Source organism: Streptomyces sp. NPDC097640, assembly GCF_040302705.1.
GTDB lineage: Bacteria > Actinomycetota > Actinomycetes > Streptomycetales > Streptomycetaceae > Streptomyces.
Window position 1 is genome coordinate 399,593 of the sequence record NZ_JBEOSB010000004.1, and the last position, 54,428, is coordinate 454,020.

Annotated in this window: 56 protein-coding genes and 1 pseudogene (1 of these 57 cut by a window edge); 23 read left to right on the forward strand and 34 right to left on the reverse strand. The window is 70.8% G+C overall.

Annotated elements, in window-relative coordinates; translation table 11 throughout:
* Positions 1-2,502, forward strand: the 3' portion of a protein-coding gene (ppdK, locus tag ABTY62_RS08280; protein WP_352128588.1) for a pyruvate, phosphate dikinase. The gene continues 225 nt to the left of window position 1, outside the view; 2,502 of the gene's 2,727 nt are visible here — the last part of the coding sequence; its start codon lies beyond the left edge, outside the window; it ends in the stop codon at positions 2,500-2,502.
* Between the two features lie 134 nt (positions 2,503-2,636).
* On the opposite strand, the gene ABTY62_RS08285 is transcribed toward ppdK, so the two are convergent.
* The 5 genes from ABTY62_RS08285 to ABTY62_RS08305 form a co-directional block, all read right to left on the reverse strand.
* The gene (locus tag ABTY62_RS08285) at positions 2,637-3,716 is read right to left on the reverse strand and encodes an rRNA adenine N-6-methyltransferase family protein (protein WP_352128589.1); all 1,080 of its coding nucleotides are present in this window, start codon (positions 3,714-3,716) and stop codon (positions 2,637-2,639) included.
* A 476-nt stretch (positions 3,717-4,192) separates the two neighbouring features.
* Positions 4,193-4,363: a hypothetical protein gene (locus ABTY62_RS08290; protein ID WP_352128590.1), complete on the reverse strand. Its 171-nt coding sequence runs from the start codon at positions 4,361-4,363 to the stop codon at positions 4,193-4,195.
* Positions 4,364-5,103: 740 nt separating this feature from the next.
* A complete protein-coding gene (locus ABTY62_RS08295; RefSeq protein WP_352128591.1) occupies positions 5,104-5,298 on the reverse strand; it encodes a hypothetical protein in 195 nt (64 codons plus the stop codon).
* Positions 5,295-5,711 (reverse strand): hypothetical protein, encoded by a 417-nt coding sequence (locus ABTY62_RS08300; RefSeq protein ID WP_352128592.1) that lies wholly within the window; start codon positions 5,709-5,711, stop codon positions 5,295-5,297. Before ABTY62_RS08300 ends, ABTY62_RS08295 begins: the two co-directional genes overlap by 4 nt.
* A 102-nt stretch (positions 5,712-5,813) precedes the next feature.
* A complete protein-coding gene (locus ABTY62_RS08305) occupies positions 5,814-7,010 on the reverse strand; it encodes a helix-turn-helix domain-containing protein (RefSeq protein WP_352128593.1) in 1,197 nt (398 codons plus the stop codon).
* 171 nt (positions 7,011-7,181) lie between these two features.
* Here ABTY62_RS08305 and ABTY62_RS08310 point away from each other — a divergent pair, with 171 nt between their 5' ends.
* Complete coding sequence (locus ABTY62_RS08310) at positions 7,182-7,760, forward strand: HD domain-containing protein (protein ID WP_352128594.1); 579 nt, start codon at positions 7,182-7,184, stop codon at positions 7,758-7,760.
* Between the two features lie 240 nt (positions 7,761-8,000).
* On the opposite strand, the gene ABTY62_RS08315 is transcribed toward ABTY62_RS08310, so the two are convergent.
* Positions 8,001-8,144, reverse strand: coding sequence for a hypothetical protein (locus tag ABTY62_RS08315; RefSeq protein ID WP_352128595.1), 144 nt, complete (start codon positions 8,142-8,144; stop codon positions 8,001-8,003).
* Between the two features lie 150 nt (positions 8,145-8,294).
* On the opposite strand from ABTY62_RS08315, the gene ABTY62_RS08320 reads away from it, so the two are divergent.
* Positions 8,295-9,824, forward strand: coding sequence for a serine/threonine-protein kinase (locus tag ABTY62_RS08320; RefSeq protein ID WP_502997421.1), 1,530 nt, complete (start codon positions 8,295-8,297; stop codon positions 9,822-9,824).
* A gap of 359 nt (positions 9,825-10,183) precedes the next feature.
* A complete protein-coding gene (locus ABTY62_RS08325; protein WP_352128596.1) occupies positions 10,184-11,254 on the forward strand; it encodes an ArsR/SmtB family transcription factor in 1,071 nt (356 codons plus the stop codon).
* Here the strand turns inward: ABTY62_RS08325 and ABTY62_RS08330 are convergent.
* The 10 genes from ABTY62_RS08330 to ABTY62_RS08375 all read right to left on the reverse strand — a co-directional run bounded on the left by ABTY62_RS08330 (position 11,212) and on the right by ABTY62_RS08375 (position 21,850).
* Positions 11,212-12,066 carry a carbohydrate ABC transporter permease gene (locus tag ABTY62_RS08330; RefSeq protein ID WP_502997422.1) on the reverse strand — a complete coding sequence of 285 codons (855 nt, stop codon included), beginning with the start codon at positions 12,064-12,066 and terminating at the stop codon, positions 11,212-11,214. The two genes, ABTY62_RS08325 and ABTY62_RS08330, sit on opposite strands and share 43 nt — an antisense overlap.
* A gap of 2 nt (positions 12,067-12,068) precedes the next feature.
* Entirely contained in the window at positions 12,069-13,052 is a 984-nt protein-coding gene (locus tag ABTY62_RS08335; RefSeq protein WP_352128597.1) for a carbohydrate ABC transporter permease, read from the reverse strand.
* Between the two features lie 8 nt (positions 13,053-13,060).
* Positions 13,061-14,350, reverse strand: a complete 1,290-nt coding sequence (locus ABTY62_RS08340; RefSeq protein ID WP_352128598.1) for an ABC transporter substrate-binding protein — start codon at positions 14,348-14,350, stop codon at positions 13,061-13,063.
* 112 nt (positions 14,351-14,462) lie between these two features.
* Entirely contained in the window at positions 14,463-15,680 is a 1,218-nt protein-coding gene (pcaDC, locus tag ABTY62_RS08345) for a bifunctional 3-oxoadipate enol-lactonase/4-carboxymuconolactone decarboxylase PcaDC (protein ID WP_352128599.1), read from the reverse strand.
* A gap of 239 nt (positions 15,681-15,919) precedes the next feature.
* On the reverse strand, positions 15,920-17,668 hold the full coding sequence (locus tag ABTY62_RS08350; protein ID WP_352128600.1) for a lyase family protein: 1,749 nt from the start codon (positions 17,666-17,668) through the stop codon (positions 15,920-15,922).
* Positions 17,655-18,251, reverse strand: coding sequence for a protocatechuate 3,4-dioxygenase subunit alpha (gene pcaG, locus ABTY62_RS08355; RefSeq protein WP_352128601.1), 597 nt, complete (start codon positions 18,249-18,251; stop codon positions 17,655-17,657). Before pcaG ends, ABTY62_RS08350 begins: the two co-directional genes overlap by 14 nt.
* Complete coding sequence (gene pcaH / locus ABTY62_RS08360; RefSeq protein ID WP_352128602.1) at positions 18,251-19,018, reverse strand: protocatechuate 3,4-dioxygenase subunit beta; 768 nt, start codon at positions 19,016-19,018, stop codon at positions 18,251-18,253. The genes pcaG and pcaH overlap by 1 nt, the downstream gene beginning before the upstream one ends.
* Positions 19,019-19,029: 11 nt before the next feature.
* The gene (locus tag ABTY62_RS08365; RefSeq protein ID WP_352128603.1) at positions 19,030-20,226 is read right to left on the reverse strand and encodes a thiolase family protein; all 1,197 of its coding nucleotides are present in this window, start codon (positions 20,224-20,226) and stop codon (positions 19,030-19,032) included.
* 5 nt (positions 20,227-20,231) lie between these two features.
* On the reverse strand, positions 20,232-21,023 hold the full coding sequence (locus tag ABTY62_RS08370) for a CoA-transferase subunit beta (RefSeq protein ID WP_352128604.1): 792 nt from the start codon (positions 21,021-21,023) through the stop codon (positions 20,232-20,234).
* Entirely contained in the window at positions 21,020-21,850 is an 831-nt protein-coding gene (locus ABTY62_RS08375) for a CoA transferase subunit A (protein WP_352128605.1), read from the reverse strand. Before ABTY62_RS08375 ends, ABTY62_RS08370 begins: the two co-directional genes overlap by 4 nt.
* Before the next feature lie 183 nt (positions 21,851-22,033).
* Here ABTY62_RS08375 and ABTY62_RS08380 point away from each other — a divergent pair, with 183 nt between their 5' ends.
* Positions 22,034-22,471, forward strand: coding sequence for a MarR family winged helix-turn-helix transcriptional regulator (locus ABTY62_RS08380; RefSeq protein ID WP_352128607.1), 438 nt, complete (start codon positions 22,034-22,036; stop codon positions 22,469-22,471).
* Positions 22,472-22,513: 42 nt separating this feature from the next.
* On the opposite strand, the gene ABTY62_RS08385 is transcribed toward ABTY62_RS08380, so the two are convergent.
* Both ABTY62_RS08385 and ABTY62_RS08390 read right to left on the reverse strand, forming a co-directional pair.
* Positions 22,514-23,317: an IclR family transcriptional regulator gene (locus tag ABTY62_RS08385; protein ID WP_352128608.1), complete on the reverse strand. Its 804-nt coding sequence runs from the start codon at positions 23,315-23,317 to the stop codon at positions 22,514-22,516.
* A gap of 417 nt (positions 23,318-23,734) precedes the next feature.
* Positions 23,735-24,889 (reverse strand): RNA-guided endonuclease InsQ/TnpB family protein, encoded by a 1,155-nt coding sequence (locus ABTY62_RS08390; RefSeq protein WP_352128609.1) that lies wholly within the window; start codon positions 24,887-24,889, stop codon positions 23,735-23,737.
* Positions 24,890-25,166: 277 nt separating this feature from the next.
* Between ABTY62_RS08390 and ABTY62_RS08395 the strand changes: the two genes are divergently transcribed.
* The 3 genes from ABTY62_RS08395 to aroQ all read left to right on the forward strand — a co-directional run bounded on the left by ABTY62_RS08395 (position 25,167) and on the right by aroQ (position 26,179).
* Positions 25,167-25,298 carry a hypothetical protein gene (locus tag ABTY62_RS08395; protein ID WP_352128610.1) on the forward strand — a complete coding sequence of 44 codons (132 nt, stop codon included), beginning with the start codon at positions 25,167-25,169 and terminating at the stop codon, positions 25,296-25,298.
* A gap of 90 nt (positions 25,299-25,388) precedes the next feature.
* The gene (locus ABTY62_RS08400; RefSeq protein ID WP_352128611.1) at positions 25,389-25,703 is read left to right on the forward strand and encodes a hypothetical protein; all 315 of its coding nucleotides are present in this window, start codon (positions 25,389-25,391) and stop codon (positions 25,701-25,703) included.
* A 2-nt stretch (positions 25,704-25,705) separates the two neighbouring features.
* The gene (gene aroQ / locus ABTY62_RS08405; protein ID WP_352128612.1) at positions 25,706-26,179 is read left to right on the forward strand and encodes a type II 3-dehydroquinate dehydratase; all 474 of its coding nucleotides are present in this window, start codon (positions 25,706-25,708) and stop codon (positions 26,177-26,179) included.
* Between the two features lie 20 nt (positions 26,180-26,199).
* On the opposite strand, the gene ABTY62_RS08410 is transcribed toward aroQ, so the two are convergent.
* Genes ABTY62_RS08410 through ABTY62_RS08420 form a run of 3 tightly spaced genes read right to left on the reverse strand, consistent with a single transcriptional unit; the run spans position 26,200 to position 27,808 of the window.
* On the reverse strand, positions 26,200-26,577 hold the full coding sequence (locus ABTY62_RS08410) for a roadblock/LC7 domain-containing protein (RefSeq protein ID WP_352128613.1): 378 nt from the start codon (positions 26,575-26,577) through the stop codon (positions 26,200-26,202).
* A 44-nt stretch (positions 26,578-26,621) separates the two neighbouring features.
* Positions 26,622-27,449: a hypothetical protein gene (locus tag ABTY62_RS08415; RefSeq protein ID WP_352128614.1), complete on the reverse strand. Its 828-nt coding sequence runs from the start codon at positions 27,447-27,449 to the stop codon at positions 26,622-26,624.
* Positions 27,446-27,808 (reverse strand): hypothetical protein, encoded by a 363-nt coding sequence (locus ABTY62_RS08420; RefSeq protein WP_352128615.1) that lies wholly within the window; start codon positions 27,806-27,808, stop codon positions 27,446-27,448. Before ABTY62_RS08420 ends, ABTY62_RS08415 begins: the two co-directional genes overlap by 4 nt.
* 222 nt (positions 27,809-28,030) lie before the next feature.
* Here ABTY62_RS08420 and ABTY62_RS08425 point away from each other — a divergent pair, with 222 nt between their 5' ends.
* On the forward strand, positions 28,031-28,396 hold the full coding sequence (locus ABTY62_RS08425; RefSeq protein ID WP_352128616.1) for a hypothetical protein: 366 nt from the start codon (positions 28,031-28,033) through the stop codon (positions 28,394-28,396).
* A 94-nt stretch (positions 28,397-28,490) separates the two neighbouring features.
* Here the strand turns inward: ABTY62_RS08425 and ABTY62_RS08430 are convergent, their stop codons facing one another.
* Complete coding sequence (locus tag ABTY62_RS08430) at positions 28,491-29,420, reverse strand: oxidoreductase (protein ID WP_352128617.1); 930 nt, start codon at positions 29,418-29,420, stop codon at positions 28,491-28,493.
* Positions 29,421-29,573: 153 nt separating this feature from the next.
* Positions 29,574-30,161 carry a hypothetical protein gene (locus ABTY62_RS08435; RefSeq protein ID WP_352128618.1) on the reverse strand — a complete coding sequence of 196 codons (588 nt, stop codon included), beginning with the start codon at positions 30,159-30,161 and terminating at the stop codon, positions 29,574-29,576.
* 253 nt (positions 30,162-30,414) lie between these two features.
* Between ABTY62_RS08435 and ABTY62_RS08440 the strand changes: the two genes are divergently transcribed.
* From ABTY62_RS08440 to ABTY62_RS08455, 4 genes are all read left to right on the forward strand, one after another.
* Entirely contained in the window at positions 30,415-31,203 is a 789-nt protein-coding gene (locus ABTY62_RS08440) for a WD40 repeat domain-containing protein (RefSeq protein ID WP_352128619.1), read from the forward strand.
* Between the two features lie 165 nt (positions 31,204-31,368).
* Entirely contained in the window at positions 31,369-32,445 is a 1,077-nt protein-coding gene (locus ABTY62_RS08445) for a hypothetical protein (RefSeq protein WP_352128620.1), read from the forward strand.
* Between the two features lie 59 nt (positions 32,446-32,504).
* Positions 32,505-33,304, forward strand: a protein-coding gene (locus ABTY62_RS08450; protein WP_352128658.1) for an IS5 family transposase whose coding sequence is annotated in 2 segments (ribosomal slippage) — positions 32,505-32,840 and positions 32,843-33,304 — 798 coding nt in all. Because the reading frame shifts where the segments join, the coding sequence is not laid out codon by codon here.
* A 311-nt stretch (positions 33,305-33,615) separates the two neighbouring features.
* The gene (locus ABTY62_RS08455; RefSeq protein ID WP_352128621.1) at positions 33,616-34,494 is read left to right on the forward strand and encodes a MerR family transcriptional regulator; all 879 of its coding nucleotides are present in this window, start codon (positions 33,616-33,618) and stop codon (positions 34,492-34,494) included.
* A gap of 325 nt (positions 34,495-34,819) precedes the next feature.
* Here the strand turns inward: ABTY62_RS08455 and ABTY62_RS08465 are convergent, their stop codons facing one another.
* Entirely contained in the window at positions 34,820-35,269 is a 450-nt protein-coding gene (locus tag ABTY62_RS08465; RefSeq protein ID WP_352128622.1) for an ATP-binding protein, read from the reverse strand.
* Positions 35,270-35,425: 156 nt separating this feature from the next.
* Here ABTY62_RS08465 and ABTY62_RS08470 point away from each other — a divergent pair, with 156 nt between their 5' ends.
* From ABTY62_RS08470 to cpt, 3 genes are read left to right on the forward strand one after another with little or no spacing between them, the layout of a single operon-like run.
* Positions 35,426-36,262 carry a helix-turn-helix domain-containing protein gene (locus ABTY62_RS08470; RefSeq protein WP_352128623.1) on the forward strand — a complete coding sequence of 279 codons (837 nt, stop codon included), beginning with the start codon at positions 35,426-35,428 and terminating at the stop codon, positions 36,260-36,262.
* A 10-nt stretch (positions 36,263-36,272) separates the two neighbouring features.
* A complete protein-coding gene (locus ABTY62_RS08475; RefSeq protein ID WP_352128624.1) occupies positions 36,273-36,476 on the forward strand; it encodes a DUF397 domain-containing protein in 204 nt (67 codons plus the stop codon).
* A gap of 18 nt (positions 36,477-36,494) precedes the next feature.
* Positions 36,495-37,028, forward strand: a complete 534-nt coding sequence (cpt, locus tag ABTY62_RS08480; RefSeq protein ID WP_352128625.1) for a chloramphenicol phosphotransferase CPT — start codon at positions 36,495-36,497, stop codon at positions 37,026-37,028.
* Between the two features lie 23 nt (positions 37,029-37,051).
* Here the strand turns inward: cpt and ABTY62_RS08485 are convergent, their stop codons facing one another.
* Positions 37,052-37,999: a quinone oxidoreductase family protein gene (locus ABTY62_RS08485; protein WP_352128626.1), complete on the reverse strand. Its 948-nt coding sequence runs from the start codon at positions 37,997-37,999 to the stop codon at positions 37,052-37,054.
* Positions 38,000-38,088: 89 nt separating this feature from the next.
* Between ABTY62_RS08485 and ABTY62_RS08490 the strand changes: the two genes are divergently transcribed.
* Positions 38,089-38,574, forward strand: coding sequence for a MarR family winged helix-turn-helix transcriptional regulator (locus ABTY62_RS08490; protein WP_352128627.1), 486 nt, complete (start codon positions 38,089-38,091; stop codon positions 38,572-38,574).
* Here ABTY62_RS08490 and ABTY62_RS08495 read toward each other — a convergent pair.
* Positions 38,538-38,987: an SRPBCC family protein gene (locus ABTY62_RS08495; RefSeq protein ID WP_352128628.1), complete on the reverse strand. Its 450-nt coding sequence runs from the start codon at positions 38,985-38,987 to the stop codon at positions 38,538-38,540. The genes ABTY62_RS08490 and ABTY62_RS08495 overlap by 37 nt on opposite strands.
* Before the next feature lie 48 nt (positions 38,988-39,035).
* Positions 39,036-39,893, reverse strand: coding sequence for an alpha/beta fold hydrolase (locus ABTY62_RS08500; RefSeq protein WP_352128629.1), 858 nt, complete (start codon positions 39,891-39,893; stop codon positions 39,036-39,038).
* Between the two features lie 133 nt (positions 39,894-40,026).
* On the opposite strand from ABTY62_RS08500, the gene ABTY62_RS08505 reads away from it, so the two are divergent.
* The 3 genes from ABTY62_RS08505 to ABTY62_RS08515 are packed head-to-tail and all read left to right on the forward strand — an operon-like array spanning position 40,027 to position 43,472.
* Complete coding sequence (locus ABTY62_RS08505) at positions 40,027-40,461, forward strand: MarR family winged helix-turn-helix transcriptional regulator (protein WP_502997423.1); 435 nt, start codon at positions 40,027-40,029, stop codon at positions 40,459-40,461.
* Between the two features lie 35 nt (positions 40,462-40,496).
* Positions 40,497-41,390 (forward strand): amidohydrolase family protein, encoded by an 894-nt coding sequence (locus ABTY62_RS08510; protein WP_352128630.1) that lies wholly within the window; start codon positions 40,497-40,499, stop codon positions 41,388-41,390.
* A 45-nt stretch (positions 41,391-41,435) separates the two neighbouring features.
* A complete protein-coding gene (locus tag ABTY62_RS08515; RefSeq protein WP_352128631.1) occupies positions 41,436-43,472 on the forward strand; it encodes a hypothetical protein in 2,037 nt (678 codons plus the stop codon).
* Between the two features lie 15 nt (positions 43,473-43,487).
* On the opposite strand, the gene ABTY62_RS08520 is transcribed toward ABTY62_RS08515, so the two are convergent.
* Positions 43,488-44,438, reverse strand: coding sequence for a helix-turn-helix transcriptional regulator (locus tag ABTY62_RS08520; RefSeq protein ID WP_352128632.1), 951 nt, complete (start codon positions 44,436-44,438; stop codon positions 43,488-43,490).
* Positions 44,439-44,501: 63 nt separating this feature from the next.
* Here ABTY62_RS08520 and ABTY62_RS08525 point away from each other — a divergent pair, with 63 nt between their 5' ends.
* Positions 44,502-45,656 (forward strand): epoxide hydrolase family protein, encoded by a 1,155-nt coding sequence (locus ABTY62_RS08525; protein WP_352128633.1) that lies wholly within the window; start codon positions 44,502-44,504, stop codon positions 45,654-45,656.
* Positions 45,657-45,674: 18 nt separating this feature from the next.
* Here the strand turns inward: ABTY62_RS08525 and ABTY62_RS08530 are convergent, their stop codons facing one another.
* The 5 genes from ABTY62_RS08530 to ABTY62_RS08550 form a co-directional block, all read right to left on the reverse strand.
* Entirely contained in the window at positions 45,675-48,035 is a 2,361-nt protein-coding gene (locus ABTY62_RS08530) for a beta-xylosidase/alpha-l-arabinosidase (RefSeq protein WP_352128634.1), read from the reverse strand.
* A gap of 122 nt (positions 48,036-48,157) precedes the next feature.
* On the reverse strand, positions 48,158-49,084 hold the full coding sequence (locus tag ABTY62_RS08535) for a carbohydrate ABC transporter permease (RefSeq protein ID WP_502997424.1): 927 nt from the start codon (positions 49,082-49,084) through the stop codon (positions 48,158-48,160).
* Entirely contained in the window at positions 49,081-50,037 is a 957-nt protein-coding gene (locus ABTY62_RS08540; protein WP_352128635.1) for a carbohydrate ABC transporter permease, read from the reverse strand. The genes ABTY62_RS08535 and ABTY62_RS08540 overlap by 4 nt, the downstream gene beginning before the upstream one ends.
* A complete protein-coding gene (locus tag ABTY62_RS08545) occupies positions 50,037-51,356 on the reverse strand; it encodes an ABC transporter substrate-binding protein (protein ID WP_352128637.1) in 1,320 nt (439 codons plus the stop codon). Before ABTY62_RS08545 ends, ABTY62_RS08540 begins: the two co-directional genes overlap by 1 nt.
* A gap of 140 nt (positions 51,357-51,496) precedes the next feature.
* A complete protein-coding gene (locus tag ABTY62_RS08550) occupies positions 51,497-52,570 on the reverse strand; it encodes a LacI family DNA-binding transcriptional regulator (protein ID WP_352128638.1) in 1,074 nt (357 codons plus the stop codon).
* Positions 52,571-52,698: 128 nt separating this feature from the next.
* On the opposite strand from ABTY62_RS08550, the gene ABTY62_RS08555 reads away from it, so the two are divergent.
* A complete protein-coding gene (locus ABTY62_RS08555; protein ID WP_352128639.1) occupies positions 52,699-53,766 on the forward strand; it encodes an endo-1,4-beta-xylanase in 1,068 nt (355 codons plus the stop codon).
* Between the two features lie 13 nt (positions 53,767-53,779).
* Positions 53,780-54,001, forward strand: coding sequence for a hypothetical protein (locus ABTY62_RS08560; protein ID WP_502997425.1), 222 nt, complete (start codon positions 53,780-53,782; stop codon positions 53,999-54,001).
* Here ABTY62_RS08560 and ABTY62_RS08565 read toward each other — a convergent pair.
* A pseudogene (locus ABTY62_RS08565) lies at positions 53,991-54,353 on the reverse strand (transposase); the annotation flags it as partial. The gene ABTY62_RS08560 and the pseudogene ABTY62_RS08565 overlap by 11 nt on opposite strands.
* Positions 54,354-54,428: the final 75 nt, after the last annotated feature.

Here is a 54,428-nt window from a genome sequence, read left to right on the forward strand (position 1 = left end):
GCCCTCGAGCGGAAGATGGGCAAGACCCTCGGCCAGCCGGACGACCCGCTGCTGGTCTCCGTGCGCTCCGGCGCGAAGTTCTCGATGCCCGGCATGATGGACACCGTCCTGAACATCGGCCTCTCCGACGACTCGGTCGCCGGGCTCGCCGCCCAGGCCGGCGACGAGCGGTTCGCCTGGGACTCCTACCGCCGCCTCATCCAGATGTTCGGCAAGACCGTGCTCGGCGTGGACGGCGACCTCTTCGAGGAGGCCCTGGAGGAGGCCAAGCGCGCCAAGGGCGTGACCGTCGACGTCGACCTGGACGCCGGCGACCTCAAGCGGCTGGTCACCGAGTTCAAGGACATCGTCGCCAACGAGACCGGCCGCGGCTTCCCGCAGGAGCCGCGCGAGCAGATGGACCTCGCGGTGCGGGCGGTCTTCGACTCGTGGAACGGCGACCGCGCCAAGCTCTACCGCCGCCAGGAGCGCATCCCTCACGACCTGGGCACGGCGGTCAACATCTGCTCCATGGTCTTCGGCAACCTCGGCCCCGACTCGGGCACCGGCGTCGCCTTCACCCGCGACCCGGCCAGCGGCCAGCAGGGCGTATACGGCGACTACCTCCAGAACGCGCAGGGCGAGGACGTCGTCGCCGGCATCCGCAACACCGTGCCGCTCGCCGACCTCGAACAGATCGACAAGGGCTCGTACGACGAGCTCATGCGGATCATGGAGATCCTGGAGACGCACTACCGGGACCTGTGCGACATCGAGTTCACCATCGAGCGCGGCAAGCTGTGGATGCTCCAGACCCGCGTCGGCAAGCGCACCGCCGGGGCCGCCTTCCGGATCGCCACCCAGCTGGTCGACCAGGGCCTGATCGACGAGGCCGAGGCGCTGCGCCGGGTCAACGGCGCCCAGCTCGCCCAGCTGATGTTCCCGCGCTTCGACGAGGAAGCGGCGGAGAACGGCACGGTGCGCAAGCTCGGGCGGGGCATCGCCGCCTCGCCCGGCGCGGCCGTCGGCAAGGCCGTCTTCGACTCGTACACCGCGGTCAAGTGGTCCAGGTCCGGCGAGAAGGTCATCCTCATCCGCCGCGAGACCAACCCCGACGACCTCGACGGCATGATCGCCGCCGAGGGCATCCTGACCTCGCGGGGCGGCAAGACCTCGCACGCCGCCGTGGTCGCCCGCGGCATGGGCAAGACCTGTGTCTGCGGCGCCGAGGAGCTCGAAGTCGACACCAAGCGGCGCCGGATGACGGTGCCCGCCCTCGACGGCAAGGACGGCCTGGTGATCGAGGAGGGCGACGTCGTCTCCATCGACGGCTCCACCGGCAAGGTCTACCTCGGCAAGGTGCCGGTCGTCCCGTCCCCGGTCGTCGAGTACTTCGAGGGCCGGATGCACGCTGGCGCCGACGACGCCGACGAACTCGTGGGCGCCGTGCACCGGATCATGGCCTACGCCGACCGGGTGCGCCGGCTGCGGGTGCGGGCCAACGCCGACAACGCCGAGGACGCCAACCGTGCCCGGCGGTTCGGGGCCCAGGGCATCGGCCTGTGCCGCACCGAGCACATGTTCCTCGGTGAGCGGCGCGAACTCGTCGAGCGGCTGATCCTCGCCCACACCGACGAGGAGCGGGAGACCGCCCTCGGCGCGCTGCTGCCCCTCCAGAAGGACGACTTCGTCGAGCTCTTCGAGTCCATGGACGGGCTGCCCGTCACCGTACGGCTGCTCGACCCGCCGCTGCACGAGTTCCTGCCCGACATCACCGAGCTGTCGGTGCGCGTCGCGCTCGCCGAGTCCCGCAAGGACCACAACGAGAACGACCTGCGGCTGCTCCAGGCCGTGCACCGGCTGCACGAGCAGAACCCGATGCTGGGCCTGCGCGGGGTGCGCCTCGGCCTCGTCATCCCCGGCCTCTTCGCCATGCAGGTACGGGCCATCGCGGAGGCTGCCGCCGAGCGCCGGAACGCCAAGGGCGACCCGCGCGCCGAGATCATGATTCCGCTGGTCGGCACGGTCCAGGAGCTGGAGATCGTCCGCGAGGAGGCCGAGCAGGTCATCGAGGAGGTGCAGCGGGCCCGGGGCGTGGACCTCAAGCTGACCCTCGGCACCATGATCGAGCTGCCGCGCGCCGCGCTGACCGCCGGTCAGATCGCCGAGTCCGCCGACTTCTTCTCCTTCGGCACCAACGACCTCACCCAGACCGTCTGGGGCTTCTCCCGCGACGACGTCGAGGCCAGCTTCTTCACCGCCTACCTGGAGAAGGGCATCTTCGGCGTCAGCCCCTTCGAGACCATCGACAAGGACGGCGTCGGCTCCCTCGTCCGCAGCGCCGCCGAGGCCGGCCGGGCCACCCGCCCCGACCTCAAGCTCGGCGTCTGCGGCGAGCACGGCGGCGACCCGGAGTCCGTCCACTTCTTCCACGAGGTGGGCCTGGACTACGTCTCCTGCTCGCCGTTCCGCATCCCCGTCGCGCGCCTGGAAGCCGGCCGCGCGGCCGCCGCCGGGCGGTAACCGGACCGGACCTCCGGAGTCACATCGGGGTACCCCAACCCTCAACCCCGGCACTGACTCCGGCTCGCAAAGGGGGCGGCACCTGTGCGGAGGTGCCGCCCCCTCTTTCGCTGCCTGCGGTGTGGCCGGGCCCCTCACACGAGCGGTGCCTCCGGTGACCGGAGCCACACACGCTGTCCGGCGCCGTCGACGGTCACACCGAACTGCTCAGCCGACGGGCTGCCGTCGCCGACGTAGGCGGCGTGCACCTCGGTGACCTCCTCCCACAGGCTCCGGGGGCCGTACTGCCACACCTCCTCGTCCGTCACGGTGGCCGCCGATCCTTCCCGGTCCCACAGCCAGATCTGGTACGTCCCCTCGTAGCGGCCGTCCGTCATCGCGACCCCGGGCAGTCGCGCGCTGGTGTAGAGGGCGAACCCGAGGCTCGCCACCGTGTCAGGAACGCTGCCCCCAGGCGCGCGGCGCGCGGTGGAACCGTCCACGGGGGCATCCGCCGCCGGACGGTGCGAACGCATCGGCATGAACTGCGCATCGCCGACGGGCCGCCCTTGCGCCACACCCCCGTTGACGTCCAGGCGGAGGAGCGCGCCGGACCAGAAGTCCAAGGCGAACGGGACGACGATCACGCCGCCGGGGGCGGTCTGCCCGATCCAGGCCGGCGGGACCCGGCGCACGGAGCAGGTGGCGATCAGCCGCTCGTACGGCGCCCCGGACGCCCATCCCAGCGCTCCGTCACCGTGGATGACGCGGGGGCCGTACCCGGCGGCGCTGATCGCCTTCTCGGCCTGCTCGGCCAGGCGCTCGTCCACCTCGACCGTCGTGACGTTCTCGCAGCCCAGGCGTGCGGAGAGCAGGGCGGCGTTCCAGCCGGTGCCGGTGCCGATCTCCAGCACCCGGTTCCCATCGGCGACGTCGAGCGCGCCCAGCATCCGGGCGACCAGCGACGGCTTGGAGCCGGAGGACGTGGCCACACCGGGACCGCCGCCTTTGCCGTCGTCCAGCTGCGTCACGATCGGTTCGTCGCTGTACACCAGATCCCACCAGGCCGCCTCGGTGGTGACGGGTGCGCAGGTCACTTCCTGCTTCCAGACTTCCCGGGGGACGAACTGGTGGCGTGGCACGGCATCGAAGGCAGGACGCCATTCGAGGGGCAGCGCCCCGGACGCCGCGAGGGCGTCCAGGAGCGCGGCCTGGCGCTGTGGCCAGTCAGTCACAGCGTCTCACTTCTCCTTCGGCGGCTGGTTGCCGTCCGGCGGCGGGGGCGGTGGGGTCCACGGCTTGATCGGGGCGGGATCGCCCCTGTGCTTGCCCTGGGAGATCACTGCTCACCTCCTCCTGCTGTCTCAGCGCGAGGGCCTTCCCTGCGCCGTCGTGCACCTTCTGCCCGCCCCGGCCTACCGTCCTCACCGGCCGGGGCGGGTGGCTTGTGGTGCGTTGGGAGCGCTCCTTGTTCCGTCTGCGCTCCTCGGACAGCTGTCCGGCAGCGTTTTCGGCAGCGCTTCCGGCCAGATCCCGTAGCTCAGGGTCGAGGTTTGCGTCCCTGCTCGCGCTGATCGCTGCGCCCAGGGCGCCGATCCGAGACCATCGACAAGGACGGCGTCAGCTCCCTCCCTCAACCCCGGCACTGACTCCGGCTCGCAAAGGGGGCGGCACCTGTGCGGAGGTGCCGCCCCCTCATTTGCTGATCGGGTCAGCGACTGGTGTACGTGTAGGCGAGCAGCGCTATCGGCATCGCGGCGCACACGGCCAGGCAGATCATCCACGCGGGCACGCCGAAGAAGCGGGTGCCCTCGTCATCCTCGTGCGGCTCAGCGCCCGCACACTCCGGACGCCGGCACATCCCTACAGTCCGAATCTTCATCGCCTACCGCTTCCGCATCCAGGTGAGGGCTACCAGCATCATGGCCGCGAGAGTAGCGAGCGGTAAGGGCGCCGCGACCATGCATCCACTCGACCCTCCCGCCATCCCCATGTCACCTCCCGGGGCGGATGTGCGGTGTTTCCCGGCGTTGTTGCCCTTACTGTGCTTCCCCTTTGTGTTGCCGCTCGCCTTGTCCTGGTACTCGCTGTAGTCGCTCACGGAGCCTCCAAGGTGGTGAATGGGATTCGCCCGATCGGTTGTCCGCGCCTCTCGCGGTGCCGCCGAGGCGGGGGATGAAGCAGGCCGCCCACCTCCGCGGGGCGATAGGGAGGCGGACGGCGGGGCTCACCGCACGCGGTGCACCGGCTCGGCCAAGGGGGTATGCGCGGTACCGGGGAACGGTCCCTCCGGGGCGAATCCGGCCTCGCGAATTTCCCACCCGGCCATCTCGGCCCTGGCCGCCAAGTCTCAGCGCAGGGGCTGCTGGGCCTCGAGATCGAGCGCGGTTGCCGCAGGGACAGCATCGGACGGTCCGCCGATCAGGTCCCCGAGGCTTACCCAACGGTGTTCGCCAGCGGCCCGCTCAGGCTGGTGCCGGCGGTTCACTGCGAGGGTGTCGTGGCAGGGGCATCCGCAGCGCTCACGAGGGAGGATCGCGGGGACACGGCACCACTCGTGCACCTCGGCGTACCGGGAGTCTCGGTTCGCGAGGCGGCAGTACGGAGTCATTCGGGCGGTCATCAGGCACTGCCCAGTTGTCGGGCGCGGCGCAGGGAGGCGAGTTCGGCGAGCGGGTCGCGCTGTTGCGGGAAGCGAGAGGCGTGCTCGGGGCAGGCGTAGATGGGGCGGCCGCCGGCGCTCGCGCTGTGCTCGATCGCGACGACGACCGGCATGCTCGTCGGCTTGTCGCAGCTCGCACAGATCTGAGATGTCATCGGCCGACCCCCTCGACGGGGCCGAGCTCATCGAGGGCGGCCAGGGCCGGCGCCCCATGCAGCAACTCGGCTTCGGTGAGGTAGCAGTCGGGGCCCACAGGGATCCTCCAGCGCGTCCCCGGGCCGCTCGTCCAGTGCGCGGGCGGCACTCCGACATAGCTGGCCTCGGCGGTCGAGGCGCCGAGCACCTGCACCTCCCGTACGTCCCAGCCGTCCGCGGCTCCGGGGGCCACCAGCCAGTACAGGGGGCCATACCGATCCTGGATGACGGCGCCGGACTCGTCGCCGAGGAGTTTGAGCGCGTGCTCGCCAACCGTCGCGGACGCTCTGACGGCGTCCCACCATGTACCTGTCGGCACGAGCTTGACGTCGTATCCGCTCGGCGGTGTCCACTTCAGGGCTCTGGTCGTCATGGTCGACTCCATGTACGGACGGTGTTCTGACCGTCACAGCGTGCCGACCCAGCAGGACGTCAGGTTGCACTGAACTGTGCAACCTGACGTCGATTGCCCGTGTTACAGGCCGATCCAGTTCGCGTACTCGGCAAGCTCGCTGCTGCGCGACCGCTCACGCGATCGCAGAGCGATGACCGCCTCGCGGGTCGTGGGGTGATACCGCGTCTGCTGCGGGGCCGTCCGGCGCGCCTTCTGCAGGCATCCGAGTGCCTGCGTCGAATCCCCGGTCCACACGTTGGCCCTGCCGAGGTCCAGCCAGTGATGCCCTGCCCGAGACCGGTCCCAGCGCTTGGGGAACCGCACGTCGTCAGCTAGTCGGACAGCCTGGCCGTACTCGTCCAAGTCGCAGGCGATGGCGACTGCGTGGACGCCGACATTCGCCGGCCCCCATCCCACGCCGTAGGCGGCGGTCTCGCCGGTCCGCTGTGCCAGTCCGCGGGCCTCGGACAGGCGTGCCTCGACCTGATCGGGGTCCTTCATTCGGCCGGCGATCACGGCCGCCCGCAGTTGAAGGACACCAGCCATCGCGGCCAGGCCGTGCGTACTCCGTGAATCTTGACCTTCCAGGTCCCGGAGAGTGCTGTCCACGACGTGCATGCCCAGGTCGTATCGGCTGGAGGAAAGAGTGGTCTGGGCACGCAGGTAGCCGTACATGGCGGCAAGGCCTGGTTCGTCGGCGCGAGGTGCCGCCCAGTTCAGGCGTTGCAGGGCAACGGTGGCGAGGTCCACGTATCCGAAGGACCAGGCCAGCGTGAAGACGCACCGGAACACCCACGCCAGGCATTCGTGGGCTTGCCGCTGCTCCTCGCCGCCGGTGGTGTGGATGGCCTGTACGCATTCGTCGATGAGCGCTGGGAGGTCGGCGGCCATCGGTAGGTACTCAGCTTGCCGCCGCTGTACCAAGACCTTCTCCATGTCGGTGCGGATGAGCGCGACCGGGCGGGCCGGCACCTGCCAATCGAGGGGGATGTCCCAGTTCTCCATGCTGACTCGGATGGGCTGTATGACCTCGTCGAGCCGCTCGCGCCGGAGCTCCTGCGTGTAGGGCTGGCCGAGAAGGTCCGAGGTGGTCACGCTGAGCGCGCGTGCGCAGGCCGCGACGAGTGATGGCGAGGCGGGCCGTTGGCCGCACTCGACCTTGGACAGCAGGGACTTCGAGACGTTGGCGCGCATGGCCAGACCTTGTTGGGTCAGGTTGCGCTCGCGGCGGGTGCGGGCGATCCGTGCGCCGGTGTGTTCCTCAATGCTCTGTGGCATGGTGAACTCCGTTCTGACCTCGACACTCAGAACGGTACCCGCGGCCGGCTGTGCGGGTGCTGCTGATCGGCCCACATTTCGGTGGCGGCCGTCGCGTTCTCTTGACATGACGAATGCCCCCTCGCATCCGATACGCGATCCGCCTCGCCGAGGCGCGAGAGGAGATGGACAGTGGCTGACCATCTGCACGCGGTGGCTCGCTTCCTGTTCGAGGCGGGCACCCTGAAGCAGGCCCGGCGAACCGGCTGGTGGATGGCCGGTGTACGTGATCCTGAAAGCGTCGCCGAGCATGCGTGGCGCACGTCGCTGATCGCCTCGATCATCGCCCGGCTCGAGGGCGCGGACCCCGGGCGGGCCGCTTTCCTGGCTGTCTGGCACGACTCACAGGAGACACGTACCGGGGACGTGAACTACCTCGGCAAGAAGTACTCATCCAGCGCCGACCCTCAGGAGGTGACCGCCGACCAGACCGCCGACATGCCCGAAGTTCTGGCATCCGCCGTGCGGGAATGGGTGAGCGAATACGAGGCCAAGGAGTCGCCCGAGGCGGTGTGCGCTCGGGACGCGGACAAGCTCGAATGCCTTCTGCAGGGACTGGAGTACATGGCGCAGGGGTACGCGAACGCTCAGCGGTGGGTCGACAACAGCCGCGGCCGATTGGTGACCGAAACGGGGAAGCGCCTCGCCGACGAACTGCTGAACCAGGGCTCTCTTGACTGGCTCCGTGCCGCCTTGGGCGAGCAGCCTTAGGGCCTCGCTGGACACGCATACGCGCCCTTTCGCCTGTTGCCCGGAGGCCAGGGCGAGTGGGAGTTGGCGCGCAGCTGCCGCCCCCTCTCCTGGGTACCCGCGGCCGGTTCCGCAGGTACGGTCGATCGGCCCCCATTCCGGTGGGGGCCGTTGCGTTTCCTCGGCCCAGTCCAGCCGCAACGCCGTTCGGGCGAGCGCTATCACGGCGCTGACCTGAACGGCGTTCTTGTGGGTGTGTGGTCAGCGATCGAGAAGCCACGTGGTGAGTGCTTCGATGGCGCCGCTGGCTGCGGCGAGGGCGATGGGACGCAGGCTGACGAGAAGCACGTGGCGAGCGCGGGCGCTGGTGGTTGGGGTCGGATCGTCGGCCATGATGATCTTCACGGGGATGAGCGCGGCACCTGTGTGGAGGTGCCGCCCTCTCTTTCCGCTCAGCACCCCCTCGCGGGCCGCCGCCCGGCAACTCGCGCCGACGGTAGGCTGATTGACGCAGACGCGTCACGCTGAATTCGTCGCATATTCGGGGGTGCGGGAATGAGGGCACTGGGGTCGTTGGGCGCGGACGACCCGGCCGAGGTGGGGTCGTACCGGTTGCTGGGGGTGCTCGGGCACGGCGGTATGGGGCGGGTGTATCTGGGGCGGAGCCGGGGTGGGCGGCTCGTTGCGGTGAAGGTGGTGCACCGGCATCTGGCGGCGGATGAGCGGTTCCGGGCGCGGTTCGCGAGCGAGGTGGCGGCGGCGCGGCTGGTGAGTGGGGAAGCGGGTCACCACCGCACCGCCCCCGTGCTCACCGCCGATCCGGAGGCCGAGGTGCCGTGGGTGGCGACCGGCTACGTGGCGGGCAGCGACCTGGCGCACATGGTGGAGGAGCACGGCCCACTGCCCGAACGCACCGTACGCGCGCTGGGCATCGGGCTGGCCGAGGCGCTGGGCGCCGTGCACGCACAAGGGCTGGTGCATCGGGATGTCAAGCCGTCCAATGTGCTCCTCGCGCTCGACGGCCCGCACTTGATCGACTTCGGCATCGCCCGCGCCGCCGAGTCGGCCACCCGGCTCACCTCGACCGGCGTGGCTGTCGGCTCGCCCGGCTTCATGGCTCCCGAGCAGGTCACCGGCGAAGCGGCCGTCGGCCCTGCGACGGACGTCTTCTCACTCGGAACCGTGCTCGCCTACGCGGCCAGCGGCCGGCAGCCCTTCCCCGGTGAGAGCGCCGCCCAATTGCTCTATCGGGTCGCTCACGCCGAGCCGCGGCTCGACGGCGTTGCACCGGATGCCGTGAAGGAGCTGGTCTCCGCCTGTCTGGCCAAGAATCCTGCCGCCCGGCCGACACTGCCGGAAGTCGTGCGGGCCTTGGCCGGCGGGCAGGGTGCGGGCGCATCACTGGATTCCTCCCGCTGGCTGCCCGCGGCTGTGGCCGACGACATCGGTCGCCGGGCTGTCGAACTGCTCCAGCTGGAGTCCGGCCCGGAGGACCCCGGGCCGCCCCCGCGGCCCCGCTCGCCCACCCTCGTGGACCCCGCACCGGCCTCCGGCCCGAACGCCGCCACAGTGACGGTGACCGTCCAGCCGAAGCCGAAGCCGAAGTCGGAGCCGAAGACCACGGACAAGCCGAAGCAAGGCCCGTGGGTGGCCGTGGGAGCCTGCGCGCTGCTCGCCGTATTGGCCTTCGGCGTCTGGAAGGCCCTTCAGGACGACGGCAAACCCGCTGCCCTCGCCGACCCCCTCGTCGGCCGCTGGAGCGACTCGGCGAACGGCTACGGCAACCAGCTTGAGCTCAACGCGGGCCGAGTCGGCGAAGAGGTGGGTACGCTCACCGCCGATGTCGACGGTGAGAACGGCTCCGCCACCTGCGGTTACCGTCTGACGCTCAACCGAACGGATGGCGACGGCTGGTTCGCCTTCTTCGACGCCGACCCGATGTCCGGCAACCGCGCCGCGTGCAACGCGCCCCTGGAGATCCAGGTGCAGCAACAGCGTTTCAAGGGCCCGAACGGCGAGGCCGTCATCCAGTTCGGCGCCGATGACCCGGTCCGCACGCTCGGCGTGCTGTCGCACGTCGGCTGATCAGCCGCGGGCGAGGGGGCGGCACCTGGCCGGGCGCCGCCCCTCTCACTCCCCCCACGGGAGCCGTTGCCGCTCGCATCGGCTCAAGCGGCAACAGAAGTGCCCAGACGGCCGTAACGCACTCGTCACCCCCCACGGGGACGAGCAATCCGGACCTGGGCACCGCCTGTTGAATTGCGGACGCCCGCCGGGGGCCTTTCCCGGCGGCGCGCTTTGCAACGAGGAACAGCATTCCCGCCGCGCCCGGCCCGCCGCGCCCCGTTTCAAGTCTGGCCAAAAGGGCGTGGTCACTGACGGTGTCACCGTGCATACTCAACCGTGGTCGGGGGCGATCACGGGTGTCACTCGGTGGGGGTCCAGTGCTGCGTGTGTATTTCGGCGAGCTCGATCTGGCGCGGCTGCGGATGGCGATCCGCCCGGACGCGCTGTGGGAAACGGTTTTGAGTTTCCACCGGCTGCGGGAGCACCGCGCCGCGACCGTATACGGGGAATGGCGTTCACTGGCGCGAAATAGGCTGAACGGCGAGGCGCGGTTGCTCGCCCCCCTCATTCCCTCGCGCGGCTATTTCCCCGACTTCCTGACCCCCGCCGAGGGCGGAATCGGCTATGGCGACGGCATGGAGGCGCTGCGCGCCACCCCGCAGGCCCGGCTGCACACCGAGATCTCCCGCCTCCCGGCGGCCCGGCTCCCCGGCTGGATACGCGATCTCGGCCAGGGCGAGCCGCGCTCCCTGGACCGCCTGACCACCGCACTGGCCTCCTACCACCGGGCCGCCATCGCTCCCTACTGGCCGCGGTTACAGGCCCGGATCGAGGCCGACCGCGCCGTGCGGGGCCGCGCCCTGCTGGACGGGGGAGCCGACGGGCTGCTGGCCTCGCTGCCGCCCACGATGCGCTGGCGGCCCCCGGTCCTGGAGGTCGACTACCCGGTCGACCGCGACCTGGAGCTCGGCGGGCGCGGGCTGCTGCTCCAGCCGTCCTTTTTCTGTCGAAGAACCCCGGTCACGCTGTACGACCCCCACCTCAGACCCGTGCTGGTCTACCCGGTGGAACACGCCCCCGGCGCCGTACCGCCCAGCCCCCCGGCCCGCCCCGTCGCCGCCCCCCGTCCCGTGCCGGCCCCCGCCCAGGGCCCCGGCGCCGCCCAGTCGCTCAGCAAGCTCGTCGGACAGACCCGGTCGGCCGTGCTCCAGGGCGTCGGCGGCGGCTGCACCACCAGCGAACTCGCCCGCCGCGTGGGCGTGTCGATCGCCTCCGCCAGCCAGCACGCCAGCGTGCTGCGCGACGCCGGCCTGCTGCTCACCCTGCGCCAGGGGAGCGCCGTGCTGCACACCCTGACCCCGCTGGGCGCCGCCCTGCTGCGCGGCGGCGCCCCCGCTGCCCCCGCTCAGTCGTCGATGCCCGAGCGCTCGACCCCCGCCACGATGTAGCGCTGGAGGAAGAGGAAGACCACCAGCAGCGGCAGGATCGAGACGGCGGCCGCGACGAACAGCTCGTGGATGTTGACCGTCTGCGCGGTGGTGAACGTCGACAGCGCGACCTGGACGGTCCACGCCTCCCGGTCCTGGCCGATGACCAGCGGCCACAGGAACGCATTCCAGGCGCCGATGAAGACGATCGTGCCGACCGCCGCGAACACCGGCCGCGAGTTGGGCACCACGACCCGCCAGTACGTACGCCAGTAGCCGAGCCCGTCCACCCGCGCCGCGTCCTCCAGCTCCCGGGGGAACCCGAGGAAGTACTGGCGGAAGACGAACGCCGCGAACGCGCTGAACAGCGTCGGCACCACCAGCCCGCGCAGTGTGGACACCCAGCCCAGCGAGGACACCAGGACGAAGGTCGGCACGAAGGTGACGGCGGCCGGGACCATGAGGGTGCCCAGGATCCAGTAGAAGACCACGTTCGCGTAGCGGTACGGGATCCGGGCGAGGCCGTACCCCGCGAGCGAGGCCAGCAGCAGGGTGCCCAGCGTCGTCGCCACCGCGATCAGCGAGGAGTTGAGCAGCGCGTGCGCCATCGGCACATTCGAGTCGTCGAACAGCTCGCCGATGTTGGACCAGCGCAGCTCGCTCGGGAAGAACGTCCACTCCGCGGAGGTGATGTCCGCCTCGCTCGACAGCCCGTTGCGCACCAGCAGATAGAAGGGGATGAGGAAGAGCAGCGCGAGCGCGATCAGCAGCACGAGCCGCAGCGCGCGCCCGACGCGGACGAGAGGTTCGCGGACGAGGGGGTCGCGTGTCACCGTCAGTCCTCCTTCCGGCCGAGCCGGAACCAGCGGGCCTGGGCCACCGTCACCACCGCGATGATCAGCGCCAGGATCACCGCGCCCGCGCTGCCAAGCCCCAGGTTCTGCCCCTGCCCCAGCGCCGTGTAGTACAGGTACACCAGCGGCGGGCGGGCATACGGCGGATAGCCGCGCGAGTCCGAGAGCAGGTTGTAGAACTCGTCGAACGCCTGGAACGCGTTGATGACCAGCAGCAGCGTCACCGCGATCGACGTCGCCCGCAGCTGCGGAAGGGTGATGTACCGGAACACCTGCCACCCCGGCCGCGCCCCGTCCACGGCCGCCGCCTCGTACAGATGGCGCGGGATGCGCTGGAGCCCGGCCAGGAACAGCACCATGTAGAAACCCGCCTGGAGCCACAGCCGTACCGTCACGATGACCAGCCAGTACCAGGGCGGATCGGTCGTCGACAGCCAGGCGATCTGATCCGCGCCGAACCAGCCCAGCACCGTGTTGGCCAGCCCGAACCGCACCCCGTTGAAGATCGACATCTTCCAGATCAGCGCCGCCACGACATAGGAGCAGGCCACGGGGAGGAAGAACACCGACCGGAAGAACGCCTGCGCCCAGCGCACCCTGTTGACCATCAGCGCGAGCGAGAGCGACAGGACGAAGGTGGCCGGGACGATGAAGGCCGTGAACACCAGGAACGTGAGGAGGCTGTCGGTGAAGGCGTCGTCCCGCAGCATCGCCGTGTAGTTGTCCAGGCCGACGAAGTCGGTGGGCGAGACCGTGTTGTGCGCGTCGAAGAAGCTGAGGTAGACGCTCCACGCCAGCGGTACGTAGGTGAACAGCCCGAGCCCGATCGCGAACGGGCCGACGAAGATCCAGAACCAGAGCGTACGGTTCTGCTTGCCCAGCAGCCTGCGCCGCAGTGTCGTGCGCGACGTACCGGGCGCGGGCCGCTTGTCCTCAAGCGGGTGCGAAAGCGTGTCCTGCGCCATCGCGGGCGTCAGCTCTTCTTCTTCACACGCCGCAGCTCCACGCCCACCTTGCGCACCACGCCGCGCAGCTCCTGGTCCGCGCTCGCGCCGTCCTTGATGATCCGGCTGAGCGCGTCCTGGTAGGCGGTCCGGCTCGCCGGGGTCCACAGCAGCGGCTCGGCGAAGCCGTGGTCGGTGGCGTAGCGCACGGCGTCCCCCGCCGCGCCCTCGCGCAGCTTGTCCGCCTTCTTGGCGAGCGAGATCCGGGCCGGGATGTGGAAGCCGTACGACAGCGCGAAGTCCTCCTGGTACTCCGCCTCGTCCACCCACAGCCACTTCACGAAGGCCTTCGCCTCCTCCTTGTGCTTCGTCTTGGAGCTGACCGCCGCGCCATACGCCCCGACCGGCACCGACGGCTGTCCCGCCGACCCGTCCTTCGGGAACGGCAGCACCCCGAAGTCCTCGCCCAGCTCCTTCTTGACCTGCGGCAGCGCCCACAGGCCCGACCACTGCATGGCCGTGAGCCCCTGGATGAAGGCCGACGGATCCGACCAGTCGGAGGGCGCGCCGAGCAGCAGCGACTTGTCCGCGTACAGCCGGTGGATCTTCTCCAGCGCGCGGGCGGCGGCCGGGTCGTCGAAGCCGACCTCGCCGTCGTCGGTGACCAGCCGGAGCCCGGCGGCCTGGAGCGGGGTGCCGCCGAGCACCCCAGCGCCGCCGTCGTTGCCCAGGAACAGCCCCTTGGTCTTCTTGTCCGTGAGCGCCTTCGCCGCGTCGACCAGCGCGTCGAGCGTCTGGGGCGGCTCCACGCCGGCGTCCTTCAGGAGGCTCTTGCGGTAGTAGAGCAGCTGCATGTCGACGACCTGCGGAATGCCCCAGATCCTGCCGTCGTACGTCTTGGGCGCGAGGACCGCCTGGTTGAAGTCGTCCTTGACGCCGTCGAGGAGGTCCGTCAGATCCTCCACCTGGCCGCCCTGGATCTGGTCCAGCGTCGGGCCGTTGGCCTCGAAGACATCCGGGCCGGAGTCGGTGAGCAGCGCGGCGGCCGTCTGCTGGTCGTAGTTCCCCGGCCGCCACTGCACCTCGACCTTGGCCTTGCCGGTCTTGCCGTACGCGGCGGCGTACCGCTTCACCGCACGCTCGGTGCCGTCCTCGCCGTACTGGTGGTACCACTGTTCGATGACCGGCTTGCCGTCCGAATCCTTGGAATCCCGGCCGGTGTTGGAGCCGCACGCGGTGGCCAGCGCGCCCGTGAGGGCGAAGCTCCCGCCGGCGCCGAGCAGACGTCTGCGGCTGATGGACTTAAGGTCGTTGGACATACTGCGGCCCCCTCGCCGTCGCTCCCTGTGACCGGATCGTGCCAACCAACCACGGTACGACCCAGTGATCAACCATGGGGGCGTATTACGACAGCGCTGTTGCGGGGGTATGTCAGCTGCTCTGGTTGACGTTTGACGGGCCGTCGGGGCCGGCGGCGGCGTTGTCGCGGTCCATCTCGTCGAACACCCGCTGGGCGGTGGCGAACGCGGAGTTCGCCGCCGGGACGCCGCAGTAGACCGCGCTCTGGAGCAGCACCTCGCCGATCTCCTCGCGGGTGAGGCCATTGGTGAGGGCGGCCCGAATGTGCATGGCCAGCTCCGCGTCGTGGCCGTGGGCGATGAGCGCGGTGAGGGTGATGCAGCTGCGGGTGCGGCGGTCCAGGGCGTCGCCGGTCCAGATCTCGCCCCAGGCGTAGCGGGTGATGAAGTCCTGGAACCGGGCGGTGAAGGGGGTCGTCCGGGCGATCGCGCGGTCGACGTGGGCGTCACCGAGGACGGCGCGGCGGACGGCCGTTCCGGCGGCGTGGCGGGAGACGTCGTCGGTGGTGTCCGTACCCTTGGCGAAGTGCGTGAGCAGCGCGGCCGTGACCGGCTCCGGCCGCTCCACCCCGGCCAGATGCGCCGCCCCCGCCACCTCCAGCAGACTCGCCCCCGGCACCGCGTCCGCGATCTCGCGGGCGTGCGCGGGCGGGGTGGCGGGGTCGTCGCGGCCCGCGACGACGAGCGTGGGCACGCCCGTGACGGACGGCAGCGCGGAGCGCAGGTCGTACGAGGCGAGGGCATCGCAGCAGGCGGCGTACCCCGCGCGGTCACAGGCCCGCAGGTCCGCCAGCAGCGCGACGGCGCGGGGCGAGTCGGCGAAGCGGTGCGAGAACCAGGTGCCCGGACGGCTCGCGACCATCGCCTCCGTCCCCTCGGCCCGTACGAGCGCGGCCCGCTCGCGCCAGGCCGAGGGGTCGCCGAAGCGGGCCGAGGAGCAGACCACGGCGAGCGACTCGACCCGCTCCGGGTGGTGCGCCGCCAGATGCAGCCCGACCGCCCCGCCGATCGAGATCCCCGCGTACGCGAACCGCCCCCACCCCTGCGCGTCGGCGAGCCGCAGCACGAGGGCGGCGAGGTCGCCGACGGTGGCGCTCCCGTCGGAGGGCAGCAGCCCGGCGGGGGAGCGGCCGTGCCCCGGCAGGTCCCAGCGCAGCACGCGGTGCGCGCGGGCGAGGGCGGGCAGCTGGGGCTCCCACACGGCGAGGGAGGTGCCGACGGACGGGCCGAGGATGAGGGGTGGGGCGGTGGCGGGGCCGTCGAGGAGGTGGTGCGGGAGGTCGGTGGTCATGGTCGGCGCTCCGGGCGGGTGAGAGTGAGGATGAGGGGGAGTAGGGGCCGGGTCGTGTCCGGCGGTTGGGGGCGGAGCCGCGCCTCGGTGCTGTTCCCCTCCTCGCCCCTTCCCTCAACTGGGGCTCCGCCGCAGACCCCGGGGTGCAGGGGCAAAGCCCCCCCACGCGGCGGGGCCGCAGAGCGACACCGCGGGAAGGGGCGGGGGGAGGAAACGCGCCGCCGCACACCCCCTGGGGGTTACGTGTCGCCGGGGCGCGGGGAACCCGCATCGTCGGGGCTTGCGCGGAGCAGCGCGCGGTCGACGAGCGAGGCGGCGGAGCCGGTGTAGCGGGCCGGGTCCGTCAGCTCCCGCAGCCGCGCCGCGGGGAGCGCGCCCGCGAGCTCCGGTACCTCCGCGAGTGCCGCCGCCAACCCGACGCCCTCCTCCCTCGCCCGCCGGGACGCCGCCGACAGCAGCTCCTTCGCGCGCGAGCGGCCGACGAGGGGCGCGAGCGCGGCGGCGATCCGCTCGCTGACGATGAGGCCGTCGGTGAGCGCGAGGTGTTCGCCCATCCGGCGCGGGAACACCCGCAGGCCCTCCGCCAGTTCGGCGGCCTCCCGCGCGGCCCCGCCCGCCAGCCGCAGCAGCTCGCGCAGCGGCTGCCACTCGGCGTGCCAGGCCCCGGCGGGCCGCTCGTCCTCGGCAGCGAGCGAGCCGAGGAGGGTCGCGGCGAGCGCGGGCGCCTGCCGCGCGGCGGCGGCGATGAGCGTGGCGCGGACGGGATTGCTCTTGTGCGGCATCGCCGAGGAGCCGCCCCCGCTGCCCTCGGCGACCTCCCCGATCTCCGTCCGCGAGAGCACCAGGACATCCGCCGCGACCTTGCCCAACGCCCCGACGGCGAAGGCGAGAGCCGTCCCGAGGTCGGCCACGGGGGTACGCAGCGTGTGCCACGGCAGCGCGGGCTCGGCGAGCCCCACCTCGGTGGCGAACCGGGCCACGAGCCGCACGCCGAGGTCGTCGCCCGACTCGGTCGCGCCGGCCGCGGCGAGTGGGCCCATCCCGGGCGTCGGGCCCGCTGCGGACTCGGCGGTCGGGCTTGGCGCGTTCGGGGCATCGGGTGTCCGGCCGCTGACCTCGCCGGGCCTCCGGCCGTCGGCCTCGGTGCCCGGAGCGGTGGTAACGGGCGGGGCGGTACGGGGTGGCGCTGCCCTGTCGGCTGCCCCAGCCGTGGCGTCGTCGCGGCGGTCGGTGCCCGAACCCTGCGCCGGCCGCACGCCGGGAGGCCGCGCCCGGTCGGGCGCGGGTGCGCGCTCCGCGCCGCCGCCGGTCGGGTTCGGCACCCCGGGCACCCCGGGGCCCTCCGACAGCGCGGCGAAGGCCGCCAACGTACCCGCCGCGCCGCCCAGTTGGGCGGGCGGGCGCAGCGCGGCGAGGCGGGTGTGGGCGTCCAGGGTCAGGGCGCGCCAGCCCGCCGCCTTCAGGCCGAAGGTGGTGGGCACGGCGTGCTGGGTCAGGGTGCGGGCGGGCATGGGGGTGTCGCGGTGCTCGGCCGCGAGCCGGCCGAGAGCCGTGGCGGTACGCCCGAGGTCGGCCAGGATCAGCGGCAGCGCGCGGGCGGCGACCAGCATCGCGGCGGTGTCCAGGATGTCCTGGCTGGTCGCGCCCCGGTGAACGTACGCGGCCGCCCCCCGGTCCTTACGGGCCACCGCCGCCGTCAACTCGGCGACCAGCGGGATGACCGGGTTGCCGCCGGCGCGGGCGCGCACGGCGAGCTCCCGCGCGTCGTACAGCTCGGCGCGCGCCGCGTCCGCCACCGCCCCGGCGGCCGCGGCGGGCGCGTGCCCGAGCGCGGCCTGGGCCCGGGTGAGCGCGGCCTCCGCGTCCAGCATGGCCTGGAGAAACGCCGTGTCCCCGGTGGCCTCCTCGACGGCCGACCCGACCCGCACCGGCGACAGCAGCCCGCTGTCGCCGGCGGAAGCGGCCGCATGGGAGTCAGCGGAACTCAAGGAAGACCGTCTCCCCCTCGCCCTGAAGGCGGATGTCGAACCGGTACGTCCCGGGGTGGGGCCCGGCCGTCGCCACCAGGGTCTCGCGGCGGGCCGGGGGCAGCGCGGCGAGGAGCGGGTCGGCGGCGCCCGCGGCGGCGTTCTCGGGGAGGTAGACGCGGGTGAAGAGGTGGTGCAGCAGCCCGCGGGCGTGGACGCAGACGCTGATGTAGGGGGCCGGGGAGGGGGCGCCCGGGGGGAGGGTGCGCGCGGTCCAGTGGCCGTCGGCGTCCGTGGGGACCCGGCCGAAGCCGGTGAAGTCCACACCGTTGCGGCCCGCGTGGCCGCCGGTCACCGGGTCGCGCCGCATCGAGCCGGGGGCGCCGGACAGGGAGCCGTCCGGGCCCGCCTGCCACAGCTCGATCAGGGCGTCGGGTACGGGGGCGCCCGCGCCGTCGTAGACGTATCCGTGCAGGGTGATGGCGTCCGCGTGCCCCGTCGGGGCCAGGTCGCCGCCCCCAGGGAAGGGCAGCGCGTAGCCGTAGAAGGGGCCGACCGTGTGCGAAGGGGTAGGGGCGGGGGACAAGGGCTGTCGAGCGGGCATCAGCGGCCTTCTTCGATCCAGGTGGCGGACGGCCCGTCGAGGACGATGTCCCAGCGGTAGCCGAGTGACCATTCGGGCTGGGAGAGCGCGTGGTCGTACGTCGCGATCAGCCGCTGCCGCGCCCGCTCGTCGGTGACCGACTGAAGGATCGGGTCGTAGGCGAAGAGCGGGTCGCCGGGGAAGTACATCTGGGTGACCAGGCGCTGGGTGAACGCCGACCCGAAGAGGGAGAAGTGGAGGTGCGCGGGCCGCCACGCGTTGACGTGGTTGCGCCACGGATAGGCGCCCGGCTTGATCGTGGTGAAGGTGTAGCCGCCGTCGTCGCCGGTGAGGGTGCGCCCGACGCCGGTGAAGTTGGGGTCGAGCGGGGCGGGGTGCTGGTCGCGCAGATGCGCGTAGCGGCCCGAGGCGTTGGCCTGCCACAGCTCGATCAGCTGTCCGCGCACCGGGCGGCCCCGGCTGTCGAGGAGCCGCCCGGAGACGGTGATGCGCTCGCCGAGCGGTTCGCCCTGGTGCTGGACGGTGAGGTCGCTGTCGGTCGCGGTGATGTCGGTGTGGCCGAAGACGGGCGTGTGCAGCTCGACGGTCTCCGGGTCGCCCTCGACGGCGACGAGCGGCTGCGAGGGGTGGCGCAGCACGCTGCTGCGGTAGGGCGGGAAGTCGCGCGGCGGGTGGTGGGCGGCGGGCGCGCCGTTGGCGCGGGCCTTGTCGTACTCCTCGCGGATCGTGGCGAGTTCGCCGTCGATGTCGGCCTGGGTGAGAGACATCTGAGTCACGGTTACCTTTCGAGTACGAGGGCGAGGCCCTGCCCGACGCCGATGCACAGGGTGGCCAGGCCCACCCCGGAGCCCGCCGCCGCGAGCTGGTGGGCCACGGTCCCGGCGAGCCGGGCGCCGGAGGCGCCGAGGGGGTGGCCGATGGCGATGGCTCCGCCGCGCGGGTTGACGAGGGCGGGGTCCAGGTCCGGCCACTCGGCGAGGCAGCCCAGCACCTGGGCGGCGAAGGCCTCGTTGAGCTCCAGGGTGGTCAGGTCGGCGAAGGTGCGGCCGGCCTTGGCGAGCGCGCGGTGCACGGCCTCGACCGGCCCGAGGCCGAAGTACTGGGGCTCGATGCCGGTGACGGCGGACGCGCCGATACGGGCCAGCGGCTCGCGCCCGGTGGCCCGCAGCCCCTCCTCGTCGACGAGCAGCAGCGCGGCCGCGCCGTCGTTCAGCGGGGAGGAGTTGCCGGCCGTGACCGTGCCGCCGTCCTTGCGGAAGGCGGGCTTCAGCTTGGCGAGCGATTCGACAGAGGTGTTGTCGCGGATGGTTTCGTCCCGGGGCAGGTCCACGCCCTCGTACGGCACGACCTCCGCGTCGTACGCCCCTTCCTGCCACGCCCGCACCGCCTTCTCATGGCTGGCCAGCGCATACGCGTCCTGCGCGGCGCGGCCGATGCCGTGCTTGTCGGCGATCAGCTCGGCGCCCTCGCCGAGGGCGACGGTCCACTCGGGCGGCATGTCGGGGTTGGTCATGCGCCAGCCGAGGGTGGTGGAGTAGAGCTGCTGATGCCCGGCCGGGAAGGCCCGCTCCGGCTTGGGCAGCACCCAGGGGGCGCGGCTCATCGACTCCACGCCCCCGGCCAGCGCGATGTGCGCGTCGCCGACGGCGATGGCGCGGGCGGCCTGGAGTACGGCCTCCAGGCCGGAGGCGCACAGCCGGTTGACGGTGGCGCCGGGCACGGTGACAGGCAGCCCCGCCAGCAGGACGGCCATCCGGGCCACATCGCGGTTGTCCTCGCCCGCGCCGTTGGCGTTGCCGAAGTAGACGTCGTCGATGCGGGCCGGGTCGAGGTCGGGGGTGCGGGCGAGGAGGGCGCGTACGACATGGGCGGCCAGGTCGTCGGGGCGCACGCCCGCGAACGCGCCGCCGTACTTGCCGACGGGCGTGCGGACGGCGTCGACGATGTAGACCTCGCGCAGGGTGCCGTTGCTCATCTGGATCAAGCGTCCTTTCCGGCGGACTTTCCCGCGTTCTTGAGGGCGCGCAGGGCTGCCAGCTCCTGAGGCGTCGGCGGCTCGGTCGCGCCGAGCTCGTCGCTCACCCGCAGCTCCCAGCCCGTGGCGGCCCGTACCTGCTCGACAGATACCCCCGGGTGCAACTCGGTCAGCATCAGCTCCGCGGTCGCCGGGTCGGGCCGCAGCACGCCGAGGTCGGTGATGACGGCGACCGGGCCCGCGCCGGGCATGCCCAGCTTCTTGCGGTCGCCGGGGCCGGCGCCATGGCCGAGGGTGGTCACGAAGTCGAGCTTCGGGACGAAGTTCCGGGTGGAGTGGCGCAGCACCATCAGCACCTTGCCGCAGTTCGAGGCGATCTCGGGGGCGCCCCCGGCGCCCGGCAGCCGCCCCTCCGGCTTGTCCGGGCCGCGGTTCACGACCGTGGTGTTGATGTTGGCGTAGCGGTCGACCTGCGCGGCGCCCAGGAAGCCGACGTCGATCCGGCCGCCCTGGAGCCAGTAGTTGAACATCTCCGGCACCGGCACCACGGCGTCCGCGGTCTCCGCGAGCTCGCCGTCGCCGATGGACAGCGGCAGCCGGGTCGGCTTGGAGCCGATCGTCCCCGACTCGTAGATGAGGACGAGGTCCGGATTGACCGTGGCGCGGGCGAGGTTGGCGGCGGTGCTGGGCAGCCCGATGCCGACGAAGCAGGTCCTGGCGCCGGCGAGCGCGCGGGCGGCGTTGACCTCCATCAGCTCGTCGCGGGTGAAGCCGGCGCTTGTGGTGTGGTCGGTCATCGGACGGCAGCCTTCGCGCCCTGTTCGTTGCGCACGTGCTCCTCGATCCATTGCGTGAACGCCTCGCGGTCGCGGGCGATCGGGTCCCAGGCCTGGTAGAAGGCGTTGTCCCGGACGGAGTAGCCGGAGGCGTACGAGGGGTGGGCGCCGCCGGGGACGTGGGCCACCGCGTCGATGACCCAGGTCGGCAGGACGACCCCGCCCGGCCGCGGCTCCAGCGTGTCGACGATCTCCTCCACGGTCACCAGGACCCGGTCGGCGGCGAGCGCCGCCTCCTTCTGCACGCCGGTCAGGCCCCACAGCTGGACGTTGCCGTGCCGGTCGGCCTGCTGCGCGTGGATGACGGTGACGTCCGGGTTCAGGGCCGCGACGGCGGCCAGCTCCTCGCCGGTGAAGGGGCAGACGACGGTGGCGACCGTCTCCGTACGGGACGGGATGTCGCTTCCCCGGTAGCCGCGCAACACGGCGAACGGCAGCTTGGACGCGCCCGCCACATAGCGGTTGGCCATGCCCGCGTGGCTGTGCTCGTCCAGCTCCAGGGGGCGCGGCCAGCCGTTCTCCACGGCGTCGCGGAAGCGGTGCAGCGAGCCGACGCCGGGGTTGCCGCCCCAGGAGAAGATCAGCTTGCGCACCAGTCCGGCGCCGATCAGCTGGTCGTAGATGACGTCGGGGGTCATCCGGGCGAGGGTGAGGTCGGTGATGCCCTGACGGATGATCTCGTGCGCGGCGGCGTACGGGATCAGGTGGGTGAAGCCCTCCATCGCGAGGGTGTCCCCCTCGTGGACAAGGTCCGCCACGGCGTCGTGCAGGCTACGAATGTCGGCCATCGTCACTCCGGGGGCCAGATGCTCAGTGTGCTGATTATTTTTGTCTGCCCGGAACGCTGTCATCGACCCGGGGGCTCAGTCAATAGAGCTGAGGAAGAAAAGGTTGCACTCGACAGGTGTGCTTCCGCAGGGCAGAATTGTTCAGTGTACGAATGAAATGCGAGGGAAGAGGGCGGCGGGGGTATGGGCGCGGTCGATCTGAGCACTCACCCCGGGCATCTGGCCCGCCGGCTCCAGCAGGCGCACTCCCTGCTGTGGGGCGCGATGGTCTCGGAGGAGACGACCTCGCCGCAGTTCGCGGTGCTCAACGCGCTCGTCGAGAAGCCGGACATCGACCAGCGCACCCTCAGCGAACACGTCCACCTCGACCGCTCCACCATCGCCGACGTCGTGGCCCGGCTCGCCCGGCGGGGGCTGCTCGAGCGGGTCCGCGACCCGCGCGACGGGCGCCGCAATGTGCTCAAGCTGACGGAGGAGGGCGTACGTGTCCACCGCAAGCTGGTCACGCGTACGGCGCGGATGAACCGGGTCTTCCTCGCGCCGCTGGAAGAGGAGGAGCGGGAGACGCTGCTGCGGCTCATCGCGCGGGTGGCGGACGCGGCGGAGGAGCTGCGGGCGTAGACGGCCCTACGCGCGCAGGCGGCCCTACGCGCGCAGGCGGCCCTACGCGCGCAGGCCGCCGAACCCCCCGCTGCCGCTGACCGTGCGGGCCGCCACCGTCAGGGAGTTGACGAAGCGCGGCAGCCGTTCCGCCGTGAAGCGGGCCGACGGGCCGCCGAAGGACAGCGCCGCGACCACCTCGCCGCCCCGCGCCCGTACCGGGACGGCCACCGCCGACAGCCCCTCCTCGTGCTCGCCGTGGCTGACCGCGTACCCGTTGCGCAGCGTCTCGGCCACCCAGCGGCGCAGCGTCGTGGCGTGGGCCGGGCCGTGCGGGGAGCGGCGGGCGACCCGGTCGAGCAGCGTGTCGTCCGCCTCGAGCAGCAGCACCTTGGACGGGCCGCCCGCCCACAGCGGCAGTTCGTCGCCGACCTGCACGACATGGCGCAGCGCCTGCGGCCCCTCCTCCTGGGCGATGCAGATGCGGTGCACATCGCGCCGCACGTACAGGTGCACCGTCTCCCGGTGCTCCGCGGCGAGTTCGCGCAGCGCCCGGCGGGCGGGGGCGGGCAGCCGCCAGCCCTGGTCGGCCATGCGGACCCAGCGCAGGAAGGCGGGGCCCGCGGTGTAGCGGCCGTGTTCGTCCAGCCAGAGCAGGCCGTTGAGGCGCAGGGTCTGAAGGATCCGCAGCACGGTGGTCTTGGGCAGGCCGCTGGCGGTGACGATCTCGCGGAGGGACAGCGCGGGGCGGTGCTCGTTGAACAGCTCCAGGATGTCGATGGTCCGCTGGACCGTCCGCATGCCCCGGGCCTCGCCGCCTTCCTTGCCGCCGGCGCTGTCCGTGCTGCCTGTGCTGTCTTCGCTCATTCCGCCGCTCCTCGCCGTCCGGTCCGCCCGGCGGACCCGTCCGGGCCCCATATGGACGCACAGTATGGACCGAGGTCCGCTGCGCGGACCAGGGGCGGGGCAGGGTGGGTAAGGGCATTCCGGCATGTCAGGCCCGGGTTTCCCGCTCGGCTGCCCGTTTGGCGCCGCGGTTACTCGCCCGCGACCTCTTGTCGATGCTCAGCGTACGTTCTATCGTCACCGGCGCACGGACCCCAAGGTCCGTTCAGCGGACCAACTCCCCAGTCCGCCCTCCCCTCCCCACGTAGGAGACCCGGTCACCTTCTCGGCCGTGAACGGCCGAGCTTGTGCGCTCGGTCGTTCACACCTCGTCGCGCTCCCGACTGCCCCCTACGACAGGACGGTCACGGGTCGCATCCACCCGGCCCCTGGCAGATATCAGGGAGAGGGTGCGGGTGCGGTGACAAACACCCACGCCGAGCGCGCGCGATCGCGCACATTTACCCCGGCGACGACATCGGCCGGACCAGCGAGCCCGCACCGACGACAGCGGAAATGATCCCGGTCGGACCGGTTGGCCCGCTCGGTATGCCCGCAGCGTGGACAGCGCTGCGAGGTGTAGGCCGCGTCCACCTCGAGGAACGGCACCCCGGCCCTGCGGGCCTTGTAGGCGAGGTGCTGACCGAGCTGGTGGAAGGGCCAGGAGGAGAGGGTGCCCCGCTGGTCGCGGCGTAGCCGTACCCGCTCGCGGATGCCGCCGAGTGCTTCGACGGCGATGCCGCGTCCGGTGCGTTGCGCGACGGACACGATCTCCTTGCTGATGCGGTGGTTCACGCAGGTGGCATGGCGGCGCTCCTTGTGCGCGCGGCGGGCGAGGCGGCGGGTGGTGGAGCGGGTTCGTCTGGCCTGGAGTTCGGCGCGTTTGCGGGCCTGCCAGCGCCGGTAGCGGGACAGGCGCCGCCCCTGGTAATTGGTGCCATCGGATGTGGTAGCCAGATTGACGATGCCCCGGTCGACTCCGATCCAGTCGACCGGCTCGTACACCTTCGGGTCGGGCAGGTCGCAGGTGGCGATCAGGAACCACTTCCCGCCCCGCCGCACCAGGTCACTCTCACCCTTACGATGGGCGGCGAGCGTCTTGATCTGGTCCGATGAGCAGGCGAACCGGACGCCGCGCATCCGCCCGGCCACCGTCCAGATCGACACCGTGCGCGCGTCGTACTGCCACGACAGGCAGCGGTCATCGAACGGCTGAGCCGCCTCCGGACGGAAACCGATGGGGGCGCCGACGGCCGCACGGTACCGCTTGGACATGAGCGAGCCCAGATTCCCTGCCCGCAGATTGGCGCTCAGCGTCGCATACGCGTCGACGACCTTCTTCACCGCCCGCACCACCGGCTGCGCCGACAGCCCGAACCTCGCCTTCAGGTCCGCATACACCTCCTTCTGCAGGCCATTACGGTCCTTCAGGCCCTTGACGAAGGCAACCTGCGACGCGTAGTTGGCAGCCCGGTTGCAGGCACGCAACGTCGCCTCGAGCGCCGACGCCTGCTCGGGCGTCGGCAGCAGCTTCACCTGAACCACCAGCTTCATGACATCGGACCGTAGTGCGACAGCCGCACACACGACTGCCACTTCCCCGACGACCATCCGTCTCGGTGATCCATGAAACGGTTGTTCGCATTTCCCGGCTCCGTCGGGCGGCCGTGCGGGTGCTCCGCGCCCGTGGAAAAGTGGATGCGGCAACGCTCCGCGTTGCTGGGACGGGAGGCGATTCTTCCCCGGTGTGGACGCCGAGGCATCAGAACCGGGTGAAAGCAGCTGTCCTCATCGCTGCCCGCCGCCTTGAGACGGTCGACGATCGCGGGCGGTGGTGATCGGCGTCATCGTCGACAGCACCGGCTCCTTCGCGTGGGCGCTCGGCTACATCGGCATCGTGGTGGCCGTGGGGCTGCTGGCGTACGCGCTGCTCATCGACAAGGTGGAGCGAGTCGAGGCGTGACGGGTGCGCCGATCGTGCTGAATCCAGGTCCGTACAGCGGACCAAGGAAACCATTCAGCGGTCTCGGTCGCTACCATGGCCCTTGTGACCGTGACTCAACAGCCCCCCACCCCGGCCGACTGGTGGGTGACCGCGGACCAGTCGCTCACCCTCGCCGACCGGCACGCCGGCGCCGCCCACACCGCCCCCGATCTGCTCGCCACCCTCCGCGAGATCGCCGAGGCCCGGCGCGCCACGGACTCCGCCCTCGGCGCCGCCGTCCAGGCGCTGCTCGGCTCGGGCCGCGGCTGGGACGAGATAGCCGCCGCCCTCGGATTCCCCGACGCCGAGACGGCCCGCCGGGCCACCGCCCCCGCCCTCGAGGGCGCCCGCCGCGCCCTCGACAAACGAATCGGACACCACTGACGATGACCACCACCCCGCCCCGCGTCCTGCTGCTGCACGGCCCCAACCTCAACCTGCTCGGCGAGCGCGACCCCGCCACCTACGGGTCCACCACGCTCGAGCAGATCGAGGAGCGCACGACCGTGCTGGGGCAGGAGCTGGGCGCCGAGGTGCGGTGCGCGCAGAGCAACAGCGAGGGCGTGCTGGTCGACCTCGTCCACCAGGCCCGCCACGACGACGGCATCATCTTCAACCCCGGCGCGTACGCGCACTACAGCTACGCGCTGCGCGACGCGGTGGACGCTGTGGCGGGCCTGGGCGTGCCCTGTATCGAGGTCCACATCTCCAATGTGTACGCTCGCGAGCCGTTCCGGCACACGTCGGTGACGGCGGCGGTGAGCCAGGGCTACCTCTGCGGCCACGGCGTCTTCGGCTACGAACTGGCGCTGCGCGCCGTGCTGAACCGGATCGAGGAGCGCCGCCGCACCGCGCAGTAGCCGGATACGGCCGACGCCGGTCAGACGCCGAGATCGACGGACATCAGGGCGGCGAGGCGCTCGACGGTCGCCCGGGAGTTCACATGGAGCCCGTCCAGGTCGAGCCCCTCGTCACCCCTGACCGCCAGCAGCGCCTGCTCCCCGATGGCGTACACGACGAGGTGGCCCGACTGCGCGCGGGTGACCACCTCGCGCAGCCCGCCGATGGTGACCTCCCCGGCGGTGCGCCGGGCGAGGCCCAGCGCGGCGGCCGCGAGCGCCGCCACCGACTCGGCGTGGATCTCGTAGCTGTCGGAGGCCACGAGAAGGCCGTCCGCGGTGGCGACGAGGGTGTCGCTCACGCCAAGGACTTGTTCCCGCAGGTCCTTCAGTTCCTGGACCAATCCTTCATCACTCACTACGAGAACTCCTTGCGCCGTGTGCGGGGGTGTTGCTGCTGTGTTCAGTTGGACGGACGGTTGTTGCCCGGCCGGCGCCGGGGCAGGGCGGCGGGCGGCAGCGGGACGGGCGGTACGGCGGCGGGGGCGCCCCCGCCCTGGGCGGGCGTCTCCCGGGCGGGCGTCCTGATCGCGGCGCCGGCGGCCCCGGCGGGACCGGTGGGCGCCGGGGCGGGCCTGCCGTCCAGCAGGCCGCGGGCGGTCATGGAGACGATGTCGGTGACGACGGCGAAGGTGCCGCGCCCGATCAGAAAGGCGATGTCACGGGGGGTGTGCCTGCCGTTGGCGTGCATCAGGATGTCGCGGAACCGGGGGTTCGTCACGCCGCTCGGGGCGGCCCGGCCCGTCACCCGGTGCATCACCAACTGCTGGGGCGATCCCCACCGTTGGGACAGCTCGGACAGCCGGCGGCGGTTCTCCCGCAGCAGATCGCGCGGATGCACCCCGGGCCGTACGGGAAGCGGGAGGCTGCCGGCTCCGGGCTCGGCCTGCCACCGCTCCGGCCGGTTCAGCGCGAGGGTGAAGGCCGCGTCGTACAGGGCGGAGACCGTGACGACCTCCAGCTCCGCCGCGCCGACCCCGGCGGTCGCCGTCAGCTCCTCCGCCACCCGCTCCTCGGCGGCCCCGGCGGCGAACGCCACCGACCACTCCCGCTCGGTGATCCGCCCCGACTTCAGCAGCAGGGACTCGGGCCCCGGGGCGCCCGGGGTGACGATCCCCGCGATCAGCCCCTCGCGCAGATGCATGACCCCCGCCGGGCTTCCCTCGATCCGCAGCACCCCGGTGAACCGGCGCTCGCTCAGCTCCGTCAAATGGCCCCGGAAGTCGTTCATGCGAACAATTGCCGTGCGTGGTCGTCGATCTGACGGGTGGCCAGTGCCAGGTTCGTGCTCTCCCTGGCCAGCGCGACCACCAGCAACAGGGCATCGCCCCGCTCCCGGGGCACCACGCGGGTGAGGTAGTGACACTGCGTGGTGGTCACCGTGATGTTTTCCAACTCCCCATCTCCCGTTGCGGCTTCAAGCGTGTCCGAAACCGTACGGGTGTCGTCACAGGCCTGCGCGGCGCGCGGCAGCGCCGAGCGATCACCGCTGAAGCCGTACTCCAGCCCCGTGGTGCCGTCCACCAGCATGGCGGCGCTGACTCCCTGGTGATCAAGCAAGTGGCGCATGGACATGGCCAGTTGGGACACCCGGCCCCCCTTCGTTCCCGGAGTGCCGCGACGATACCCTTCGATCACAATTTTGGCGAGAAAGAACTCAGCCGATCACAATCTGCGTAAAAATCGCCAACAGGTGTGCTTCCCTTGCACGTTACGTGATGGCGCCCGTCGCCGCACGCGCTCTGCCGACCATCCTGCTTGCCATTCGCCGTACGGCGTGACGACCCGCCGCAGACCTCGAAGGAAGTGCTGATGAACATCGAGACCGCTCTGAAGGAGGCCATGACGATCGACGGAGCCTTGGGGGTGGCCGTCGTCGACTACGAGAGCGGGATGACACTGGGCACCGCCGGCGGCGGCAGCGGCCTCGACCTGGAGCTGGCCGCGGCCGGCAACACCGAGGTCGTCCGGGCCAAGATCCGCACGCTGGCCAGCCTCGACATCCGCGAGTCCATTGAGGACATCTTGATCACCCTGAGCCAGCAGTACCACCTGATCCGACCGCTCCAGCAGTCGAACGGCTCGCTCTTCCTGTACATCGCCCTCGACCGCCAGCGCGCGAACCTCGCCCTCGCGCGTCACAACCTGCGCAAGATCGAGCAGGGCCTGGAGGTCTGACCCGCGCGCCCCCGCCTACCGGCCTACTGGCTGCCCCGGAGCCGCAGGGCAGCCGGTGGGCCCGGCGCGCTCCAAAGCGGCGAACGTGAGACCGTCAGCCCACGAGCGCGTCGTACCGCACACCCGTGAGCCGCTCGGACGCCGCCCACAGCCCCCGCCCCGCCTTGTCGTCCCGCGTCCATTTCGCACGGGCCGAGCGGGTGGGGGAGCCGCGCCACATTCCGTAGGGCGGGCCGAAGAAGTCGTCCGGGCGTACGCCGGGGGCGGTGGCGGCGTAGAGGGTGGGGAGGGCGCCGTTGTCGGGGGACTGGCCGAAGAAGCGGTTGCCGATTTCCATGAAGCGCTGGGTGCCGCGGCGCCCCTCCATCTTGGGGGCGGCGGTCTGGAGGTTGGTCGAGGCGTAGCCGGGGTGGGCCGCGGCGGCGGTGAGCCGGGCACCGGTCGCGCGCAGGCGGCGGGACAGCTCGTGGATGAAGAGGAGATTGGCGCTCTTGGAGCGGGCGTAGGCGCTCCAACGCCCGTATTTGCGCTCCATGTTCAGATCGCGCGGATCGACCGTCCCCAGCATGTGCATAAAGCTGGAGACGCTGACCACCCGCGCCCCCGGGCCCGCCTCCAGCAGCTTCGGCAGCAGCAGTCCGGTCAGGGCGAAGTGCCCCAGGTGATTGACGCCGAACTGCATCTCGAAGCCGTCGGCGGTTCTGCGGTACGGGAGGGCCATCACACCCGCGTTGTTGATCAGCAGATCGAGCCGGTCGCCCTTGTGCCCGGCCGCGAAGGCCCGTACGGACTTCAGGTCCGCCAGGTCCAGCGGCGCGACCCGCACATTCGCGCCCGGCGCCTGCGCCCGGATCCGCTCGACGGCCTCGGCGCCGCGCGCCTCGCTGCGGCAGGCCAGCACCACCTGGGCACCGTGGCGGGCGAGCTCGCGGGCGGTGATAAAGCCGATGCCGCTGTTGGCGCCGGTCACCACGGCGGTGCGGCCGGTCTGGTCGGGGATGTCGCTCGCGGTCCAGCCCTTCATCACGCGCTCCTTCGCGGTCTGTCGCCGTCTGCGCTACCAACTGGTAGCCATCGCCTCCGGCGACAGCCTAGGCGCGACTCCGCGAAGGTGCGAGGTGGAGACCGGGTGGCCTACGGCACCGCGCCGCCGACGCCGGGTCGCGACGCGGCGGTCTCACTGCTCGAAGTCGGTGAATCCGTAAGGGACATAGCCTCGCTCGATGAACTCGTCCTCCAGCTCGTCCTCGTCGAAGTCGTCCTCATCGAAATCCACGTCATCCTCGTAGCCGTCGTCGACGGGGTGATCGGCGAGCTTCACATAGTCGCCGTCCTCTGCTATCTCGCCGGCCAGCGGGGGGACCTCGACGCTCACCCAATCGACGGTGACCTCGATCGCGTCGTCGAGCTCTCCGGAGAACATTCCGTCGGAAAGCGCCGTTTCCACCTGGTACGGGTCGTCCGCGCCGACTTCATAGCCGACTGGCTTGCCCGATTCAAGGAAGGTGATGTCCGGATATCCGTCGGCTGAGACGGTGATGTATGGGTGGAGGTCGATCGAGCGGACGCATTCGCCCTGCTCGTAGACGTTCAGCGCCAATTTCGCGCCGCACCAGCACAGCAGGTACACATTGAGGCTGTCGGAAAGCTCGGAATTCAGAGCGCTCTCGACCTCGTCGCGGCTGCCGACGATGTAGTGGGTGTCCTTGCGGGCACCCCCCGGGGACACGCTGAAGACCAACTCGTAAAAGCTCTTGGGCGGCATGCGGGGCACTCTACGTAGGATCGCCGACATGACTGACAGTCGGTTGATCAAGAGCAGCATGATTCCGTCCGAAGGAAACATCGACGGCTTAGCTGTGGCCGAGGTGAATGGACGGCCATTGGTGGTGTGTGTCAGTCGCGACGACGTGTGGACATGGGACCCGCTCGGGGGCGAGTGGGCGGAGCGGCCGCTGGCCGATTTCGATAACGGGTCATACGGAATTCCCGTATATCCGGACTTTCAGCATGTAGATGTGACCGTTGTCGACGGGCGGGTGCTGTTCGCCGCGGGCGGGCAGCACCAGGGGCCCGGTCTGTGGGATGCGATGAGCGGCGAGCTGCTGAATGCCCCGCCGGAGTTTCGCAGCTGCGTTCACGCCCTGGCCATGACGTCGGAGGGCGGGCGGATCACCCTCGTGGCCGGTGCGGCCGCTCCCGAGGTGTGGGTGTGGGACCCGTCGGATCCCGAGATCGAGGCGTGGGGGCCGACGGATGACGAGGACGCGGAGGAGCAGGAGCCGCGGGAGCTGCTGCCCGGCCACTCCGACGATATGAGCGGTCTCGTGGTGGGGCAGGCTCGTGGGCGTCCGGTCGTGGTGTCGGGCGGCGACACCGAAGTCCTGCTGTCGGACCTCGAGTCGGAGGAGCTGCTCCACAAGTGGTCGGCCGACGGACTGGTCCACGCGGTTGCCCTGTCCGAGGTCGATGGCCGCCCCGTGGTGCTCGCGGTGACCGATTCCGGTGAGCTGCGGATCTGGGACGCGGTGGGCGGCGAGCCGGTCGGCCACTTCCTCACAGGTCACACGGGGCGCGTGTCCGCCGTGGCCGCCGCTGTGGTCGGAGCCCGTACGCTCGCGGCGACCGGCAGCGACGACGGGACCGCCCGGGTCTGGGATCTCGCCGAGGGGCGGCAGATCGGGGCGCCGCTGGTCGGAGATGAGGGCGAGGTGTGGACGGTGGCGATCACGCCGATGGACGGCCGCCACGTGGTGCTGACGGCGGGCCGAGGCGGCGTCGTACGCGTCTGGGACCCATCGGTCTGATGGTCGAGTATGCCGAGTGCGCTTTCCGCAAGGTTCGTGACGGGCGTTTCTACGAGATGAAATATCTGATCGACGCCCAGGCAGTGCAGCGACAGCTGGTCGCCTGTCACCAAAGCCGGTTGAGGCGACCAGGGGTTGTCAGCGGCTGGTGACAGGATCACCGGCATGGTTTTCGTGCGTACTACTCCGCCGCGGCCTGTGGACGTGACCGCGGTCTTTCCCGAGCTGGCGCCGTTGGCGCGTCCTGCGATTCGGCTGCACCCTCGGCCCGGGTCGCCATTGGTCGGGGAGAGCTCGGTCGGGGGGCCGTTGCTGTGGCCGGCTGAGGAGCCGTGGCCGCACTGCGAAGCCTCGCATCTGCACAGTGACAGTGGGTTCCGCGAGTCGCCGGCCGACGTGCGGCTCATGAGGCGCATGCGGGCCCGGCGGCACGGCGATCATGGTGGTCCTGGGATAACGCCCGAGGAGGAGGCGATCAAGGAGCGGAACGCCGCGATGCTCGCGGAGCGGCTCGACGCCGGCCCTCCGTTGCCCGCGGACTGCCCGGTCCCCATGGTGCCCGTGGCCCAGCTGTATCTACGCGACGTACCCCTGCTGCGGCCGCCCGGACAGGCCGATCTGCTCCAGGTTCTCTGGTGCCCCTACGACCACGATCCGGATTACAAGCCGTCGACCGCACTGTTCTGGCGGTCCGCCGCCGCGGTCGTCGACATCCTCGCCACACCGCCCGAGCCGTACGAGGTGAACTACGAGGGCTATGTGCCGGAGCCGTGCGTGCTGGCACCGGAAGCGATCACCGAGTACCCCGACAGCCTCGATCTGAGCCCGCAGATGCGGCTGATGGTGGAGGACTGGAGCAGATGGCAGGCAGCCGGCGCCGACGTGGACAGCTCCTACGCGGACTATCCGCGGAACTTCTATGACATCCATCTGGCAGACGCGCCCGGATGGAAGGTCGGCGGCTGGCCTCCATGGGGCCGCACCGACCCCTACCCCCGATACTGCACTGTCTGTGATGTGCAGATGGTCCCGCTGCTGACCATCGCCTCCCGCGAATGGGACGGCGACGAGGGACGCAGCTGGGCACCTTACGAAGACCAGGCCGCCGCCAACGCCGTCGGTCATTGCTGTGGCCAGAGCCCCTCGTGGCCGACCAAGGTCGAAGTCGGCAGCACCGACAACATGCAGATCTACGTCTGCCCGACCTCTCCCGAGCATCCGCACACCGACCTGATCCAATGAGCCATCGGGCCTTTAGACGTCATCTCATTTGGCTGGGTAAGCTGCCAGTCGTGGCGAGGATTGTTGAGCGGCTGGTGCCGGATGAGTTGTGGGAGCTGTTCCAGCGGGTGGTGCCGGAGGCGCCGTCGCGGCCTCAGGGTGGGGGCCGGCGTCGGCACGGCGACCGGGAGGTGCTGGCCGCGATCGTCTTCGTGGCGACCTCGGGCTGCACGTGGCAGCAGGTGCCGACCGCGTCGTTCGGGCCGTCCGGCGCGACGGCTCACCGGCGTTTCACCGAGTGGTCGAAAGCCCGGGTGTGGGCCAAACTCCACCGCCTGGTGCTGGATGAACTCGGATCCCGCGGCGAGCTGGACTGGTCGCGGTGCGCGATCGACTCGGTGAACATGCGGGCCCTGAAAAAGGGGAGCTGACAGGTCCGAATCCTGTAGACCGGGGTAAGTACGGGTCAAAGATCCACTTGATCACGGAGCGAACGGGACTGCCGCTGTCCATCGGCATCTCGGGCGCCAACACGCACGACAGTCAGGCACTGATCCTGCTGGTGCAGGGCATTCCGCCGATCCGATCCCGCCGGGGACCCCGGCGGCGCAGGCCCCACAAGCTCCACGCCGACAAGGGCTATGACTACAACCACCTGCGACGATGGTTATCCGGCCGAGGCATCCGGCACCGCATCGCCCGCAGAGGCATCGAGACTTCGCAACGGCTCGGCCGCCACCGTTGGACCATCGAACGCACCATGTCCTGGCTCGCCGGATGCCGACGCCTGCACCGCCGCTACGAACGCAAAGCCGACCATTTCCTGGCCTTCACCAGCATCGCCTGCACTCTCATCTGCTACCGCAGACTCACCAAATAGGGACGGATACGGCCGGGCTGGATTCGACCTCCTGCGACGCCAAGTCCTCCTCGCGGACTGAGCACCGTCACTCGCCGTTACCGGACCACAAGAAGTGGATCAGAACCGTGGGAATTCCCCAGCGGCGGCCACTTGGCGGGGAGCGATCTGGCCGCCGGTGGTCACTCTGCGTTCCCGGATGGTTCGTCGTTCTTGATCGGTCCCGTCGGCAGCCAGGGCCTGGCTCCGGTGGCACCTGGATGGGGTTGTTGCACATGCCGTAGCGGCATGTGGTGGGGTCGGGGCATCACGTACGAAAGGCTCTGTCTGCGATGTACCCCTCCCTCACGCCTCCCCGGCAGGTCAAGATCGGTGATGCCGCTGCGTTCGCCGGGATCACTCCACGCGCCATCCGCCACTACCACGAGATCGGTCTGCTGCCGGAACCCGAGCGCGGTGGGGACGGCCGCCGCCGCTACGGCTATGACGACATGACCCGCCTGCTGTGGATCCGCAAGATGGCTGATGCCGGTATCAGCCTGGACGACATGCGGGCCGCCTTCGGCGAAGCTGGAGACGAAGCCCTGGACCACGCCCCGGATATCGAGTCGGTCCTGAGCAGGCTGGAGGAAACCCTGGCGGCGCAGGAGGCCGCCATCAAACATCGGCGCGCGGCTGTCCAGCGCCTGCAGGCGGTGGGCAGCCCGCTGGGGCTGCTCTCCGAACTGGTCACGGACCGGCTCAGCCACCTGCCCCCGGGAGCGTTGCGCCCCTCCGATCTGGACGCCCTGCTCGTCACGGAACGGATCTTCGGGCCGCTGGGCGCCGCCATCCAGGCCGGCACGTTCATCGTGCTGGCCACCCACCCCGACCTGCGGGCCGAGGAGGACCGTCTTGAGGCGGCCGAGGCCGCTCTCGACGACGGCGTCGAACCCGACGACCCGCGCGTCGAAGAGCTCGCCGTACAGCGATGCGCTCACCAAATGGCCCTGAATCAGGCCATCGAGGCAGCTGGTCTCGACGCGGCCGAGGAGAAGATCTTCGAGATCTACGACGCCGACCTGAAAGGGGAGGAGGGCACAGAGATGAGTGCCGCCGCAGCGATCACCAAGATGCCCTACGACTTCTCTCCTGCCCGGATGCGCTGCCTGGAACTCGCCGGACGGCTCTTCGGCGAGGCCCTTGCCGACGCCCACTCCGCGGACAGTTGATCGCCTGTGCCTGGCACTGACGTGGCCCGACAACCGGTCACGTTCATCCGCATGTGACCGGTCGGGTCAGACGTCGAGCCCGGGACGTAACCAAGAGTGACATCACAACTGGCCGTACGTGGGGCCGAGCTGGCCGCTGACACCACAGTCTGCGGTTGCAAAGCCAGCACCTCCCAATCGCCATGTCGACGCAGACCACCGCCCTGTGGTCGCGAAGGCACCTCGGGCACCACCCGCTGGAACAGTTCCCCCAACGCATCCGGCACCAGCCGCACCACGATCGCCACCACGACCGACAGACCGGCGATCCAATTGAGATGACGTCTTAACCGCCCACCTGGTCGCGACCTGTCACCAGGCGCGAGGTCGGCGAAGGCGCGAGCGGTGCGGACCGGCACTCGAACCACACCTCCTTGCCGGTGGGCGTGGGCGCGGCGCCCCAGCGGTGGGCGGTGCTGCTGAGGATGAACATGCCGCGCCCGCTCTCGGCGCACCAGTCCGGCTCGCGGACGGTGGGGAGCGTGGGTTCGGTGTCGCTGACCGTGGTGCGGACGCCGTCCAGGGTGTTCTGGAGGCGGAGGTGGCACTCGCCGGAGTCGGTGTGCTTGTGCACGTTCGCGAGCACTTCGGTGGCGCAGAGCGCCACGGCGTCGATGAGGTCGTCTCGTCCCCAGAGCCGCAGATGGGCGCCGATGATGCGGCGAATGCAGATCAGTATTTCGGGGGCGGCGTGCAGGTGCTGTTCGTAGCGCTGGGGGACCTCTTCAACTGCCATGGCGGGCACGGCCTTTCGGTGACGGTCGGTGATATGTGGCCGATCGTGGACCGAACAATGTCACTCAGGCAAACGGTGCAGACTGGATTCACTCCATCGGGTACATGTTGTGTTCGGCGCTTGTGACCGCTCCCGGCCGGGCGACAGCATGCGCCCATGACGCAGAGCGATATGCCCACCATGCGCAGTCGTCGGCTTGGAAGTGAGCTGCGTCGACTGCGCGTTGAGGCAGGGCTGAGGGTTCAGGACGCCGCCGATGCGCTGGAGTGCGGGCATCCGAAGATCAGCCAGATCGAGAACGGCAAGCGAGGCATTCGCCCGCTGGACCTGACGGTGCTGTTCAAGCTGTACGGGGTCGAGGACGAGCGCCAGTGCGCGAGCCTCAGGCGGTTGGCGAAGGAGATCCACAAGGTCGATTGGTGGAGCAACCAAGGTCCGATGCTCCGCGACACCCTGAAGGACTGCCTCACGCTCGAAGCCGACTCCGAGGTGGTGCGCACGTACGAGTCCGTGGTCATCCCCGGACTGCTCCAGACCGAGGCGTACATGCGGCAGACGTTTTCCGTGCACCCGTCCGAGCGCGTGGAACTCCTGGTGAAGACGCGCGTGAAGCGCAAGGAACTACTGGACAAGCAGGGCGACTTCTGCCTGCGGGCCGTCATCGACGTCCCAGCCCTGCACCGGATCGGCGGCGCACCGGACGTGGTGCGCGGGCAGCTCGAACACCTTCAGCAGGTGGCGGAACGGCCCAACGTCAAGGTGCAGATCCTGCCGCTCGACGCGGCCCTACCGCAGGATCAGTTGCCGCCGTTCACCATCTTCCGCCAGCGGGGTGAACCCCCGGCTGACATCGTCTGGTTGGAGCACATCACGGGTGGTAGCTTGCTCGAACAGCGGCAGGACGTGCTGCGCTATTCCACTGCCTGGGACGAGCTGACAGCCGCTGCGCTGTCTCCCGCCGCTTCGCAGCAGTACATCCGAGATCTCCTCTAGGACGTAAACCTTGATATCCGAGCTCGACAGCGCGACGTGGCACACGAGCAGCTACAGCGGCAGTGACAACAACTGCGTCGAACGCGGCATCCTCCCCACCGGACGCCAAGCCGTCCGCGACACCAAGGACCGCGCGCGCGGCGCCCTGCTCTTCGAGGCGTCGGCCTGGCAGGCGTTCGTGGATGCCGTCAGGGATGGCGAGCGCGACCGTTAGGCCGTTTAACCTGGCGCAATGACTACGCAGGTGATCGTGCTCAATGGCGGATCCAGCTCGGGGAAGTCCAGCCTCGCCAGAGCTCTTCAAGCGGTCCTGCCGGATCCATGGCTGACCTTCAGCGTCGACACGCTGATCGAGGCGATGCCCGCGTCCATGACGGGCGCGGCATCCGGGATCGAGTTCGCTCCGGATGGCGGGGTGAGCGTCGGGTCGGAGTTCAGGGCGCTGGAGGCCGCGTGGATCGAGGGGATCGCCGCGATGGCCCGGGCCGGGGCCCGGGTCATCGTCGACGAGGTGTTCCTGGGGCAGGCGGAGTCCCAGCAGCGGTGGGTGAAGGCGCTGCGGGGTCTCGGTGTGCTGTGGGTCGGGGTCAGGTGTGAGCCCAAGGTCGCCGCGGCGCGTGAGGCCGCCCGGGGGGATCGGGCGGCGGGGATGGCCGAGTCGCAGGCGGATGTTGTGCACCGGGGCGTGAGTTACGACCTGGAGGTGGACACCACGCACACCGAGCCCCTGGAGTGCGCTCGGGTCATCGCCGCTCATGTCGGCTGAGCGGCCGGCTGCCAAGAACTGGTTCAGGCAGCGATGCGGACGATGCTCTTGCCGCGTGTGCGGCCGTCGGCCAGGTCCTGAATGGCCTTGCCGAGATCGGTCAGCTCGTACTCCGCCGTGATGTCCGGGCGGATCTGTCCGGCGGCCACCAAGCGCAGTGCCTTGTGGGCGCTCTCGGCCAGGCGGTCGGGGTGGGTCTGGCTGAGCAGGTTGCTGTTGTAGGTCAGTGCGGATTTGCCGTTCATCAGCAGGTCGTTGGCATCGAGTTCGACGGGCTCGAACGTGGCGATGTTGCCGTAGATCGCCAGGCGGCCGTGCGGCGCAAGGCGCTTCAGATTGGCCAGGCGCACCGGTCCGCCGATCGGATCCAGGATCACATCGAACAACTCCTCGGTGGGGGCCTCCATGAACTCGGCGCGCGGAATCAGCAGGTCGTAGCCGAACTGGGCGGCGTAGGCGGCCCGATCGGCATTGCTGACGCCGACGATCCGACCGGCACCGGCGGCGCGGGCGAACTGGGCGGCCAGGCTGCCCACGCCGCCGGCTGCCGCGTGGATGAGGACGCTCTCGCCCGGGCGCACCCGGGTGACGGTGTTGATCAGGTCGTAGGCGGTGGGGGTCGCCCAGCCGAACCCCGCCGCGATCCTCGGGTCCACGTCGGTGGCGTCGAAGGTGAGCGCGGCGGATGCCACCACCACCTCGGCGTAGGCGCCGGCACTGGTCAGTGCGGTCACCTGCCGGCCGATGCGGTTCTCGTCGACGCCCTCGCCGACCGCGATGATGCGCCCGGCCGCCTCGAAGCCGGGCACGAAGGGCCGGGGTACGGGGAAGTGACCTTGGTGGACCAGCACGTCGCCCCACTGGATCCCGGCGTACTGGACGCTGATCGCCACCTCGCCGGCGCCGGGGGTGGGCTCGTCGATGTCGGTGAGGCGGAACTGGTCGTCGGTGTCGAGGACGACAGCCTTCATGGTCACTGCTCCCTGAGTCGTATCAGTATCCTGATACGCAGGGACGCTAACGAGTATCAGCTACCTGAGTCAACTAAGGAGGCTGACAGGTGAAGGAAAACGTGACCGGGATCCCGGCCGAGGAGTATCTGTGCACCCGCATCCGCCGCACCGAGCAGGCCCTGATGGCCCACCACGAGGCGGTCCTGCGCGGCTACGGCCTCACCATGACGCAGTACACCGTGCTGCTCGCGCTGTCGCGGGATGAGGGCATGTCCGGCGCACAGCTCGCCCGCGCCTGCGGAGTCACCCAGCAGACCATGGCTGCCGTCCTGACCGGCCTCCAGAACAAGCAGCTCATCACCCGTCAGCCCTCACCCGTGCACGCCAAAGTCCTGCTCGCCTCACTGACCGACCAAGGTCACCAGGTACTCGAACGTGCCTACCAGGAGGTGATCGTGCTCGAACGCGCACTCTCCGACGCGTTCACCCCGGACGAGCACGCCACGCTCTGCGAACTCCTGGAGCGCGCCACCACGGTCCTCGTCGAGCAGACTCCTCAAGCCCCAGCGCGATCCGCGCGCCCGCGCGGCTGAGGCGGCTCCTTCTCCATCACCCGCTTGAGCGTGGCGAGGTCGCGGGTCACCGCATCCGTGTCGCGCTGGAAGTCCTCGTCGTTCATGTCCGGCTGTCGGCGGAGGGTGAACACCACCTCGGAGCCGCTGCCGTCAGCGATCACGCGGACCGGGTTGTAGACGGTCTCGCCCGACGGCAGCGTGACATCGTGATCGAGGACGCCGAACTCGTTCTCGGGCGCGAAGGCGACCACGACCCGCCCCAGGGGCGAGGAGTCGGCGATCCACTGACCGTCGATCTCGGCGATGGACTTCCCCAGCCCGTGCGCCCACCGGGGCAGGTTGGAGGGGTTCGACGCGTAGTCGTAGACGGCCTTGGCGGGGCGGTCGATACGGGTGCTGATGTGGCGCGATTCCGAGGCGATGTTCTCCATGGCCCCGACGGTACGGAACCGCTGCCGATGTGGTCTTGAACGAATCGGTCATGGCTGAGCTGTGTGAGCAGGAACGGGGAGCAGGTCGCGCAGACGGGCCGCGTAGCCGGACGGGTGGCTGGTGTTGCCGTTGTGGCCGCCGGGCAGCTGCACCACCTCCGTGCCGAGCGCGTCCGCCAGGGCGTAGGCGCAGCGGCGGTCGAAGGCGCCCTCGGGGGTGGCGCGGCCGACGGCGGGGACGATGCGGGTGGGGGTGTCGGTGAGGGTGGCGAGGTCGAGCGTGTCGGCGAGGACCGCCGTGAAGTCGTGGCGGATGAAGTAGTCGAAGTTGGCGCGGCGCAGGTCGTCGATGGGCTGCGGGGTCAGGCCGGGTTCGGAGTCGCGGCCGCTGGTGTCGATGCCGAGGACGCGGGCGATCTCGGGGAGGGCGGCGGCGAGGCCGTCGCGTATGTAGAGCCGCTGAAGGTGGGCGAGTTCGTGCTCGTGATGGGTCCGTTCGGCAGCGGGCAGCAGCCGGGGCGCGACGGGCTCGTGGGCGATCAGGGTGTGGATCAGGCCCGGGTGGCGCGCCGCGAGGTGCAGGCCGATGACGGCGCCGAGGCTGCATCCGAGCATCGCGGCCGGCTCGGGTGTCACCGCCGCGAGCACCCGCGCCGCGTCGTCCGCGTGCTCGGCGAGCGTCGTCCCGCGCGACGGGTCGTGGAGTCGGCTGCGCGACAGGCCCCGCCGGTCGTAGGTGACCACGGTGTACGTGTCGGCGAGGCGCGCGGCGAGGTCGACGCTGCGGTCGGCGTCCCCCTCGCCGCTCTGGCCGATCAGCAGCGCGGGGCCGGTCCCGCGTACCTGGTAGTGGAGGGTGGCGCCGGGTGCGTCGATGGTGCCGGTGCGGGTGTTGCCGTGCGTCATGGGATCCCCCTCGTGGGTCGGTGGCCAACGGGTCGGTGGCGTGGGTGCCGGGCATCACGTTAATCCATCGAATTCGATGCATCAAGATGGATGCATCAAGGTGGATGTATCGAATTCGATGTACCCTCGGGGTGTGAACGGAGTCGAACTCTTCCTCCTCGGCCGCACGCTCATGAAGATCGGCGAGGACGCCATGCCAGAACCCCCCGGCGGGGCCGAACGCCACGCGGGCAGCACACGCCTCGTACTGATCGCCGCCAGCGACATCGCCGCGCACCCCGGCACCACCGTGGGCGATATCGCGGCCCGCACCGGACTGCCGCAGAGCCAGATCTCCACCGCCGTCGCCCGCCTGAAGGAGGCGGGGTCCATCACCACCGCCCCCGACCCCGCCGACCGCCGCCGCGCGCTCATCAGCCCCGCCGCCGAGCCCTCCGCCCGCGTCGCGCAGGTGCGCGCCACGACCATCGACGCGGCCCTCGCCACCGCCCTCGGCGCCGACGACCCTCAGCGGCTGCGCGAGGTGACCGACGCCCTCGCGGTCCTCGCCCGCCACCTCACCCCGTAGGAGCGGGAGATCCGCCGCCGATTACGCTGCCGTTCATGGCCGACCCGCTTCCCATGACCGCCGAGCGCGCCGACGTCGCCGCCTTCCGCGCCGACGTGGGGCTCGACCACCTCATCGACGTCCACACCCACTTCATGCCGCAGCGCGTCCTGGACAAGGTCTGGGCGTACTTCGACTCGGCAGGCCCCCTCGTGGGGAAGGTCTGGCCGATCGCGTACCGGCAGGAGGAGCAGGAGCGCCTCGATGTGCTGCGCGGGTTCGGGGTGCGCGCCTTCACCGCGATGCTCTACCCGCACAAGCCCGCCATGGCCCGCTGGCTCAACGACTGGGCCGCCGACTTCGCCGCCCGCACCCCCGACTGCCTGCACACCGCGACCTTCTACGCCGAGCCCTGCGCCCTCGACGATGTGCGCCGCGCACTCGACCAGGGCGCGCGCGTCTTCAAGTGCCATCTCCAGGTCGGGGGCTTCGACCCCAACGACCCGCTGCTGGACGAGGTGTGGGCGCTGCTCGCCGAGCGCGGCGTCCCCGTGGTCACGCACTGCGGCTCCGGGCCCATCCCCGGCCGGCACACCGGGCCCGGCCCGATCGGCGCCGTCCTCGCCCGCCATCCCGCGCTGCGGCTGGTGGTCGCGCATCTCGGCGGGCCGGAGTACGTGGAGTTCCTGGACCTGGCCGAGCGGTACGAGCACGTCATGCTCGACACGACCATGTCCTTCACGCCCTTTGTCGAGGCCGATATGCCCTTCCCGCGCGCCGAGTTGCCCCGGCTCACCGCCCTGGGGGAGAAGGTCCTGCTGGGCACCGACTTTCCGAACATCCCGTATCCGTACGCGGACGCCCTGCGCGTCCTGCGGGACCTCGGCCTCGGCACCGACTGGCTGCGCGCGGTCTGCCACGACAACGCCGCCCGGCTCTTCGGGCTGTAACCGGGCGCCCAGTCTGTTGTCGTAGGCATGCGTCAAGATTTCTCCATGGAGACGACAGCAGGCGGGCTGGTGACGGATCGCGCCGACGTGACGTCCCTGGACGATTACCACGTCGGGGCCGCATTGGACGGGCTCGTCAACGGTTCGGGGTATTGGACGGACAAAGGCGCGCTGGCCGGTATCGAGCGGCACGGTCGCTATATGGCGGGCACATGGGATCCGCCCACCCCGGACGGCGGCCTGGGACGGGCCGGGGAAGGATCCTGGGCGCGGTTCATCGGGCGCATCGGCACCGTGGCGCTGCGCGCCGCCGCGCCGTCCACCCGCGAGGAGCGCCGTCGGCGTCTGCTCGCGCTGCTGGAGGTCTGGGCGGACGGCCCGTTCTGCGATCCGGAGGCCCGGTTTCGCACCGGTCTGGTGCGGATCGCTGACGGCGACCCGATAGCGGTCCGGGACGAGCGAGGGGCGGCCGTCGCGGTCGGCTGGAACCGTGACAGGCTCCGTAAATTCGTCGATCTGCGTACAGGCGACGCGGACGCGCCGAGCCTGGGGGTCATCGAGGAGGTGACCGACGCCCCGCGCGGGGGATGGGGCAGCGCCGAGCAGTTGCGTCGGCTGGTGGGCCTCGTCCGGGAGCGCGGGCCGGTGCCGTGGGACCCCCAGGCGGTGGCCGCGCTGAGGGAAGGCACGGGAATGGGACGGGCGGCGGCGTCCCTCGTGCTGGCGGGGATGCACGTCAGGGGCCGTATCCCGTTCCTGGAGAACTCGGAGCGGGAGATTCTGCGGCTCAAGGTGGCCGAGGCCGAGGACGGCGCATCCGAACACGCCCGGCTGACCTCGCTGGACCGCCTTGAGCTGCTGGCGGACGTGCTGCCCGAGGACCCTGCCGAGCTGTGGGAGCCCCAGGGGATGCGCGAGATGGCGGAGCGGACCGCGGAGGCGTGGCGGGAGCGGTACGGCCGGCGGACCGTGGTGCCGGAGCGTACGCACAACGCGGTCGTCGAGTTGCAGATGCTGCGCCTGTCAGCGGCCGACTTCTGCGCGGCGTTCACCAACCCCACCGCCGAGCCTGGGCTCAGCGCCCCCGTCGACACGTGGATCAAGAACACCGAACACGGCCCGATGGTCAGCGACGCCAACGCCCGGTGGGATGTCGCGAGGTTCGAGGACCGCCTGCTGTCCATCGTCCCCAACCTGTTCTGGGTCTACGCCGAGCTCCCCGCCGGTGACCTCGTCCGCGAGGGGGCGCCCGGCCTGGTGCGCGTGGTTCAGGAGCGGTTGAACCACCCGGGGCTGCTGCTGGACGCCGGCACGCTCGACCGCAAGGTGGGGGCCTCGGTCGCCGAGTTGCACGAGCGATTCGGGTACCAGCCGTATGCCGGGCCGGATCGGCTGGACGTCGCGTCCATCGACGACGGGCTCACGGTGGTCGTGGACGGCACAGTGGACCGCAGGGGGTATCTGTCCCGGACCCGCCTGTACTTCCGCCCGGCGTTCTACGGCGACGACGAGCGCTCCCGGGCGCTGTTGGGGGCCAGGGCGGACTCCCGCTACGACCCTGAGCTGGGGTTCGTCGAGTGGCTGCGCGGCCCCGACTGCGCGCGCATCGTGGACCGGATCGAGAGCGCCGCGCTGCCGGTCGGCGCGTACGAGACGAACCCGGCGGCCTCCGCGCCCGACGTGCTGGCTCAGGTCGCGGGCAAACTCGGCGTCGACGAGGACGCGGCGGCGCTCTACCTCCAGCTGCTGACCCTGCCCGCGCCGACCGACCGCAACGTCCGCGCGTGGAACGGGTGGAAGACCGCACAACACCAGAAGGCCGCCGCCGTGCTGGTCGAGCGCGGCCTGGTCGTGGAGGACAAGCGCCCCCGGGCGGGCCGTCAGATCTTCCTGCCGGGCGAGTGGATCCACGCCAAGAAGCCCTACCAGCCCATGGAGGCCTGGAAGGCGGACCTGATCGGGGTGGAGCGCTCCTACAACGGGCGTCTGGAGAACCCGCTTCCGCTGCCCACCCGCACCCTGCCCGAGCTGTTCGCCCACGCCTGGGCGCTGGTCGAGGATGGAGCCGGTCCCTCCGCGTAGCCCGCGCTTATCCGTTTAATCCGTCGCGGCGGCCAGCCGGGCTGCCAGCGTTCTGACGTGTTCGACGAGCTCCGGGGGTTCGTGCACCGTGAAGTCGAACCCCATGGTCGTCACGTAGATGGCCAACTCGTCCAGCGAGTTGGACCCGGTCCGCAGGGTGCAGCTGTGCTCGTCGATCGGCTCCAGCGCTCCGGTGGTGGGGGCGATGCGCTCCCCCGCGGTCTCGGCGCTGACGTGCAGGGTGAACCGGGCCTGGTAGCGGTAGGCCGATGTGGAGATCGCCCGTGAGGTGTAGCCGCTGAGATCGGGGTCCGGCGGGGTGCGCGGGGTGAACCGGGGGCCGGTGGGCGTGCGGGGGGCGAGGCGGTCCACACGGTAGGTGCGCCAGTCCTCACGGTCGACGTCCCAGCCGATGAGGTACCAGCGCCGGCCCGTGTGCACCAGCCGGTGCGGCTCGGTCGTGCGGATGCCGCTGGTTCCGTCGTGGGAGCGGTAGTCGAAGCGCAGCCGCAGCGAGTCGCGGCAGGCGGCGGCGATGGCGGTGAGGGTGTCCGGGTCGGCGGTGGGGCCGCTGTTGGCCATCGGCACCGTCACCGACTGGAGGGCGTTGACCCGGTGGCGCAGCCGGGACGGCAGGATCTGTTCGAGCTTGGCCAGGGCCCGCACGGACGTCTCCTCGATGCCGGTGATCGAACCGCCGGCGGCCGTGCGCAGGCCCATCGCGACCGCGACGGCCTCGTCGTCGTCGAGCAGCAGCGGCGGCACGTCCGCGCCGGCGCCCAGCCGGTAGCCGGCGGTGCCCGCGGTGGCCAGCACGGGGTAGCCGAGGCCGCGCAGCCGGTCGATATCGCGGCGCACCGTGCGCGGAGTGATCTCCAGTCGCTCGGCCAGTTCGGCTCCGGACCAGTCGCGCCGGGTCTGGAGGAGCGAGAGCAGTCGCAGCAGTCGTGCTGAGGTTTCCCACATGGTCCGAAGTCTGCCAAACGCCTAGGACCGAACCTGACCTAACCGGCTCCTAGAGTTATCGGCATGGAGAACAACAGCGAGATCAGGCCCTTCACCATCGACATTCCCCAGGCCGACCTGGACGATCTGCGGGACCGGCTGGCCAGGACCCGGTGGACCAAGGACCTGCCCGACGTCGGCTGGAGCCGCGGGGTGCCGGCGAGCTACCTCAAGGGTCTGGCCGAGTACTGGCGCGATGGCTACGACTGGCGCCTCTACGAGCGGGAGCTGAACAAGTACCCCCAGTTCACCACCGAGATCGACGGGCAGAACATCCACTTCATGCATGTCCGCTCGCCCGAGCGGGACGCCCTGCCGCTGATCCTGATCCACGGCTGGCCCGGCTCGATCGTGGAGTTCCTGAGCGTCATCGGCCCGCTGACCGACCCCAGGGCACACGGCGGCGACCCGGCGGACGCGTTCCACCTGGTGATCCCGTCGATCCCCGGCAGCGGGTTCTCCGGGCCGACCGGCGAGGCCGGCTGGGACACCAGCCGGGTGACCAGGGCGTTCGCCGAGCTCATGAGCCGGCTTGGCTACGACCGCTACGGCGCGCAGGGCGGCGACACCGGCGCGGTCATCTCCCCGGGGCTCGGCCGCCAGAACCCCGACAAGGTCGTCGGCGTGCACGCGAACGGGCTCTCCGGGTTCACCGAGGTCGACCCGGACAAGGCGGGGGAGCTGAGCGAGGCCGAGCAGGTGCGGCTGAAGAACCTGGCGTACATGAAGACCGAGCAGTCCGGCTACGCGATGATCCAGATCACCCGGCCGCAGACCCTGGCGCACGGGCTGCACGACTCCCCGGTCGGACAGCTGGCCTGGATCGTGGAGAAGTTCAAGGAGTGGACCGATCCGGCCGCCGAACTGCCCGAGGACGCGGTGGACCGGGACCTGCTGCTCACCAACGTGATGCTGTACTGGCTGACCGGCACCGCCGGGTCCTCGGCCAACTGCTACTACGAGACCGCCCATGCCGGAGCCTGGGGCGCGAGTGAGCGTTCCACGGTGCCGACCGGGGTCGCGGTGTTCCCCATGGACGTGTCGATCCGGAGCACCCTCGAGCTCGAGCACACCATCGTGCACTGGTCCGAGTTCGACCGCGGCGGCCACTTCGCCGCGATGGAGGCCCCCGACCTGCTCATCGACGACGTCCGGGTGTTCTTCAGCAAGCTGCGCTGATTCGTATCTGAGCGCCCGTCACTTCACCTCCGCCGCGCACACCAGCCGCCGCCGGTGGTCCACCGTGCGCTCCGGCCCGGTCAGCGTCAGCGGCACCGTGTGCCGTACGTCGGCGTCGGCGCTGGAGGCGGCCAGGCACAGCTCCAGGGGGCCGGGTTCGACGATCCGGCCCCCGTCGGGGGCGCCGGGGTAGGAGGCCAGGTCGGCGTGGAAGGTGAAGTGGACCTCGGCGCTCTCGCCGGCCGCGAGCGGGACGCGGGCGTAGCCGATGAGCCGGGCGACCGAGCGGACGGTGCGGGCCACGGGCTGGTGCAGATAGAGCTGGACCACCTCGGTGCCGGGGCGCTCGCCCGTGTTGCGGACGGTGAGGCGCAGCGTGGTCTCGCCGTCGGTGGCCAGAGTGGCCGTGTCCGCCTCCGGGCGCTCCCAGGAGAAGGTGGTGTACGAGAGGCCGTGGCCGAAGGGGTGCAGCGGGGTCGGGTCGACGCTGCTGGCCTCGCCGCGCAGGCCCAGCGGGGGCTGGAGATACGTCCAGGGCTGGCCGCCGGGCGCGTACGGGACGCTGACGGGCAGCCGGCCCGAGGGGTTGACCCGGCCGGAGAGGACCGCGGCGACGGCCGGGCCGCCCTCCTCGCCGGGGAAGAACGCCTGGACGGCGCCCGCGAGCAGGCCCGACCAGCGGCCGAGCGCGTACGGGCGGCCGGTGAGCAGGACCAGCACGACCGGGGTGCCGGTGGCCAGCAGGGTGTCGAGCAGGGCGCTCTGCTCGCCGGGCAGTTCGAGGTCGGCGGCGTCGCAGCCCTCGCCCGAGGTGCCCCGGCCGAAGAGGCCCGAGCGGTCGCCGAGCACCGCGACGCACACATCCGCGTCGCGGGCGGCGCGGGCCGCCCGCGCCAGTCGGCTCTCGGCGGCGACGGCGGCCGAGGCGCCGGTCGAGGCGGGCGCGGTGGCGCCCGGTCCGGGCGGGGCGCACCCCTCGGCGTGGGTGAGGCGTGCGTCGGGGAGCTCGGCGCGCAGCGCGGCGAGCAGCGTCGGCACGTCGATGCCCATCGGCAGCTCGGGGTATTCGACGCCGACATGGCGGGGGAAGGTGTAGCAGCCGAGCATCGCGGCGGGGTCGTCGGCGAGCGGGCCGACGACCGCGATCCGGGCGTCGGGCGCGAGCGGCAGCGCGGCGCGGTCGTTGGCGAGCAGCACCACCGACTCCTCGGCCAGCTGCCGGGCCACCTCCCGCATCACGGGCGGGTCCAGGTCCACGACCTGGGGGAGCGCGGGCGGGGTGGCCGACCACCACGGGTCCAGCAGCCCCAGTTCGCACTTCTGCCGCAGCACCCGCAGCACGGCCCCGTCCACCAGCGCCTCGGCGATGTCCCCGGCCTGTACGGCGTCGCGCAGCGGCTCCGCGAAGCAGCGTACGGCGGGCAGCTCCACGTCCAGGCCCGCCTCCAGCGCGAGCGCCGCGGCCCGCGCCGGGGTGTCGGCGACGCGGTGGTGCAGCTCCAGGAAGGAGAGGCTGAAGTAGTCGGAGACGATGGTGCCGGTGAAGCCCCAGCGCTCGCGCAGCAGTTCCGTCAGCAGCCAGCGGTTGGCGGCCGACGGGACGCCGTCGAGGTCGTTGTAGGAGGGCATGACCGAGCGTGCCCCGCCCTCGAGTACGGCCATCTCGAACGGCGGCAGGATGACGTCCGCGAGCTCGCGCGGGCCGATGGAGACCGGGGCGTGGTTGCGGGCGCCGCGGGAGGCGGAGTAGCCCGCGAAATGCTTGAGGGTGGCGACGATCCCGGCCGACTGGAGGCCGCGCACATACGCGGTGCCGACGGTCCCGACCAGGTACGGGTCCTCGCCGATGGACTCCTCCGTACGGCCCCAGCGCGGGTCGCGCACCACGTCGAGGACGGGCGACAGGCCCTGGTGGATGCCCACCGCGCGCATGGAGGCGCCGATCAGCTCGGCGGCCCGGCCCACCAGCGCGGGGTCGAAGGTGGCGCCCCAGGCCAGCGGGGTGGGGAAGACGGTCGCGCCCCAGGCGGCGAACCCGGTCAGGCACTCCTCGTGGGCGACGGCCGGGATCCCGAAGCGGTTGCCCGCGGCGATCCGCGCCTGGGTGCGGGCGAGGGCGGCGGCGCCCTCGGCCGGATCGACGGGGGCGGTGCCGAAGGGGCGGGTCAGCTGGCCGAGTCCGTGCGGGAGCAGGTCGTCGAGGTCGATCTCCTCGTTGACCTCGTGCTGGAGCGGGGCGACGTCCTCGCCTTCCGAGGACCCGGAGCCCGGCCAGACGCCGGCGAGCTGGGCGAGCTTCTCCTCCAGGGTCATCCGGGAGAGCAGGTCGGCGGCGCGTTCCTCGGCGGGGAGGGAGGGGTTCTGCCAGGGGTGAGGCATGAAGCTCCTTGGCTCAGGGCTGCGTGGTGTCTCCGGGTTGCGCGGGGGCCCCGGGCTGCGCACTGTCTCGGAGCCGCGTCGGGTCTCGGAGCCGCGTCGGGTCTCGGGGCCGTCGGGGCCGGTCACTTGCCGCCCACGCCCATCAGGCCGTTGATCAGCTGACGGCGCGCGAAGAGATAGACGACGAAGATCGGGACGATGGACAGCACGACCGCGGTGAGCAGCGCCGGGGTGTCCACCCGGAACTCGCCGACGTAGTCGTACAGGCCCAGGGTCAGCACCCGGTTGCTCCTGGACTGGGTGAGGATCAGCGGGAACATGAAGCCGTTCCAGGCGTGCAGGGCCGAGTACACGCCGACCGTGGAGATCCCGGCCCGCGACATCGGCACCACCAGCCGCAGCAGCACCCGGGTCGGCCCCGCGCCGTCCAGCGCCATCGACTCGTACAGCTCCTCGTCGATGTCGCGCATGGTGCCCGCCAGGATCAGCACGCTGACCGGGAGCGAGAAGGCGGCCGTCGGCAGGATCACCGCCAGCAGGGTGTCGTACAGCTGGAGCTTGGTGATCACCAGATAGATGGGGATGATCACCGCCTGGGACGGGATCGCGAGCCCGAGCAGAAACATCTGGAAGACGCGCTGGGACAGCCGGCTGCGGGCGCGCACGATCGCGTAGCCGACGGTCACCGACAGCACGATGACGATGGCGGCGCAGACGGCGGTGACGACCAGGGTGTTGCCCAGATAGGTGAAGAAGTGGCTGCTGAGGACCCGGTCGTAGTTGGTGAGCGTGAGGTGGGTGGGCAGCGAGAGCGGGCCGTCGTCGATATAGCCGTCGCGGGTCCGGAAGGTGGTGGCCACCAGCACATACAGCGGGGCCCCGACGATCACCAGCCAGATGAGGGAGGCGAGCCCGGCCGGGTAGTTGGGCCGCCGCGGGCCGCTCCCCTTCAGGAGACGGGGCAGGCCCGCGCGCCGGCGCCGGGGCGGCGGGGCCGCCCCGTCCGCCGCAGGGTCCGCCCCGGGGCGCTGGTGCAGCACGTCGGTCACATCCCCTCCCGGGTGCTGCGCATCGCGCTGAAGCCGGTCAGCCGCACCAGCAGCAGCGAGACGGTGGTGGCGACGACGACGAGGAGGGCCGCGACCGCGCTGGCGTAGCCGAGGTCGAAGGCCTGGAAGCCGTTCTTGTACATCAGGAACGGCACGATGCTGGTGTCCGTGCCCGGGCCGCCCTTGGTGAGGATCAGGACGGTGTCGAAGAAGGTCAGCGCGCCCACCACCATGATCACCGAGGAGGTGACCACGGTGTTGCGCAGCTGGGGCAGGGTGATGGAGAAGAACTGGCGGACGGTGCCCGCCCCGTCGATGGCCGCCGCGTCGTAGAGCGAGCGCGGGATGGCCCGGGCGCCGCCCTGGTAGATCAGGGTGTGGAGCGGGATGAACTGCCAGGCGGTGACGAAGAGGATGGCGCCGAGGGCGCCCTGGGGGTCGCCGAGCAGATCGCCGTCCGCGAAGCCCAGGGCGGGCCCGATCTCCGCGATGAGGCCGAAGTTGGGGTCCAGCAGCTGCTTCCACACCAGGGCGAGGGCTACGGAGGACGCCAGCAGGGGCAGGAAGAAGATCGCCGACAGCACGGCGCGGTTGCGCTGCCGCCCGGCCGCCCACACCCCCAGCAGCAGCGCGATCGGGGTCTGGACGAGCCAGGTCAGCACGGTCAGCAGCAGGCTGAGCCAGACCGCCTGGCGCATGTCCGGGTCGTGCCACAGCCGGGACCAGTTGTCGGTGCCGGTCCACTGGGGGGAGCCGATGCCGTCCCAGTCGGTGAAGGCCAGATAGCCGACCAGCAGCATGGGGACGATGGCGAAGCACGCGAAGAACAGCGCCCCGGGGAGCGCCCAGGCGGCGCTGGGGCGGCCCGCGCCGCTGCCCACGCCGCCGCCCGGACCCCTGGCGTGGCGGGATGCGCCCTTGTCGTCGGCGCCTTTGCTGACGGCGCCTGCCATTACTTGATGTCCTTCTTCATCGCCGCGACGAACCCGGTCGGGCTCAGCTGCCCGTTGAACAGCTTCTGGATGTTGGTGTGCAGCGCCGGGGTGTTCTTGGCCGACAGCGCCTGGTCCCAGGAGAGGGTGAAGCTGGGCGCCTCACGCACCATGTCGTACTGGAACCGCGCGTACGTCGGGTTCTCGTGCTCGCTCAGCAGGGACTCGGCGTCGGAGGTGGCGGGCACATCGCCGTTGGCGATCAGGTCCTTGGAGTAGTCCTGCTTGGCGGCGAACTTCACGAACTCGATCGCCGCGTCCCGCTTCTTCCCCTTCGTCTTGGCGTTGACGGACCAGTAGTTGGTCGGGTTGCCCACGACGTTCTTGGGGTCGCCCTTGCCGTCCGGGATGGCCGGGAAGTCGGTCCAGCCGAGCCCGGACTTGGCGAAGTCCGGCTGGTTCGCCTTCTGGTTGGCGTACTCCCAGGAGCCCATCAGATGCATCGCGGCCTTGCCCTTGGCGAACAGCGTGGAGGCCCCGTCGGCGGTGTAGTTGACCGACTTGTAGTTCTTGCCGAAGGTGCCCCGGTCGACCAGCTGCTTGATCGTCTCGGCGGTCTTCAGCACGGCCGGGTCGTCCCACCCGGAGGCGTCCCCGCTCTGGATCCTCTTGAAGACATCGGCCCCGCCGTAGCGGTCCACCAGGTACTCCACCCACATCAGCTCGGTCCACGGGTCCGTGCCCGCGAGCGCGAAGGGGGTGACGTCCTTCTTCTTGAAGGTGTCGATCAGGCCCAGCAGATCGTCCCAGGACTTGGGCGGCTGCGCGCCCGCGTCCTGGAACACCTTCTTGTTGTAGAAGAGGATCACCGGCTGCATACCGCGCATCGGGATGCCGTAATAGGTGTTGTTCACCGCTCCGGCCTTGAGGATGGAGGGGATGAACGCCTTCTGGAGCTCAGGGTCCTTCTTGAAGGCCGGGCCGAGGTCGACCAGCATGTCCTCCTTCACGAAGTCGCTGATGCTGCCGCCGCCCCAGTTGAAGAAGACGTCCGGGGCGTTGGGGGTGCCCATCGAGGTGCGCATCTTGTCCGAGTAGCCGTCGCCGGGCACCTCGGTGAGCTTCGCCTTCACCTTGGACGTCTTGTTGAACCGCTCGACGACCGCGCGCTGCACCTTGGTCGAGGCGTCCTGGTAGACCCAGACGTCGATGGAGCCGTCGTCCGAGCCACCGGGGCCGGAGCTGCCGCAGGCGGAGAGGGAGGTGGTGGCCAGAAGCAGTGCGGCTGCGAGGGTGGAGGCGCGGAGGATGGAACGTGACCTGGGTGTACGCATCGTCATCGTCGCATGTGCCTTCCGGAAGTAGCCCGATAATTCTCGGAAGTGATTGCGTGGACGGTATGAGCGTGCTGACGACCTGTCAATAGATCGCACAAACAGGCTTGTTGGAACGTACGAACCGGCGCGGCCGGCCGGCGGGCTCAGGCCGTGCTCGGCGCGGCTGTGCTCGGCGGGGAAGTGCTCGGCGGGGCCGTGCTGGCGCGGACGACGAGCGCCGTCGCGAGCTCCACACGGGGCGACTCGATCTCCTCGCCGCGCGCCTGGCGCAGCACCGTACGGGCCGCCAGCTTGCCCATCTCCGCGAGCGGCTGGCGCACCGTGGTCAGCGGCGGGGCCGACCAGCGGACTTCCGGAAGGTCGTCGAAGCCCACCACGCTCACGTCCTCCGGCACCCGCAGCCCCCGGCGGCGCAGGGCCTCGATCGCGCCCAGGGCCATCTGGTCGCTGGAGGCGAACACGGCGGTCGGCGGGGTGGCGGCGTCCATCAGCTGATCGCAGCCCACGAAACCCGACTCGTGGTAGAAGTCGCCCTGCGCGACCAGCGCCTGGTCGTACGGCACCCCCGCCGACTCCAGCGCGGCCCGGTGGCCGTCCAGCCGGGCCCGGCTGCACAGCAGCCGCGGCGGGCCCGCGATGAAGCCGATCCGGCGGTGGCCCAGGCTCAGCAGGTGCTCGGTCGCGGCCATTCCGCCCGCCCAGTTGGTGGCCCCGATGGTGGGGGCGTCCAGGGCGGGGGCGCCGGCCGGGTCGACCACCACGATCGGCACGTTCAGCCGCCGCAGCTCCTCGTGCAGCACCGGTTCGAGCACGGAGGTCACCAGGATCACCCCGTCGGAGGCGCGCGCCCGCAGGTTCTTCATCCACTGTCGCGCCGCGCCCGCCCGGCCGTGGATGGCGGAGACCACCGTGCCCACGCCGTCCTGGTGCGCGACCTCCTCCACCCCGCGGATGATCTCCACCGCCCAGGGGCTGTCCAGGTCGTTGAAGACCAGGTCCAGCAGGGCGGCGCGGTCGCCCGGGGCGGCCTGGCGGCGGCGGTAGCCGTGGAGCCGCAGCAGATTCTCCACCCGGGCCCGGGTCTCGGGCGAGACATCCGAGCGCCCGTTGACGACCCGCGAGACCGTCGGCACCGACACCCCGGCCTCCTGTGCGATGGCCGTGATCGTGACCTTGGGCCGGGCCCCGCCCTCGGGCCCCGCGCTCTCCGTAGCCATTTCCGCCTCCTCCGTTGACGAGAGTCACTCCCGCCTCTAGCTTTCCGGGCGCACCCTCGGAACCTTGCAGAAGTCTTCCGGAAAACCGGATCAGACGTGAAGAGAAGAGAGGGACGTCCATGAAGCTCATGAGCTTACGCAGCGCGGCGCTGGTGGCCTCGGCCACCATGGCGACGCTGGCCTTCGGCCTCGCCGCCCCCGGACAGGCAGCCGAACACCCGGCAGGAGGTGCGGCCGTGAAGGCCAACCCCACCCTCCGCGAGGTCGCCGACCGCACCGGCCGCTTCATCGGAACGGCCATCAACGACGGCCGGCTCGGCGACGCCACCTACGCCAACATCGCCAAGACCGAGTTCTCCAGCGTCACCGCCGAAAACGCCATGAAGTGGGGCTCGGTCGAGCCCAACCGCGGCCAGTTCAACTGGGCCGCCGCCGACCGGCTCGTCTCCTTCGCACAGAGCAACAACCAGAAGGTCTACGGCCACACCCTGGTCTGGCACAGCCAGATGCCGAACTGGCTGGCCAACGGCTCGTTCTCCAACGCCGAGCTGCGCACCATCATGACCGACCACGTCACCACCCAGGTCAGCCGCTACAAGGGCAAGGTCCAGCGCTGGGACGTGGTCAACGAGGCGTTCAACGAGGACGGATCACTGCGCCAGTCCAAGTTCCAGCAGCAGCTCGGCGAGTCGTACATCGCCGACGCCTTCCGCGCCGCCCGCGCCGCCGACCCCGGCGCCAAGCTCTTCATCAACGACTACAACACCGAGGGCACGGGCGCGAAGAGCAACGGCCTGTACAACCTGGTCCAGCGGCTCAAGAGCCAGGGTGTGCCCATCGACGGCGTCGGCTTCCAGAGCCACCTCATCGTGAACCAGGTGCCGTCCACCGTGAAGGCCAACCTCCAGCGCTTCGCCGACCTCGGCCTCGAGATCGTGGTCTCCGAGCTCGACATCCGGATGGCCACCCCGGCCGACTCCACCAAGCTCCAGCAGCAGGCGGCCAACTACAAGACCGTGGCCCAGACCTGCCTCGCCATCTCCCGCTGCGCCGGAATCACGGTATGGGGCTTCGGCGACCGGGACTCCTGGGTCCCCGGCACCTTCCCCGGCCAGGGCGCGGCCAACCTGTACGACAACAACTACCAGCCCAAGCCCGCCTACACCGCGTTCCGCGACGGCCTGGCCGGATCTTAGGGGGCCGTACGCGATGAGACCTCACCTCCGCAGAGCCGCCCTTGGCCTCGCCGCAGCAGGAGCGCTCCTGCTGGGCCTGGCCACCCCCAGCAGCGCCGCCGACCCGGTGCTGCGCGACCTGGCCCAGGCCAAGGGCAAGTACTACGGCACCGCCGTCACTGCGTCCAAGCTCAACGGCACCTACGCCACCATCGCCGGGAGCCAGTTCGACTCCATCACCGTTTCTAAAGACTGAGCGGGAGTGAGTCCTGTTGCCAGGGCTCATGCTCAGCCGAACGCCCCGAACGGTGTTGGGTGTTCTGGTTCACCGCGTTCTCGCCGCGTCCGGCGCGCTCGGATCGTGTCCGTGGTCCGGGGATGCGGGGGCGGTTTCCCTCGCGCCCTGGGCTGCCCGGTCGGGCCTGGACGGTCCGATGCCCCACAGCATCACTCCGGTGCTGTGGGGGCGGTGTCGTCCGTCGCCGGATCGGGTGCCCCAGGGCGCGCCTTCCGATCGCCACGGCGGCAGCGTCGTGGCGAGTGGTCTTCCGCGTCTTGGTGGTGAGGGGCTTCTGCCAGTGCTGGGCGCCCCGTCGGGTAGCCGGAGCGCATTGCTGCGCCCCGGCCCCCTCAGAACCGGACTGGCGAGTTGTCCCCGCATCCGGCTCAAGCAGACCGCAAGG

Coding starts and splice junctions, on each gene's coding strand:
- ABTY62_RS08370 (WP_352128604.1), bottom strand. CDS start 21,023: ATGACCGACCACACCACAAGCGCCGGCTTCACCCGCGACGAGCTGATG.
- ABTY62_RS08510 (WP_352128630.1), top strand. CDS start 40,497: ATGGCCGACCCGCTTCCCATGACCGCCGAGCGCGCCGACGTCGCCGCC.
- ABTY62_RS08495 (WP_352128628.1), bottom strand. CDS start 38,987: ATGGAGAACATCGCCTCGGAATCGCGCCACATCAGCACCCGTATCGAC.
- ABTY62_RS08320 (WP_502997421.1), top strand. CDS start 8,295: ATGAGGGCACTGGGGTCGTTGGGCGCGGACGACCCGGCCGAGGTGGGG.
- pcaDC (WP_352128599.1), bottom strand. CDS start 15,680: ATGACCACCGACCTCCCGCACCACCTCCTCGACGGCCCCGCCACCGCC.
- ABTY62_RS08290 (WP_352128590.1), bottom strand. CDS start 4,363: ATGAAGATTCGGACTGTAGGGATGTGCCGGCGTCCGGAGTGTGCGGGC.
- ABTY62_RS08455 (WP_352128621.1), top strand. CDS start 33,616: ATGTACCCCTCCCTCACGCCTCCCCGGCAGGTCAAGATCGGTGATGCC.
- ABTY62_RS08385 (WP_352128608.1), bottom strand. CDS start 23,317: ATGAGCGAAGACAGCACAGGCAGCACGGACAGCGCCGGCGGCAAGGAA.
- ABTY62_RS08365 (WP_352128603.1), bottom strand. CDS start 20,226: ATGAGCAACGGCACCCTGCGCGAGGTCTACATCGTCGACGCCGTCCGC.
- ABTY62_RS08430 (WP_352128617.1), bottom strand. CDS start 29,420: ATGAAGGGCTGGACCGCGAGCGACATCCCCGACCAGACCGGCCGCACC.
- ABTY62_RS08445 (WP_352128620.1), top strand. CDS start 31,369: ATGGTTTTCGTGCGTACTACTCCGCCGCGGCCTGTGGACGTGACCGCG.
- ABTY62_RS08300 (WP_352128592.1), bottom strand. CDS start 5,711: ATGACGACCAGAGCCCTGAAGTGGACACCGCCGAGCGGATACGACGTC.
- ABTY62_RS08520 (WP_352128632.1), bottom strand. CDS start 44,438: ATGTGGGAAACCTCAGCACGACTGCTGCGACTGCTCTCGCTCCTCCAG.
- ABTY62_RS08335 (WP_352128597.1), bottom strand. CDS start 13,052: ATGGCGCAGGACACGCTTTCGCACCCGCTTGAGGACAAGCGGCCCGCG.
- pcaG (WP_352128601.1), bottom strand. CDS start 18,251: ATGCCCGCTCGACAGCCCTTGTCCCCCGCCCCTACCCCTTCGCACACG.
- ABTY62_RS08515 (WP_352128631.1), top strand. CDS start 41,436: ATGGAGACGACAGCAGGCGGGCTGGTGACGGATCGCGCCGACGTGACG.
- cpt (WP_352128625.1), top strand. CDS start 36,495: ATGACTACGCAGGTGATCGTGCTCAATGGCGGATCCAGCTCGGGGAAG.
- ABTY62_RS08375 (WP_352128605.1), bottom strand. CDS start 21,850: ATGGCCGACATTCGTAGCCTGCACGACGCCGTGGCGGACCTTGTCCAC.
- ABTY62_RS08340 (WP_352128598.1), bottom strand. CDS start 14,350: ATGTCCAACGACCTTAAGTCCATCAGCCGCAGACGTCTGCTCGGCGCC.
- ABTY62_RS08465 (WP_352128622.1), bottom strand. CDS start 35,269: ATGGCAGTTGAAGAGGTCCCCCAGCGCTACGAACAGCACCTGCACGCC.
- ABTY62_RS08390 (WP_352128609.1), bottom strand. CDS start 24,889: ATGAAGCTGGTGGTTCAGGTGAAGCTGCTGCCGACGCCCGAGCAGGCG.
- ABTY62_RS08425 (WP_352128616.1), top strand. CDS start 28,031: ATGAACATCGAGACCGCTCTGAAGGAGGCCATGACGATCGACGGAGCC.
- pcaH (WP_352128602.1), bottom strand. CDS start 19,018: ATGTCTCTCACCCAGGCCGACATCGACGGCGAACTCGCCACGATCCGC.
- ABTY62_RS08295 (WP_352128591.1), bottom strand. CDS start 5,298: ATGACATCTCAGATCTGTGCGAGCTGCGACAAGCCGACGAGCATGCCG.
- ABTY62_RS08545 (WP_352128637.1), bottom strand. CDS start 51,356: ATGACGATGCGTACACCCAGGTCACGTTCCATCCTCCGCGCCTCCACC.
- ABTY62_RS08555 (WP_352128639.1), top strand. CDS start 52,699: ATGAGCTTACGCAGCGCGGCGCTGGTGGCCTCGGCCACCATGGCGACG.
- ABTY62_RS08500 (WP_352128629.1), bottom strand. CDS start 39,893: ATGACGCACGGCAACACCCGCACCGGCACCATCGACGCACCCGGCGCC.
- ABTY62_RS08380 (WP_352128607.1), top strand. CDS start 22,034: ATGGGCGCGGTCGATCTGAGCACTCACCCCGGGCATCTGGCCCGCCGG.
- ABTY62_RS08550 (WP_352128638.1), bottom strand. CDS start 52,570: ATGGCTACGGAGAGCGCGGGGCCCGAGGGCGGGGCCCGGCCCAAGGTC.
- ABTY62_RS08470 (WP_352128623.1), top strand. CDS start 35,426: ATGACGCAGAGCGATATGCCCACCATGCGCAGTCGTCGGCTTGGAAGT.
- ABTY62_RS08415 (WP_352128614.1), bottom strand. CDS start 27,449: ATGAACGACTTCCGGGGCCATTTGACGGAGCTGAGCGAGCGCCGGTTC.
- ABTY62_RS08305 (WP_352128593.1), bottom strand. CDS start 7,010: ATGCCACAGAGCATTGAGGAACACACCGGCGCACGGATCGCCCGCACC.
- ABTY62_RS08560 (WP_502997425.1), top strand. CDS start 53,780: ATGAGACCTCACCTCCGCAGAGCCGCCCTTGGCCTCGCCGCAGCAGGA.
- ABTY62_RS08435 (WP_352128618.1), bottom strand. CDS start 30,161: ATGCCGCCCAAGAGCTTTTACGAGTTGGTCTTCAGCGTGTCCCCGGGG.
- ABTY62_RS08485 (WP_352128626.1), bottom strand. CDS start 37,999: ATGAAGGCTGTCGTCCTCGACACCGACGACCAGTTCCGCCTCACCGAC.
- aroQ (WP_352128612.1), top strand. CDS start 25,706: ATGACCACCACCCCGCCCCGCGTCCTGCTGCTGCACGGCCCCAACCTC.
- ABTY62_RS08540 (WP_352128635.1), bottom strand. CDS start 50,037: ATGGCAGGCGCCGTCAGCAAAGGCGCCGACGACAAGGGCGCATCCCGC.
- ABTY62_RS08530 (WP_352128634.1), bottom strand. CDS start 48,035: ATGCCTCACCCCTGGCAGAACCCCTCCCTCCCCGCCGAGGAACGCGCC.
- ABTY62_RS08525 (WP_352128633.1), top strand. CDS start 44,502: ATGGAGAACAACAGCGAGATCAGGCCCTTCACCATCGACATTCCCCAG.